This window comes from Agrobacterium sp. OT33 (genome assembly GCF_017313365.1).
GTDB classification, from domain to species: Bacteria; Pseudomonadota; Alphaproteobacteria; order Rhizobiales; family Rhizobiaceae; genus Agrobacterium; species Agrobacterium rhizogenes_A.
On record NZ_JAFLMZ010000006.1, the window covers coordinates 346,030 to 403,700 of the forward strand.

Genomic DNA, 57,671 nt, shown 5'->3' on the forward strand with positions numbered 1-57,671 from the left:
ACGACGGTATCGGGTCCCGATGCATTCGCTTTCGTCAGAAAGTCCCGCATCGCGTCACGCAATCCGTTCTGGTCGAGGTCGCGCGCACCGATCACATCAAAACCGGCTGCCTGCAAGGTTTGTGCAATCAAGCCGGCATCATTGGCCGGTGTCGGCAAGGCGCCCGTCTTGTAGGCGGCATTGCCCACAACAAACGCTATTCTCTTTTCCAGGGAGTTTCGGGCTTCTGCCGGATTCAAGGAAGCGATACCGGCCAGAACCAGCACGATGCCAAAGACTGTCCGGATCGCCTTTTTAGACGATAATCCCATTGTCCAAAGCAGAGGAGACATACAGCTTTCCTCCAATCAACATCTGATGCAGCTTACCGTGAACCCCATGAAGTAGAGGACGGCGAGGAGCGCTTGCCGGACATGGCCGGCGCGCCTCGCTTCGCTATTTAGCAGTTGTTTATAAGTGCTGGATGAGGCGTAACTGAAGTGAAACTGAAGATGGCTCTTCGCCCTTTGCCGATTTAAACGGCGTGTCTTCCCGACAAATCCGCCCCGTAATGACCGCGACCGCAGCAGGCGTGCCGCCAGTCCAACATGCCTATTGCTGCAGACGCAAGGCGCTCCAGAAACCACGCAGCTGGTCGGTCAACTGCGTGTAGAGACGGTAGCGGCGCTGATAATGCGGGACTTGCCGCGCATCCGGCCGATAAGCGCTCGCCACACGCGTCATCGCCGCAACCGCCGCCTCATAATCCGGATAAAGCCCCACAGCCACGGCGGCACCGATTGCCGCACCAAGCGCGCCCGTCTCGCGCGCTTCGGCAACACGCAGGGGAATGTCCAGAACATCCGCCATGATCTGCGGCCAATGCTGGCTGCGGGAACCGCCACCGGACATGACGGCGCTTTCGACCGGCAAACCGGCCTCGCGCAACACGCCGATATGGCGGCGGTGTTCGAAGCAGACGCCCTCGAACAGCGCTCTCAACATATGGCCTTCGCCGTGCCAGCCAGCTAGGCCGTAAAACCCGCCGCGGAATTCCGCTCCCAGCCGCGAGCCGAAAATGAACGGGTGAAAGAACGGATCGTCAGCGCGCGGCGTGACGGAGCCGACCAGCTCGTTGCATCGCTCGAAGGCATGGTCGCCATGGTCGGCACGAACACGGTGAACGTACCATTCCAGATTGGCGGCGGAGGTGGCGCTGGATTCGATATTGACATAACGGTCGCGGCCGAATGTCGTGACCATGAAGACATCCGGACTGATGACCGGTTTATCGGCAAAAACCTGATTGATGCTCCATGTGCCGGCGATGATGGAGGCTTCCCCCGCATTGATGACACCCGAGCCCATGGCGCTGGAAACCACATCGAAGAAGCCGCCAATGACAGGTGTGCCTTCCGAGAGCCCTGTCAGACCCGAAGCCTCGCGCGTCACACGGCCAACAATGTCCGCCGATTCCACACGACGCGGAAAGAGCGGGAACGCATCCTCAAGACCATAAAGTGAGAGAAGTTCGCGGTCGAGCCGTGCTTGCGGCAGGGCAAGCAGCCCCGCGCCGCTGAGGTCGGAAATGTCATTGGCAAGGCAGTCCGTCAGGCGGAAATTGACAAAGTCCTTGCAGAACAGGACCGTACCGATCTGCGCATAGAGGTCGGGGGCATGTCGTTTCACCCATGCCAGAAGACTTGGCGTCTGCGCTGGCCATGGCCGCTGCAGGCAGCGCGCCTGTAAGAGCGCGCCGCTTTGCCGGTCAAGCTCGGCCGCCATATCGGCGGCGCGGCTGTCGAGCGACTGGATGCCGATCAGAGGCTGCTGCCGTTTGTCGAGCAGGTAAAGACCATTGCCATGGCCGGCGCAGCCCACCGCCACAATATTGCGGGGATCGACCGACGATTTCACCAGGAGCTGACGGATCGCTTCGCAGCCGTTCTTCCACAGCTCCTCAAGATCGCGCTCGACATAACCGGGCTGCGGAAACGTCGAATGGCCGTCGATGGCATGCTGGGCGACCTGCCGGCCCACCGTATCGAACAAGACGGCCTTGATGACCGTGTTGCCGACATCCAGGCCCAATATGTAATTTTTCTCAGCCACGATTGTAGATGTCCCATGCTTCTTCGCCGCTCGCACCCTGATGGATGATAGCCATCAAGGCCGCGACAACGGCCTTGGGATTGTCATGCTGATAGATATTGCGGCCATAAACCAATCCGTTCGCGCCCTCGGCCATCAACGCCGCCGATTTTGTCAGCACATTCCGCAAATCCTCACGCCCCCCGCCCCGCACCAGCACCGGGCAGCGCGCCGCCTCGATCACCCGGCGGAAATCCTGCGGGTTGCTGGTGGGATCGGCCTTGATGATATCGGCTCCCATTTCCGAGGCAAGCCGCACCAGCGTGACGATCTTTTCCGCATCACCATCCACCTGATACCCGCCGCGTACGTCGTTGGGCAGCATCACCAGCGGCTCGATCATCAGCGGCATACCGAAACGATGGCAATCGGCCCGCACCCGGCTGATGTTTTCGACACATTGACGGAACAGTTCCGGCTCATCCGGCAGCATGAACAGGTTCACGACAACGCAGGCCGCATCCATCTCGAGCGCACCGATGATCGGGTCGTGATAATTCTGAAGCTGCGACCACATGGTTCTGTGACGCGTGGAGTTATAGGGATTGCCCATATCGATGCGCATGACGAGGGCCGGCTTGTCCCGCTCCGGCCTCTGCTGCAGCAGATCCGCCTGCCCGTAGACCATCTGGATGGCATCGGGACCAGCCTCCACCAGCTTTTCGACGGTCTGCGGCATATCCTCAAGCCCGATGAGGAAGCTCGGCTCGTTGCAAACCCCGTGATCGATTGCCACATCAAGGCATCCGCCATTGCGGAACAGCCGGTTCATGCGCGCCTTTTTTGAAATCCGCATCATCATGCATTCTCCTTGCATCTGTGTTGAAGCATCGCCGGCGTGACCCCGTAAAAGGTCTCCAGCTCATGGATAAGCCGCTGCCGTTCCGCCGCCGCCCGGGTGGCCGGCCAGCCAAGCTCGCGCGCCGCAACGCCGAGGATGGCGTCAATCAGATCGGCGTTGACAACGCCGGTGATGGCGAGCGTCGTGCGCCTCAGGATCAGATCGGTCAGGTGCCGGACATGTTCGCAGCGGATCAGCCAGATCACCTCCGCAGCCGTGATCGGTGACTTGTCTGAAAGCGGCACGTCGTCCGGGCGACCCCGGCAAAAACCCAGCAATTCGAAGGCGCGGGAGCCGTAGGCCAAAGCCAGATGCTCCGCCCGCTGCCGACCGATCGAAAACTGTTCCGACAACAGGTTGGACAGGCGCCCGGTACCGGCGGGGAAATTCCTGCCACCACCGACCGGGCGGTTCATCGTCCCGGTCAATCGCTTGCGCCCGAGAAACGCCAGAACCTCGTCGCTCACCTGCTCGCCAAAAGCCCGGAAGGTCGTCCATTTGCCGCCGATCATGCAAAGCTGCGGCGGATCACCCGCAACACGGTGGATGAAATGGCTGCGGGAAATTTTTCCGGTAAAGGCGGCATCGCTGCGCGGCAGCGGACGTATGCCGCTGAAACTGAAGACAATGTCCGAATGGTCGATGGCGATATCGGGGAAGACCTGACGGATGGCGTCCAGAATATAGTCCCGCTCCTCCGGCTCGCACCGCACCCGCTCGGGACGATCCACCTTGATGTCGGTCGAACCCGCGAGAACCCGGCCGAGATAGGGAAAGAGGATGCAAACGCGGTTGTCCGCATTTTCAAAGAAAATCATATGGCCGTTCAGGGCCTTGAGAAGCGCGTCACTGGCGATGATGAGATGCGACCCCTTGGTGCCGGAAACGGTCGGGTTTTCCTTTTTCGCAGCCGGAACGGCGGCAAGCGCGCCGATCGTTTCGTCGATCCAGGCGCCCGTGGCATTGACGATGATCCGTGGTCTGACGGGCAGTAATTCTTCCGTTTCCTCCATCCGGAGACAATATTCATCCCCGGTGCGGATAAGCTCCGCATAGTTGAGTGCAATGTTCTGCGGCGCATCGGCGGCGGTATCGACAAGGAGTTCCAGCGCAAGCCGTTCGGGCTGGCTTATCCACGCATCGTAATAGGTGGCCGAATACCGGATCGCCGGCGTCAGGCCCGGCCAGCGCTGCAGCGTCTTGCCCGCACTGCGAAACTCATGCCGTGGCAGGATGCGGTTCTTCCGGGTAACAAAATCATAAAGCGTGAGGCCCGCCTTGATGGCCAGGGCGCCCCGGCTTGCGGGTTTTCCGCCAGAGCCGAAAAATGTGGCCGCCGCGTTGAACAACCCGCTGAACACCGAAAAAATCGGGATCGTCGTCGGCAGCGGATACACCATATGCGGCGCAAGTGTCAGCAGCGCATCACGTTCCCGCAGCGATTCCGCCACAAGGCCGAATTCGCCATTTTCGAGATAACGCAGTCCGCCATGGATCATGCGCGAAGGTGCGGCACTGCATCCGGAGGAGAAATCGTTACGCTCGACCAGCAATACCCGCAGCCCCTGCAGGGCAAGATCGCGATAGGCGGCGATGCCGTTGATGCCGCCGCCGATGACGACGGCGTCGAAATCACCGTCTTGACGGATACGGCAGAGAGCGTCCTCGCGAAAACCGGGCATAGGAATACCGTTCGCCGGCTATTGACCAGCGTCCCAATGATGTTGATCGTTTAAAGCGACGTGAGAGACGGGAAGCGAAAATTATGCGCTGTTCGCCTGAAGTCCCGTCTCAGCTACATGTTTCAGCTATCGAGCCCGACAAGATGCTCGGCAACGCCGGCACTGATGAGCGCCAGTTCACTATCCGTGAGGCGCAGGCGAGCCGCGGCGGCGTTTTCAGCCGCCTGTACCGGATCGCGTGCGCCGCACAGCGAAAATGTGATGCCTGGCTGAGCAATCGTCCAGGCGATCACCACTTGTGCGACCGAGGCCCGATGCCCGGCCGCCACCGGTTCCAGCACGCCCATCAACCGGGCAATCTTCTGACGGTTAGACTGGCTGAAACGGGGATTACCATGGCGTTGATCATCCTCTGCAAACACCCGCTCAGGTCCGACCTTGCCCGACAGCAGACCGAGCGCCAGCGACGAATAGCTGAGAACCGAGACGGAACTCTTCCGGCAAAGCGGCAGCAGTGTCGTTTCGATATCGCGTTTCACCATGGAATATTCTTCCTGGATGGCATCGAGCGCACCCGTCGCGATATAGGCCTCAAGATCGCCCGGTGAGACATTGCTTGCCCCGATCGAGCGGATCTTTCCCTCCTCCTTCAGCCGCACCAGGGCCTCGACCGTCTCGGCAACCGGCGTCGTTGCGTCCTGCCAATGGGTGACATAGTGGTCGATATAGTCGGTTCCGAGCCGCTTCAGGCTCTCTTCGACCTCATGCCGGATCGAAGCGGCGCCAAGATAACGGTGGACGGGCTTGCCATCCTGATGGAAGAAATAGGCACCCTCGTTCACATGCCAGACCAGCCCGCATTTGGTGACCAGCACCACCTTGTCGCGCTTCCCCGCAATCGCCTTGCCGACGATGGTTTCCGCAAGCCCCATGCCATAGGCGGGGGCGGTATCGATCAGGGAAATGCCCGCATCGATGGAGGCCTGAATGGCGGCGATGGATTGGCGTTCGTCGGTGCCGCCCCACATCCAGCCGCCGATGGCCCAGGTGCCGAGCCCCACGGCCGATGCGCTGATGCCGCTGCCGCCGATCGTCCGGGTCAATATGGAATTATCCGTCACGACGTTTTCCCTTCTTCCTGATCCAGTAGATAACCGGCGATCGCCTCGTCCACGACGAGCGAGGTCAGATAGCGGCCGGCAAGTGTGGCCGCCACCGGTCCGGCCTTGATGGCCCCGGCCGCCACACCGATGATGTTCGGGCACCGGGCAAGCTGCCCGGGGTCCAGCGCCACCACGCGCGAATTGAGATCGATCCGCGCCAGCTGCCCGTCCGCCATGGTGAGGTGGGCGAGAAATTCACCGGCAATGCCGGCCTCCACCAGCGCCTGCCCGCCACGGGCGGCGTCCGGCAGCAGATCGTAATAGCCGGAGCCCGGCGCTTCTACCGAACCGATGCCGACCAGCGCCACCTGTGCCTGCCGCGCCAGATCAAACACTTCACGGATTGACGCGACATTCATCAGGAGATCGCGCTGCTCCTCATCCTCGGCAAACAGCGGCGCATGCAGGAGCGAGGCGCTGCCACCGAGCTTTTCCGCAAGCTGTGTGGCCAGATGATTGACATCCGTATAATGCTTTCCCTGCACACCGCCGGTCAGCGGCACCACCCGCACATCGAAACGACGCTCCGCCTCAAGATTGTCGACCACCGCGCTCACCGCCTTGCCGCCGGTAATCGCGATCACATCGCCGTCCCGGATCGTCTCCAGCAGATGATTGGCGGCCACCCGGCCAACCATCTGCAGCACGGTTTCCGGATTGTCGGAAACCGTCGGCGTCACCACCGACTGCCGAAGGCCAAAACGGCGGCTGATTTCACTTTCAAGGTCCACGAGCCGCTGATAGGGGCTGGCGATGGAGATCTTCACCATGCCCGCCTTGCGGCCCGCGGCAATCATGCGGTTCACCTTGGTGTGGGAAAGATTGAGCCGCTCGGCGATTTCCGACTGCTTCACCCCCTCGATGAAATGCAGCACCAGGACGGAATATATCTGCCTCTGTTGATCGAAATCGTCCTTGATATCCAGCATGATCGTCTTTCTCCAGTTACCCACGGGCCGTTCTGCGGCGCTCAGCGGCGACGCCTGACCAGATAGTGGTCGAACAGAACCGCAGTCAGCAATATGCTGCCCCTGATGATGTCCTGCCAGTAGACAGACACGTTAAGCAAGGCAAGCGAGCTGGAAACAACCGAAAGCAGGATTGCCCCGAGGATCGCGCCCAGAATGGTGCCCGAGCCGCCGGAGAGGCTCGCGCCGCCGATGACCGCCGCCGCGATGACGTTAAGCTCCATGCCGATGCCGAAACTCGGCTGGGCCGAACCGAAGCGGGCCATATAGATCACACCCGCAACGCCTGCCAGCATCGAACACAGCGTGGTGGTGGCGAAAACGACCCGGCCGACGCGGATGCCGGAATAGGCTGCGGCCTTCGGATTGCTGCCGGTATAGAACACCTTGCGGAAAGCGGTCGTGCGCCGCAGCAGCAGATCGAAGGAAACGACCACGACCGCAAAAATGATCAGCACCAACGGAATGCCGCCAAGCGCGCCCTGACCGATGAACTTGAATTCCGGCGGCAGGGAGTAGAGCCCGAGCGGCCGTCCGCCCGTCGCCAGCAGGCAGACGCCGCGGGCAATCACCATGACGCCCAGCGACACGATGAAATGGTGCAGGCCGATGACCGTGGTCAAAAATCCCATGGCCATGCCTACCAGTGTCGTGAGGCAGATCGCCAGCCCCGCAGCAACCCAGGGATCGACACCGTTTAGGAACAGCCAGCCGGCCGCCACCATCGCAAGCGCCGTGACGGAGCCGACGGAAAGATCGATGCCACCAGAGATCAGCAGGATCGTCATGCCGACCACGACGATGCTTTCGATGGCGAAGACCATGGCCATGGCCCGCAGATTGTCCACGGTCAGAAAATAGGGAGAGATGAAGGACATCACCGCAAAAAGCGCGAGGATGATGACGATCAGCCCGGTTTCGCGCGCCTTGAGCGCCGGCTCCCACCAGGCAGGGCGACGGACCGCCGTTTCGGCGAGGCTTGAAGGTGTTTCCGATGTAGCCATTTTCCCGCTCCCTCAGGCCCCGACCGGGCTCTGCACAATATTGATCGATGCAAGCTGCATGATCTTTTCCTCCGTCATGTCGTCGCCCTCGACCTCACCCGTAATCCGCCCCTCACGCACGACCAGCACGCGGTCGCTGACGCCGATCAACTCCGGCAATTCCGAAGATATGACCACGACCCCAACCCCCTCGCGCGCCAGCTCCCTGATCTGGCGGTGGATTTCGGCCTTCGCGCCCACATCCACCCCGCGTGTCGGCTCATCAAGAAAGATGACCTCGGGTTCCACCGACAGCATCTTTGCCAACGCCACCTTCTGCTGATTGCCGCCGCTTAAGGTCGATACGGCATCGCCAACGCTGTTCGCCCGCAATTTCAGCCGCTTGCCGAGCTCATCGGCACGCTTCATTTCCCTGCGTCGCTCGATGAAACCCATGCCGTTCGATATCCTGCCGACATCGAGCGCCGAGACATTGGCGGCGATGGACATATTGAGGAACAACCCGTCTCCCTTGCGGTCTTCGGACAGATAAACCAGCCCCTCCCGGATGCTGTCGCGATAGTCCCTGAGCCTTAGCGTTCGGCCGCGCAGCGTAACCTCGCCTTTCGGTTTCCCTTCCAATCGGCAGACTGCCCGGGCGATTTCACTTCGGCCCGCGCCGATCAGGCCGGCGAGACCGAGGATTTCGCCGCGTCGCAGATCGAAATCGACATCGAAAACGCGCTTTCCCTCGTTCAGCCCGCGAACCGAGAGAATGACGTCATCAGATTTTTCATCGTCCGAGAGTTTCGGCGGATAGAGCTTGTCGAGAACGCGCCCCACCATGCTGTTGACGACCTCCTCCGGAGAGATTTCCGCGATATTCGCCGTCCTGATGTGGCAGCCGTCACGCATGACAGTGATGCGGTCGCAATGTTCGAAAATCTCCGCCATGCGGTGCGAGATATAGATGATGGCAATACCCCGTTCCGCCAGCCGGTGCATGATCCTGAAAAGGGTCTGGGCTTCGGTTTCAGTCAAGGCCGCCGTCGGCTCATCGAGGATCAGGATACGGCAGTCCAGCGTCAGTGCCTTGGCGATCTCGACGATCTGCTGCTGCGAAATCGACAGGTCGCCGGCGCGGCTGGCGGGGTCGATATCGCCGATTTCCCGCAGAATGGCTGCCGCCCGCTTTTCGAGGCCGCGATAATTCATGAACAAGGAACGGCTCCGGCCGGTCTCCGACATGAACATGTTTTCAGCGACCGAGATTTCCGGGCAAAGCGCAATCTCCTGATGGACAAAACCAATACCGAGCCGGTTCGCCGCATTGGGCGACGATATGCGGACCGGCTTGCCATCAAGCAGGATCTCGCCGCCATCTGGCTGCAGAATGCCATCGATGATATGCATCAACGTCGACTTGCCGGCACCGTTTTCACCCGCCAGCGCGTGAATCTCGCCGCGCCGCAGTTCGAGCGCGGCATCGCGCAACGCCCGCACGGGACCGAACGCCTTGTGAATATTCGTCATGTTGAGGACAACCTCGCCCATAACGCCCCTCCCGAACCTGCTTCTTCCTTGTGGCCGGCGAGGCATAACCCTCGCCGGTTCCACAGCGGCGCGTCAGCGTCCCTTCATATATTCGTTGAGATCGAAGGAAGCGGCATTGGCCTTGGTGATCACGGCGAAGCCATTGTCCATCGAAGGAACCTGCATCGGGTTGAAGCCGGAAACCTTGTAGTCGTTGAACGGGTCGATCAGGTCCGAATGCGCGCCCAGGAACGTGTTCATGAAGCCCATGAAGCCCTGAACGCCCTGGTTCGGGTTGATGGACATATAGATATTGCCCTGCTTGATATGCTCCAGCGTGGCCGGGGTAATATCCGCGTGCAGGATGAGCACTTTCTTTTTTGCCTCGAGAACCGCAGCCGTTGCGCCCTCGGCGGAACCGGCTTCAGGAATCCACAATGCACCAAGATTGGGGTTGGCCTGCAGCAACGCGCCGGCGGCCTGATAGGCAAGGTTCGAATCCTGATTGGTTGCCTGCCGGCCGACCAGCTTCATCTGCGGATGGGTGCGCTCCATATAATCGATGAGAGCGGTGACGCGCAGGTCGTGATTGCTCTGGCCCGGATTTTCCAGAACGGCATATTCACCCTTTTCGCCGAGCTTCTTGATGATCTCTTCCGCCGCGAATTTCGCCTCGGCGACATTGTCCGAGGTAATATAGGCGGTGCGTTTCGACTTCGGAGAATCCGCCGCAAAGGTCGTCACGGAAACTCCTGACGCAATCGCCTTGTTGATGGGCTCGATGAAGGGGTCGGCCTGCATCGGGTGCAGCAGGATGCCTTTCGGCTTCTTCACCAGCTCCTGCTCGAAGGACGCGATCTGCTTGGTGATGTCATATTCTGGCGTGCCGGTGAAAACGGCTTCGCAGCCAAGCGCCTTGGCGGCCTGCTTGAACCCTTCAAAAACGGGCACCCAATAGGGGTGACTGGAAACCATGACGTTCATCACATAGGTCTCACCCGGTTCACAGGCGAATTTGCCCGCAGCGGCGGCCGGCGAGGCTGCGCCAGCGGAAATCGCCACGGCAAGAACACCCGCGGCAGCGGTCGATTTCAGAAAAGCCAACATATTCCCCTCCCAAGGACAATGACTTAGTCCGCAATAAATTTTAGACTTTGTAATTTATTGCATGGGGAATGAGATAGCCGGAAACAGAGCGACCGTCAATGCTGTTTGAATTTTATTTTACTATGCGAAATTTATTTCAATCTCATACAGGGGGACGCGAATGAAGGCCGGCAGAGAGCCTGAACGCAAACACGGGCAAGAGGCACGGAAGCGGCGAACGGCGCCTAATCGGCACCGATCAGATAGAGGATGAATTTGTAGAGGGCGTAAGCGCCGACAAGGGCGGGAAGGACGTACATGAAGGAATGGATTACCGCCATGTCGAACGCGCCCTTTCCGGATCGGGTTAGGTCGTTGCCAGCTGAATGAAGCGAATGGCATCACCGACAGTGGAGAGGCTGTCTGCGGCAGCATCGGGAATTTCGATGCCAAATTCCTCTTCGATCTCCATGACGATCTGAACGACCTCAAGTGAATCGGCATTCAGGTCTTCGGAAAAATTTGCTGTATCGACTATTTTGTCATCCGCTATTCCGAGCTGCTCGCTGATGATTTTTATCACCCGGTTTCTTATCTCGGATATTGCGGTATCTGTTGGGATCGAACTCACTATCTCGGCTCCGATTTCCTGTTTTCCCTGCTGACGTTATCAGACATTCATCGATAAGAGGCGAAAATGCCCATTGCAAGGACAACAAGGGATATGAGGTTACCAAGGGTCGACATTGCTCTCTCATTTCTCCCCCTGGAAAATCTAGGCTTCGGCGTGAGTGACCTGCAATAGGGAATTTGTAATTTATTATTGCCCGTAACCAGCTTTTGGACCGCAGGCACTGGATTAAGCGTTGCGGAAAGCGGTTTCGGCAGATCGCCAAATCGCAAGGCCAAAATGTAAAAAGGCCCTGCGATCTTTCGCAAGGCCCTGATACTCAAGAATTCGGATGGTGGGCGTGACAGGGATTGAACCTGTGACCCCTACGATGTCAACGTAGTGCTCTCCCGCTGAGCTACACGCCCTCCGTGGCGGCGGATAGACCACAAAACCGGTTCATGCGTCAACTGCTTTTTTTCGGTTTTGTGAAGGTTTTTTGAGAGGCCTTACGCCACAAGGAGTTTGTTGACCTCATCCACCAGATCGCGCAGATGGAACGGCTTGGAAAGCACCTTGGCGTCCTTCGGAGCCTTCGAATCGGCATTCAGCGCAACCGCTGCAAAGCCGGTGATGAACATGACTTTCAGGTCAGGGTCGAGTTCGGTCGCGCGTCGCGCCAGCTCGATGCCATCCATTTCGGGCATGACGATATCGGTCAGCAGAAGCGAAAAGGGCTCCTCGCGCAGCCGGTCGTAGGCGCTTGCGCCATTGTCGAAGGAAGAAACCTTGTAACCGGCTTTTTCCAGCGCCTTGACGAGAAAGCGGCGCATATCATTGTCGTCTTCAGCGAGAAGAATTTTCTGATTCATGGTTAAGTGACCGTAACTGCTCAATGTTTGGAATACCCTAGCCCGATTATAGGATTTTCACGGTAAATATCATGTGAACGCGTGAATCGGTATAGCGCTGCTTTGGCGATAGTATGGACTTGCCGCACCGTAACTGGCAACATGAACATCCTGATAGTTTGCGACATGGTAAATGGGCCTGAATGGACTGGGTAACGGGTGAATATGAGCTGTTCGAAGTAACGGAACCTGCCGTTCAAACCCTGCCATTCGTCTATAATTCACCCCATAGCGGCCGCTGCTATCCCATCTCCTTCCTCGAATCGGCACGGCTTGATTCGCATGAAATCCGGCGTTCGGAAGACCATTTCGTCGACGAGCTTTTCGCAGCCGCACCCGAGATCGGTGCACCGCTATTGAAAGCGAACTTTCCGCGCGCCTATCTCGACGTCAATCGCGAACCCTATGAACTCGACCCGCGCATGTTCGAGGGCACCCTGCCACCTTATGCGAATATCGGCTCGATGCGGGTTGCCGGCGGCCTTGGAACCGTGCCGCGCATCGTCGCCGAGAATATGGACATCTATGCCCACCGCCTGCCGGTCGATGAAGCGCTTTCGCGGATCGAGACGATCTACAAGCCTTATCATGCCTGCCTGCGCCGGCTCCTGTCACGCACCCATGCCCATTTCGGCATGGCGGTACTGATCGATTGCCATTCCATGCCCGGCAATATCCGCGTTGCCGGCTCCAACCTCAGGCCGGATGTGATCATCGGCGATCGCTACGGAACCAGCGCTTCCCAGGAAGTCTCCCGCGCCGCCCTGCATTTCCTCGAAGAACTGGGCTTCGTCGCGGTCTGCAACAAGCCCTATGCCGGCGGCTTCATCACCGAACATTACGGGCGTCCGATCCGATCCCTCCATGCGCTGCAGATCGAGATCAACCGGGCCCTCTACGTCGATGAAAAGACACTGACGAAGAAAGCCGATTTCCCGGCCATTCAGGCCTCGCTGGAAATCTTCATGCGCCAGCTCGGGGCCTTTGTTTCGGAATACGCGATCGAAACCTCGCTCGCCGCCGAATAAATCGAAAACTACCCGATTTTTCAGCCCTTCTTTCCGTCTTGCTGGTCGCGCGCCGGGCAAAAAAAACCGCGCCTTGGCGCGGTCAAGTCTAGGGAGGAAACACCCAAGGAGGGTATTTACAGTCAAAGACTGCAGGGTCACGCTACGCAGTATATGCACAATTGTCAATCATTTTATTTTATGCATATTTTTTAGGCTTATGCCAAAAATATGGAAACCTTGGCTCCGGCACCCGTATGAGTGGACGGCGGATGTGATTCCGGTCTATGCATTTCGCCACGCAATTCAGGCCATCTAATTCAGGCAACGAGGTTTCGCATGCTGCCCGACCGGGATTTCTTCTTCAAACTCGCCGATGCAGCCAGTGCTGAAACGCTTCCCCGCTTTCGTACGGGCATTGCCGTCACCAACAAGCAGGATGGCGGCTATGATCCGGTGACGGAGGGTGACCAGGCGGCTGAGAGCGCTATTCGGGCGCTCATCGAGGCGCGCTTCCCGCAGCACGGCATTCTTGGCGAAGAACATGGCAATGTCGGCCTTGACCGCGACCACATCTGGGTCATCGATCCGATCGACGGCACACGCGCCTTCATTTCCGGTGTACCGGTCTGGGGTACGCTGATCGGTTTCCAGTCGGCCGGCCGCGCCACCATGGGCATCATGGACCAACCCTTCACGAAAGAGCGCTACTTCGCCGATGGCGAGGCCGCATGGTATTTCGGACCCGACGGCGAACGAAAAATCCGCACACGTGATTGCGCCTCTCTGTCGGATGCGGTGTTGTTCACCACAACTCCTCACATCTTCACAGCGGAAGAAAAGCCCTTTTATGACAAGGTGCAGGATCAGGTCCGGCTTTTCCGTTACGGCGTGGATTGTTATGCCTATTGCCTGCTCGCGGCCGGCCATGTCGATCTGGTGATCGAATCCGGCCTGAAACCCTACGATGTCGGTGCGCTCATTCCCGTCATCGAGCAGGCCGGCGGTATCATGACCACCTGGGATGGCGGACGTCCCGAAAATGGCGGCCGCATTCTGGCTGCCGGCTCCAAAGCCGTGCACGAACAGGCGCTCGCGATTCTGTCGAAACTATAGGCCGTACCGTCTCGGCGGCCGCCTCACTCCGGCGCGAAAAATGCGTCGATGGCTGCCAGGGCCTGTTTGCGGAAAACATCGCGTTCATGCAGCAATTCATGGCGTGCACCGGTGACGGGAAGAAGCTGTGCCGCCCGGAAATTGCGCGACAGTTCTTCCTGTGCCTTGTAGGGCGTGATCGTATCCAGCATCGGCGCCAGAATAAGGGTCGGAATGGTTATGTTCGTCAGATGATCCTGACGGGTCACCCGCGCCATGGTCTTCAGCGCCTCATAGACCCATCGCGCCGTCGGCGCGCCGATGAAAAGTTCCGGAAACTGCCTGTGCAGCGACAGATTTCGCGCAAAGCGCTTTGCATCCGAAGTCAGCGGATTGCCGTCGAAATCCCGCTCGCGCTGATCCTTGCCAAGTTGAATCCTTCCAAGGCCAACAAGACTTAAGGCCGTCGCGACCAGCTTGATGACGGGTGAAGGAACCGATTGCTGGCTGTCCAGCTGGATGAAGGGCGAACAAAGCGCCAGACGGTCGATCCGGTTGGACAGGCCGGGTGCCGCCGCAAGTGCTGCAAGCGCGCCGGTGGAATGCGCGATCATGAAGAATGGCAGCCGCGTATCCGGCAGCACCACCTGCTCGAGAAACAGGCTGATGTCGCACTGGTAATCGGAAAAGCGCCGCACATGCCCGGCTCCCGGCTTCTTCAGCAGCCGCTCGGAACCGCCCTGCCCACGCATGTCGAAGGTTGCAACCCAGAAGCCCATGGCCGTCAGATCAGTGACTGTTTCGAAGTATTTTTCGATACACTCGTTCCTGCCGTGCAGCAGAACCACCGTCCCACGGGCAATGTGACGGCTGGCACGGAAGATCGCATATCGGAGCTTTTTACCGCCATGGCCGGTGAAATGGCCGACGGTATGGTTGCCGGGAACCGGGTTGTCTTCGCTGGCGCGCAATGTGGCTTCGATCATCGGTCTTTTCCGGCTTTTCAACTCTTTTCGGATAGGTCGGCGGCGCGGGAAGGTCAAAGAAAAAATTGCCGGAACCGTCGGTTAAAGCAGTCGCGGTTCCGGCCAGTAAGACAGAAGAAGAAGGGACGTTATTGCTTCTGTCCACGGAGCATGTCTCCGATGACCGCAGTTTTATGGCGCTCAAACTGAACGATGCCGGAACCGGATGTTCAGCCATGGTTCATGTTGCGACCACCCCTTGACGCGGCGCCAGGCCATTCCCATCTCCTTCATGCGGTCGCCAGAACGGGACCGCGCCAAATGTCCTGTCATCGCCAGAATGGGATACCGGACTTAACCGCAAACAGTCGCTTCTTAAGGAGGACACCATGCGTCACGTTGATTTTTCCCCCCTCTATCGTTCCACCGTCGGCTTCGACCGTCTTTTTTCGATGCTCGATGGCCTTGGCCAGCCCGAACAGGCCCAGTCCTATCCGCCCTACAATATCGAGCGGACCGGCGAAAACACCTATCGCATCACCATGGCCGTTGCCGGTTTTGATGAAACCGAACTCAGCATTGAATCCCGCGCCAATGCGCTGACGGTGAAGGCTGAGAAATCCGCCGACGAGAAGTCCACGGAAGGCGAATTCCTGTATCGCGGTATCGCCACGCGCGCTTTCGAACGCCGTTTCCAGCTTGCCGACCACGTTGAAGTCCAGACCGCTTCCCTGAAGAATGGCCTGCTCCATATCGACCTCGTCCGCAATATTCCGGAAGCCATGAAGCCGCGCCGTATCGCGATCTCGTCCGACAGTGCCGATGCACCGAAGACGATCGAAGCCCAGATATCGCCGGCACAGGTCAACTAAGCTTTCCCGCGCTACAAAAAGAACGGCCCCTTCTCGGGGCCGTTTTTGTTTGCGGAGATTCTCGTGTCAGCGGGCGGATGCCGCCGCACCCTCTGGCTCCGCCACCGCCGCCTTCTCGTGGGCCTTGCGGGCATAACGCTGGGCCAGCACGGCGCAGACCATCAGCTGAATCTGATGGAAGAGCATGATCGGCAGAACGATTGCGCCAATGCTCTGGCCGGCGAAAATCGCACCCGCCATGGGCACGCCGCTGGCAAGGCTTTTCTTGGATCCGCAGAAGGTGATGGTGATTTCATCCGCCTTGTTGAAGCCGAGCAATCGGCTGCCGAACATGGTCACGCAGAGAACAAGTGCCAGAAGCACGATGTTGATGAGGATGACCACGCCGATATCCCTCAACGAAAACGTGTGCCAGATGCCCTCGATGACCGCATCGGAAAAAGCAAGATAAACCACCATCAGGATCGAACCGCGATCGACGGGAGACAGCAGTTTTTTGCGCGCCCGGATCCAGTCGCCGATCCAGGGCTGCAGCACCTGGCCGACGATGAAGGGCAACAACAGCTGCAGGAAGATCTGCAGGAACGCGTCCAGGGAAAAACCACCGCCATGGCCGCCCACGGTGAACAAAAGACCAACCAGCAATGGCGTCAGGAACATGCCGAAAATATTCGATGCCGAAGCCGAACAGATCGCCGCCGGCACGTTTCCGCCCGCCATGGAGGTGAAGGCGATTGAGGACTGCACGGTGGATGGCAGGACGCAGAGAAACAGCACGCCCATATAAAGCGGTGCCGGCAGAATGCTCTCGGGAATAAAGCCTATCGCCACGCCCAGCAACGGGAAAAGACCGAAAGTGACGAGCAGGATCGCCAGATGCAGGCGCCAGTGCAATATGCCCGCAATCACCACATCCCGCGAAAGCCGCGCGCCATGCAGGAAAAACAGAAGCGCGATCGCCAGCTTCGTTGCAAGACCAAAATACTCCGCCGGTTCGCCGCTGATCGGCAGAATGGAAGCCAAAATCACAGTGGCCACCAGCATCATGGTGAAGCGGTCAGGCAGGAAGCGGGTCATGGGGAAGTCTTTCCGGCATCGGTTTTACTTGAAATGTCAGCCACTATCACTCATCATGAATTCGAATGCAAAGACTAACAGTTATCACGATTTGAGATAATGCTGAACCTTCAACATCTTGCGAGCTTCGTCATGCTTCAGCAAACCGGCAGCTTCACGCTGGCTGCCGAACGGCTGGGTGTCGGCCAATCCACGGTCAGCCAACATATTCAGAGGCTGGAGGCCACGCTTGGCCGCCGGCTGATCGCACGCAGCACCCATCAGGTGAAACTGACCGGCGAGGGTGAGGCACTGCTCGGTTATGCCCGCAACATGCTGGAGATCGACAGCAAGGTGTCATCCCTCTTCAGCGAGAACCGCCTGCGCGGGCGGCTGAGGCTTGGTGTTTCGGAAGATTTCGTCGCCAGTCGGCTGACGGCCATTCTGGAAGAATTCATCCGCCTTTATCCGCTGGTTGATCTGGAACTGACGGTTTCGCTGAGCGGTGTGCTTTACCAGATGCAGGACAATGGCGAACTGGATGTAGTGCTGGCCAAACGCCGCCTTGGCGACAAGCTCGGGCATTTCCTCTACCGCGAGCCGCTGGTGTGGCTGGCGCGGGACCCGGAGCGGATGCTGAACCAGCCGGATGCCCTGCCGCTGATCGCCTTTCCGCCGCCGAGCATTACCCGAAAGGCGGCGCAGGAAGCATTGGACAGGGCCGGTCTCCCATGGCGGATTGTCTGCACCTGCGGCAGCCTCAGTGGACTTACCGCTGCTGCAAGAGCGGGCATGGGCATTCTGGTGCAGCCCCGCAGCATGGCGCCCGCCGGCCTCAAGGAAATTGCGGCGGATGTTTTGCCAGCGCTGGAGGATGTGGAATTTGTGCTTCAGCCCAGCAAGGGCGCAGATACGAAGCTGGTGCGCGCCCTTTCTGACCTCGTGTCCAGCAAGAGCATCGCACCCGGCAGCTTCGTATAGATTCACTAGCGCATTTCCGGGCGCAAAACCGCTACGCGCATTTTACTGGAATGCTCTAGTTTTCCCGTCGCGACAGGCAGCGTCCGACACTATCGCGCCAGCCGGCGATGGCGCTTTTCCGTTCCGCCTCGTCCATGTCGGGGTTGAAGCGGCGGTCGCGTTTCCAGTGGGCAGCAAAGGCTTCGCGATCCGGCCAGATACCGGCGCGCGAGGCCGCAAGCCAGGCCGCCCCCAGAATGGTGGTTTCCAGAAAGACCGGCCGGTCTACAGGTGCGGCGAGAACATCGGCCAGCCGCTGCATGGTCCAATCGGAAGCAACCATGCCGCCATCGACCCTCAGCACCGTCTTGCCATTGTCGCCCGCCCAGTCCTTGCGCATGGCGTCCAGAAGGTCGAAGGTCTGATAGGCAACGCTCTCCAGCGCCGCGCGTGCGAATTCCGCAGGTCCCGTACCGCGTGTCAGGCCGAAGATCGCCCCGCGCGCTTCGGCATCCCAATAGGGTGCGCCAAGACCGGTAAAGGCCGGCACGAGATAGACGCGCTGATTGGGATCGGCCTTTTCGGCAAGCGCGCTGACTTCGGAAGCCACGGAAATGAAGCCCAGTTCATCGCGCAGCCACTGCACAGCCGCCCCCGCAATGAAGATCGAGCCTTCAAGCGCATAGGTCGTCACCCCGTCGAGACGGTAAGCGATCGTTGTCAGCAGCCGATTGGTGGATGCCACGCGGTCGGTTCCGGTATTGAGGAGCGCAAAGCAGCCGGTGCCGTAGGTGGATTTCATCATGCCCGGCTCGAAGCAGGCATTGCCGATCACGGCCGCCTGCTGATCGCCGGCGACGCCAAGGATCGGAATTTCCGCGCCCAGCAGCGACTTGTCCGTCACGCCGAAATCGGCGGCGCAATCCAGCACCTCCGGCAACATGGCTCGGGGAATGTCGAGGATGGATAGCAGCTCGTCATCCCAGGAATTGTCTTCAATATTGTAGATCAGCGTCCGCGAGGCATTGGTGGCATCAGTCACATGGCGGCGGCCGCCAGTCAGGCGATAGATCAGGAAACTGTCGACGGTGCCGAAGCAGATTTCTCCCTTCACGGCTCTTTCGCGAAGGCCGCTGACGCTATCGAGAAGCCATTTCAGCTTCGTGCCGGAAAAATAGGGATCGAGCAGCAACCCCGTCTTTTTCGAAAAAAGCGGCTCCAGTCCCCGACGTTTCAGTTCCTCGCAGACCGGCGCAGCGCGGCGATCCTGCCAGACAACGGCCCGGTGCACGGCCTCGCCGGTTTTGCGGTCCCACAGCACAGTCGTTTCGCGCTGGTTGGTAATGCCGATCGCCTCGATATCGGAAGCGGCAATGCCGGCATCGGCAAGTGCGAGCCGGATGGTTTCGAGCACGCTTTTCCAGATATCCTCGGCATCATGTTCCACCCAGCCGGAGGCCGGGAAATGTTGCGGAAATTCTCGCTGCCCGACACCGATGACCCGCATGTCGCGATCAAAGACCATCGACCGTGTCGATGTCGTTCCCTGATCGATCGCCAGAATATAACCGCCCATTATGCTACTCCCTTTCAGACGCAATGACCGGGGCGGCAAGCCGCCCCGGTTTCAGATGTCACGCAGAAATCACTTCTGCCAGCTTTTGACCAGTTCGTCGTAATTGACGGTGACCGGCTTTTCCTTTTCGTTGGCAATCTTCAGCTGCGGCGCCAGATTGCCCTTCGAAACGGCATCCTTGTTCCAGTATTCGATATCATGTTCTTCCGCCAGCTTCGGGCCGATATCGCCCTGCACGCCGGCACGTTCCAGACGGCTCATGACCTTTTCCTGCTCGGCGCAGAGCGAGTCCATCGCAGCCTGGGCGGTCTTCGCACCGGAAGACGCGTCACCGATCGCCTGCCACCACAGCTGCGCCAGCTTCGGATAATCAGGAACGTTGGTGCCGGTCGGCGACCACTGCACGCGGGCCGGCGAGCGATAGAACTCGATTAGACCACCGAGCTTGGCTGCCCGGTCCGTGAAGCTCTGGTGATGGATGGTGCTGTCGCGAATGAAGGTCAGACCCACATGGCTCTTCTTCACATCAACGGTCTTCGAGGTCACGAACTGCGCGTAAAGCCATGCGGCCTTGGCGCGGTCATCGGGGGTGGACTTCATCAGCGTCCAAGAACCCACATCCTGATAACCGAGCTTCATGCCGTCCTTCCAGTAGACACCGTGCGGCGAGGGTGCAACGCGCCATTTCGGCGAGCCGTCCTCGTTCACGACAGGCAGGCCGGGCTTGGCCATATCGGCGGTAAACGCCGTGTACCAAAAGATCTGCTGGGCGATATTGCCCTGCGCCGGCACCGGGCCGGATTCGGAGAAGGTCATGCCCTGCGCTTCCGGCGGCGCATATTTCTTCAGCCATTCGAGATATTTCTCAATGGAATAGACCGAAGCCGGACCGTTGGTATCGCCGCCGCGCGCCACGCAGGAGCCGACCGGCTGCGACTTTTCATTGACCTTGATGCCCCATTCATCGACCGGCAGGCCGTTCGGCAGGCCCTTGTCGCCGTTGCCGGCCATCGAGAGCCAGGCATCGGTGAAGCGCCAGCCAAGTGACGGGTCCTTCTTGCCGTAATCCATATGGCCGAAGACCTTCTTGCCGTCGACATCGCGACCGGTGAAGAATTCGGCAATATCCTCATAGGCCGACCAGTTGACCGGCACGCCGAGGTCATAACCATATTTGGCCTTGAAGTCGGCCTTGTTCTTTTCGTCGTTGAACCAGTCGTAACGGAACCAGTAGAGGTTCGCGAATTGCTGGTCGGGAAGCTGGTAGAGCTTCTTGTCCGGCGCCGTCGTAAAGGCGCTGCCGATGAAATCCTTGAGGTCGAGGCCGGGATTGGTGACGTCCTTGCCTTCATTGGCCATGAAGTCTGTGAGGTTGCGGACCTGCTGATAGCGCCAATGCGTGCCGATGAGGTCGCTGTCATTGACCCAGCCGTCATAAAGGTTCTGGCCGGTCTGCATCTGGGTCTGGATCTTTTCGACGACGTCACCTTCCTGGATGATGTCATGCGTGACCTTGATGCCGGTAATCGCGGTGAAGGCCGGCGCCAGAACCTTGGATTCATATTCATGCGTGGTCAGGGATTCGGAAACGACCTTGATCTCCATGCCCGCGAATGGCTTCGCGGCATCGATAAACCATTGCAGTTCCTTCTCCTGGTCGCCACGCGAAAGCGACGACATATCGCCGATTTCCTTGTCCAGAAACTGTTTTGCTTCCTCCATTCCGGCGAAAGCGGAACCCGTCATTGCCAGCAGCATGGCCGCCGTCGTCGTCATCAGATGCCGTCGCATATCAGTCCTCCCAAGGGTTTGCGATTGCATGAAGTCTGCGGGTGCGGTTTTCCTCCGCCGCACCGTCTTCCTGCTCTAGACAAAACGGAAGACGCCGATGGCGTAAACCGCGGACAGAGCGAGAGCCCACCACAGGTTCGGGCCAACCAGCCCGAGCCATGCGAGATGAATGAAGGCGCTGCCGAGCAGCGAGATGAACAGCCTGTCGCCGCGCGTGGTCTCGAAGCGCAAAAGGCCGAAGCGGGGATTGCCGCCGGGCGAGAGATATTCCCATAGCCACATGCCAACGAGCAGCAGGGCGATAGCGCCGAAAAATGCGGCCGTCTGCCAGGTCCATGCCATCCATGAAAAATCGGGCATCTTCATCATGGTCAAACCCTCCCCAGCGCGAAGCCCTTGGCGATGTAATTGCGCACGAACCAGATCACCAGCGCACCGGGGATCAACGTCAGCACGCCGGCGGCGGCAAGCAGGCCCCAATCCATGCCGGCAGCAGAGACGGTGCGCGTCATGGTCGCGGCAATCGGCTTGGCGTCCGTCGTCGTCAGCGTGCGGGCGATCAGAAGCTCGACCCATGAGAACATGAAGCTGAAGAAGCAGGCGACACCGATGCCGGAAGCGATGAGCGGCATGAAGATCTTCACGAAGAATTTCGGGAAGGAATAGCCGTCAATATAGGCGGTCTCGTCGATTTCCTTCGGCACGCCGGACATGAAGCCTTCGAGAATCCACACCGCCAGCGGCACGTTGAACAGGCAATGCGCCAGCGCCACGGCGATATGCGTGTCGATCAGCCCGAAGGCCGAATAAAGCTGGAAGAACGGCAGCGCGAAGACGGCGGGCGGCGCCATGCGGTTGGTCAAAAGCCAGAAGAACAGGTGCTTGTCGCCCAGAAAACGGTAGCGCGAGAAGGCGTAGGCCGCCGGCAGTGCGACAGCCACCGAGATCACCATGTTCATGACGACATAGATGATCGAATTGATATAGCCCGAATACCAGGATGAATCGGTGAAGATCGTCCGGTAATTCTGCAGCGTCGGCTGATGCGGATAAAGCGTCATGGAAGACACGATTTCCGTGTTCGTCTTGAAGCTCATATTGACGAGCCAATAGATCGGAACCAGCAACAGCAGGATATAGATCGTCGGCACCAGCCAGGAGAACCGCGACGGCCCGTGATGGCGACGCCGCGCATTGACGGCGAGGCCGGACCGTCCCGTTGCAGTGGCTCTCACCGGCGGATTGCCGATGCCGTTGCGCTCCACGCCTGTCGTGGCATTCGAGGCACTCATGTCTCAAGTCTCCGCGTCGTGGCTGGTCATGACTGTGTAGAACACCCAGGACAGCAGCAGGATGATGAGGAAGTAGATCAGCGACATGGCCGCCGCCGGCCCGAGGTCGAACTGGCCGAGCGCCATCTTCACGAGATCGATGGACAGGAAGGTGGTGGAATTGCCCGGGCCGCCGCCGGTGACGACGAAGGGCTCGGTATAGATCATGAAACTGTCCATGAAGCGCAGCAGGAAGGCGATGAGAAGCACGCGCTTCATCTTCGGCAGCTGGATGAACCGGAATACCGCAAAACGCGACGCGCCATCGATCCTTGCTGCCTGATAATAGGCATCCGGTATGGAAACGAGACTGGCATAGCACAGGAGTACTACGAGGCTCGTCCAGTGCCAGACATCCATGATGACGACCGTGATCCACGCATCGACCGGATCGTTGACATAATTGTAATCCAGCCCGAGCTGATTGGCGTAATAACCGAGCAGCCCGATATCGCTGCGGCCGAAAACCTGCCAGATCGTGCCGACAACGTTCCACGGCACCAAAAGCGGCAGCGCCATGGTGACGAGGCAGACCGGCACGCCGATGCCGGATTTCGGCATTTTGAGCGCAATGAAGATGCCGAGCGGAATTTCAATCGCCAGAATGATCCCAGAAAACAGCAGGTTGCGCCCCAGCGCGTCCCAGAACCTGTCCGAGGCCAGAATCTCCTCGAACCATTGTGTTCCGGCCCAGAAGAATTGGTTATTGCCGAATGTGTCCTGCACCGAATAGTTCACGACGGTCATCAGCGGAATGACGGCGGAAAAGGCGACCAGCACCAGCACCGGCAGCACCATGAACCACGCCTTGTTGTTCCAGCTCTTTTCCATGGTCACGCCCCCATCTTCACACGCCACGAATCGGCAAAGACGCCGATGGCGGCCGGATCGAAGCGAACACCCGCTTCCGCCGGGATTTCCTCGTCTTCGGCAACGACGATCGCGAGCTTCTGGCCGGCGAACCGGCCGCGCACGATCTTCTGCCGGCCGATATCCTCGACCTTGTCGACAGTGATGGGCATGCCGCCCCGTTCCAGCCGCACGAACTCCGGCCGGATGCCGATCTCGATGCGCTGTGCGGCGTCAACCTTTGGCGCACCGGCCAGTGGTACGCCGAGGCCACCGACCATTGCGGTAGCACCATCGATACTGGCGGGCAGCACGTTCATGCCCGGCGAGCCGATGAAATAACCGACGAATGTGTGTCCCGGCCGTTCGAAAAGCTCGGCGGGCGTGCCGATCTGAACGATCTGCCCGTCATACATGACCACCACCTTGTCGGCGAAGGTCAGCGCTTCGGTCTGGTCATGGGTGACATAGACCATGGTGAAACCGGACTGGCGGTGCAGCCGCTTCAGCTGTGAGCGCAGCACCCATTTCATATGCGGATCGATCACCGTCAGCGGCTCATCGAAGAGGATGGCGTTGACATCGGAGCGCACGAGCCCACGCGCCAGCGAAATCTTCTGTTTCTGGTCCGCCGTCAGACCCCGCGCACGGCGTTTCGCCATGCCGGAAAGATCGGTCATTTCGAGAATTTCCCGCACCCGCCGATCGACCTCGGCTTCCGGCACCTGCCGGTTGCGCAGCGGAAAGGCCAGATTGTCGTAAACCGTCATCGTGTCGTAGACGACCGGGAACTGGAACACCTGGGCGATATTGCGGTCTTCAGTGGCGAAATCGGTCACGTCGGTTCCGTCGAAGGCAATGCGGCCTTCGGACGGCCGCAGCAGCCCGGAAATGATGTTGAGCAGCGTGGTCTTGCCGCAGCCGGAAGGGCCGAGCAGCGCATAGGCGCCGCCATCCTCCCATTCATGATGGACTTCTTTCAGGGCATAATCGCCGGCAGCCTGCGCCCTGGCATTATAGGCGTGGCGGATGTGATCGAGCGTGATGCGTGCCATGACCGATCTCCCTCAAGCCGCTTTGCCGATGGCGCGGCCATTCGCGTCAAAGGCCATCAGATGCCGCGTATCGAGAAACAGTTCGATATCCCTGTCCGGCTCGATGTCATGAATACCATGCGCCAGCATGACCCAGCGCCGGCCCGAAAATTCCACATGCACGAAGCTTTCCGATCCGGCGATTTCCGAAATCAGCGTCCGCGCCCGGATGGATTGCCGCGCCTCACCCTTCGCATGCGGGAAGAGGTGGTGCGGCTGGAAGGCGATGGTGACGGGGCCATCTGGCATGCCGGCAAGATGTGCGGGAACCGCCACGACGGCATGGTCCGCGCGGGTGAAAGCACTACCGACCTTGACGACCTCGATGGTGTTCAGCGGCGGATCGGCGAAAATTTCTGCGGTCACGATATCCACCGGACGCCGATAAACCTCGATCGTGCGATTGAACTGCGTCACCCGTCCTTCGTTGAGGGTGGCGGTATTGCCACCCAGCAGCAAAGCCTCGGAAGGTTCGGTGGTGGCATAAACGAAGATCGCGCCGGATTCGGCAAAGATGCGCGGCAGTTCCTCGCGCAGTTCCTCGCGCAGCTTGTAATCGAGATTGGCCAGCGGCTCATCAAGCAGAACCAGATTGGCATTCTTGACGATGGCGCGGGCAAGCGCCGTGCGCTGTTGCTGGCCGCCGGAGAGGTTAAGTGGCGTGCGGTCGAGATAGGGCGTCAGCTTCAGAAGCTCGGCAGCCTTCCTGACCTCTTTGTCGACGGTTGCCTGATCCTTGCCCGCAACCCGCATCGGCGAGGCGATGTTTTCGTAAACGCTGAGCGCCGGATAGTTGATGAACTGCTGGTAGACCATGGCGACATTGCGCTTCTGCACCGGCCAGCCCGTCACGTCCTCGCCGTTGAAGAAGATCGAACCTTCGGTCGGTTTATCCAGCCCGGCCATGAGGCGCATGAGCGTCGTCTTGCCCGAAAGCGTCGGTCCAAGCAGGACGTTCAGGCTTCCGCGCTGCAACGTCAGATCGGTCGGGTGAATATGATATTCACCGCCGGCCATCTTCGAGACGTTTCGCAATTCAAGCATGGTGATCCAAAGCCTCCTCCGCTTTTCGATCGGATCGTCAGATTGCCTTCAAGCGTCCACCTGCAATGTCTTCGATATAATCCTCCAGCCCGCGCACCTCTTCAGAGGTGAAGAACAGCCCCTGCTTGGTGCGGCGCCACAGAATATCCTCCGCCGTCAGCGCCCATTCCCGCGCCATCAGCCAGCGGACCTCGGCTTCATAAAGCGTGCCGCCGAAATGCCGACCCAGCGCCGCCGCATCGGTGACGGAGCCGATCATGGTCACCGCATCCGTTCCATAACAACGTACAAGCCGCCCGGCATGGCGTTCATCAAGGAAGGGATAACGCGACCGCAGGGCAGAAACCTCCGAGGCATAGGCCTCGGCACCGAAATTTCCACCCGGCAGATGCGAACCCGCGGTCCATGGCACACCCTTTTCACCCAGTGCATCGCCGATTTTTTCAAGAGCATGTTCGGCAAGCCGCCGATAGGTGGTGAGCTTGCCGCCAAAAATATTGAGAAGCGGCGCCTCGCCCTCCGCCCCTTCGGTTTTCAGTACATAATCGCGGGTCGCTTCCTGCGCCTTCGAAGCACCGTCATCAAAGAGCGGCCGCACACCGGAATAGGCCCAGACGATATCGGCAGGCTTAACCGGTTCAGCGAAATATTCGCTCGCCGCACCACAGAGATAGCTGACTTCCTCATCGCTGATCTTAACCGCCCGGGGGTCGCCGGTATAGTCGCGATCCGTCGTGCCGATCAGCGTAAAATCCTGTTCATAGGGGATGGCGAAAATGATGCGTCCATCCGGGTTCTGGAAGAAATAGGCGCGCAGATCGGAAAATTTCTTGCGGACAATGATATGGCTGCCCTGCACGAGGCGCACATTGTGGACATTGTTCTTACCGAAAGTCGAAGACAGAACCCTGTCGACCCAGGGACCGGCAGCATTGACCAGCATGCGCGCCCGATAGGTTGAGACCTCACCCGTCGCGCTTTTCGTCTCCACCCGCCAGAACGCGCCTTCCCGGCGCGCGGAAACAACCTGCGTGCGGTTGAGGATCAGGGCGCCGCGATCTGCGGCATCGCGGGCGTTCAGAACCACCAGCCGGGCGTCATCCACCCAGCCGTCGGAATATTCGAAGGCGCGGGCAAAGATCGGCTTCAGCGGCTTTCCGGCGGGATCGCGGCGCAGATCGAGCGAGCGGGTGGCGGGCAGCAGCTTGCGGCCGCCGAGATGGTCGTAAAGGAAAAGTCCGAGGCGAACGAGCCAGGCCGGACGCACCCCGCCCTTCTGGAATGGCAGAACGAAGCGCATGGGCCAGATGATGTGAGGCGCCATGGCCCACAGGATCTCGCGCTCCATCAAGGCTTCGCGCACCAGACGAAATTCATAATGTTCGAGATAACGCAAACCGCCATGAATGAGCTTGGTGGCGGCGGAGGACGTGCCGGAAGCAAAATCGTTCATTTCCGCAAGTGCGACGGAATAACCCCTGCCAACGGCGTCACGCGCGATGCCGCAGCCATTGATACCGCCGCCGATCACGAAAATATCGTGGATTGCCTCGTCAGACATGGACCCTCCCGCGCTTTCATCGACGCTCTCCTCATCGATATATTGAAAGCACAGACATCTAATTCGAAGACAAAACGAATGTCAAACGAAATTCATAGGCCGTCCCGATCAGGACTCGAGCATCTCGGTTTCGATCAACCGGACGTCATGATCGGCACAGATGGACCGGATAGAATCCACCGGACAATGATCGGTGATGAAAGTATGCACCTGAGAAAGATGGCCGATACGAACCGGAGCCGTGCGCTCGAATTTGAGCGAATCCGACACGAGAATGACATGGCGTGCATTGGAAATGATTGCCTGCGCGACCTTGACCTCACGAAAGTCGAAATCCAGCAAAGCGCCATCCTCATCGATGGCCGAAACGCCGATGACCGCAAAATCCACCTTGAACTGGCGGATGAAATCCACCGCCGCCTCGCCGACGATACCGCCATCGGAACCGCGGACGACACCGCCGGCAATCACCACCTCGATACCGGGAAAGACCCTCAACCTGTTGGCAACGTTGATGTTGTTGGTAATGACCATCAACTCGTGATGATCCGCCAGCGCTTCACCCACGGCTTCGGTCGTCGTGCCGATATTGATGAAGAGTGACGAGTTGTTGGGGATAAGAGCAGCAGCGGCGGCGCCGATCGCCTGCTTTTCGGAAGAGGCGATCGCCCGACGCGCCTCGTATTTAACGTTTTCATTGCCGCTTGGAAAAAGCGCGCCGCCGTGGATGCGGGTCAGAACCCGCGTATCGCAGAGATCATTCAGGTCCTTGCGGATCGTCTGGGGGGTGACCGAAAACCGCGCCGCCAGCTCATCGACCAGCACCCGCCCGCTCGCTTTCGCCAACGCGACGATTTCATCCTGACGCGGTGTGAGCAGCATTTCACCCTCCCTCCTCTTTCAATTTTTTCGTTTTATTGAAGAGCGAACGAAAAACCAATGTCAAGGGAGGGTTTTATTGCGACGGCACCAGCAGTGTACGGACACGTCCCGCAAGACGCAGGGGCGCGAACAAAAAACCTGTTAGCCAGCCTTCTGGGCGAACATTACAGCGCCTTCTTCTTTTCCGGTGCCGGAAAACGCCACGGAAGCGGAACGGAATGCATCACCGACCCCGATCAGCACAGGCTCGTTCACGCCCAGTCTCTCGACCGCCGCGGCCAGTTGCGCGAGCGAACCGCACCAGCGTTGCTCATTTGTACGGCTGACGGAAATCATCACAACGACCGGCGTCGAAGCGGACATGCCATGGGCGAGCAGGGATGACTGGATATTCGCGGCGGTTCGACCGCCCATGTAAAAGACGGTGGTCACGGAAGGAATGGACAGGGACTGCCAGTCGATATTCTCCGGAAGCTTTCCCTGCCGGGAGTGTCCGGTAACGAAGCGGACTGACTGGGCATGGTCACGATGGGTCAGGGAAACGCCAAGGCGTGAGGCCATGGCGCTTGCGGCAGTAATGCCGGGCACAATTTCGACCGGAATATTTTCGGCTTCCAGCGCCGCTATCTCCTCACCTGCGCGACCGAAAATCATCGGATCACCGGATTTCAGCCGCACCACCCGTTTGCCCGCCTTGGCGAGACGGATCATCATATCATTGATGTCCTCCTGCCTGCAGCTTTCCCGGCCACCGCGTTTCCCCACCAACATGCGTTTTGCTTCACGCCGTGCCAGTTCCAGAACCTCCACTGACACGAGATCGTCAAACAGGATGACATCGGCGGCCTGCAAAGCGCGCACCGCTTTCAGCGTCAGAAGCTCGGCATCGCCCGGTCCGGCACCCACAAGCGTCACCAATCCGGCACTTGAACCTTCCCGACTGGCCTGCGTTCCGATATCCGTGAGCAATCGTTCTTCGCTGCCGTCATCCAGCCTCTCGGTAAAGGCCCGGTCGACGAATTTTTCCCAGAAAGATCGCCGTGCCGAACCGGGGACGAGCCGCAGATTGACACGCTCGCGGATCACCTGGGCAAGCGCGCCCCAATCCTTGAGCGAAAGCGGCAGCAATGTCTCGATGCGCCGGCGGATGGCCTGCGCCAGAATAGGTGCTGCACCGTCAGTGGAGATAGACACCACCACCGGCGAGCGATTGACGATGGAGCCGAACTGGAACTGGCAGAATTCCGGCTTGTCGATGATATTGACGGGCACGCCGGCCGCCCGCGCGGCATGGTAAAATCTTTCGGCTTCGGCATCGGTTTCACAATCCGCCAGCGCCAGTTCCGCGCCTTTGAAAATATCGGCGTCCCACGAACGATCATGCCATGTCAGCATCGGGCTTTTCGCGATAAGCGCTGCAGAGCTTTCCGAAAGCTCGCTTTCCTCGCAATAAACATGCAGTTCCGCCCCGCAGGCCAGCAGCAGTTCCGCCTTCCAGGCGGCCCCATCCGATCCGCCCGCCAGCACCACGCGCTTGCCCTCAAGCCCCCAGAAGACGGGCAACTTGGCTAATCTTTCCATGCGGGCCGGTTCATTCCGCTGCGGTTTTAAGGCATCCATCGATGATCCCCCTGATTTCGGCGCGGCAGGAGCCGCAATTCGTTCCGGCATTCAATGCCTTGCCGATGGCTTCGACGCTGTGGCATCCATCACGGATGGCCGCCGTGATCTGGTTCACCCCGACGTTAAAGCAGGAGCAGACGGTGGCGCCCGGATCGGCGCGCCCGGCACCGGGGCGACCGGCAACCAGCGCAAACCGCATGCGCAGATCCTCATGACGTTCGGTCAATTGCGATATCGCCCAGTTGCGGGCAACGGCCACTGGCTGATTGGCGACGAACAGTGCGGCAAGCAAGGTTTCACCGTCAAAAAAGGCTAGGCGCAGATCGCCGGTCTGCCGGTCGCTGTAACCCAGCGGCTCGATCCTGACATCGATGCCAAACACCTGCCGCGCCCAAAGCGTCCAGTCCTGCGGCTCCTCCTCGAAGGCAAGCTCCATGCGATAACCGCCATCCGCTTTGGCTGTGGCCCAATAGGCGCAATCCGGCGCATCCGGCCGGGTGCGGGAGATGGCGAAACCATAGGCCTTCGCTTCGAAACGCCTTGCCCTTACCGCCACGTTTTTCGAGGCGGGCTGGCCGGAATGCGGATCCGTGACCGGGGCCACAACCACATCGATGCGCGCCCGCGAGGCGAACTGATCGTTCCAGTGCATCGGCGCGAAGACCGAGTCGCGCGCCTGCCTTTCGCTGACCAGCGCCCGCAGCAGAACCTTGCCATAGGGGCTTTCCAGCTCGACCAGATCGGCGCTTTCAATGCCCAGCGCCTGCGCATCGCGCGGGTGAAGCTCGGCGAAAGGCTCGGCGATATGCGCTGTGAGACGCGCGCTTTTGCCGGTGCGGGTCATGGTGTGCCATTGATCGCGGATGCGGCCGGTATTCAGCGTCAGCGGATAATCCGCCGATGTCCTGCCTGTCTCCGGCAGGGTGGTGGTGATGAACCGCGCCTTGCCATCGGTATGGTAAAACCGGCCATCCGCGAAAAAGCGGGTAACGAAGGCATCACCCGATCCGGCCTTCGGCCATTGAAACGGCGTCATCGCATCATAGGAATTCCGTTCGACACCGCTGATATCGAAATCGCGACTGCCCGCATTTTCGAAACCGGAGAGGGCGGCATGTTCGGCAAAAATCTCCGATGGCTGGCGGTATCCGAAGGCCGTGCCGAAACCCATGCGCCGGCCCACTTCCGCCATCTGCCACCAATCCGCTTTCGCTTCGCCCGGCGCATCGAGAAAGCCGCGCTGGCGGGAAATCCGCCGTTCGGAATTGGTGACCGTACCATCCTTTTCCCCCCAGCCGAGCGATGGCAGGAGAACATGGGCGTGGCGGGCCGTATCGGTATTGGCCATGACATCGGACACCACGACGAAAGGACAGGCCTTGATGGCCGCCTCGACGGCGCCGGCATCCGGCATGGAAACCACCGGATTGGTCGCCATGATCCACAGCGCCTTGATGCGGCCATCAGCCACGGCCCTGAACATATCCACCGCCTTCAGGCCGGGTTTTTCCGCAATGGCGGGTGAGGCCCAGAAGCGCCGCACGCGGTCGCGATCCTCGGCATTTTCGATAGCCATATGGGCGGCCAGCATATTGGCCAGCCCGCCGACCTCACGCCCGCCCATGGCGTTCGGCTGGCCGGTCAGCGAAAACGGCCCCATGCCCGGCCGGCCAATACGACCCGTGGCAAGGTGGCAATTGATGATCGCGTTGACCTTGTCCGTGCCGCTTTGCGACTGGTTGACGCCCTGGCTGTAGCAGGTGACGGTTTTTTCCGTGCGTTCGAACAACTCGTAGAAGGAAATTAGTTCGGCAATCGTCAGGCCCGTGGCTTCGGCGATCTCCGGCAGACTGTATCCGGTTGCTGCCTGCATCGCAGCATCAAAACCGACCGTGTGGTTTTCCACATAACCGCGATCGATTGCAGGACTATCGGAAAGATGCGCCAGCAGGCCGGTAAACAGCGCCACATCTCCATCCGGGCGGATGGCGAGGTGCATATCGGCAATATCAGCGCTCATCGTCCAGCGCGGATCGATGACAACGACTTTCATTTCCGGCCGCGTGGCCTTTACCGCGGCAAGCCTTTGGTAGAGAACCGGATGGCACCAGGCGAGATTGGAACCGGTGAGGATCACCAGATCGGCAAGCTCCATATCCTCATAGGTGCCCGGCACCGTATCGGCCCCGAAGGCGCGGCGATGGCCGGCGACGGAAGACGACATGCAGAGCCTTGAATTCGTATCGATATTGGCCGAGCCGATAAAACCCTTCATTAGCTTGTTGGCGAGGTAATAATCCTCGGTCAGCAATTGGCCGGAGACGTAAAAGGCAACGGAGTCCGGACCGTGTTCGACGATGGCTTGAGAAAAGCGGGAAGCGACGAGGTCAAGCGCTTCGTCCCATGCCGCCCGCCTGCCAGCGATTTCGGGATGGAACAGGCGTCCGTCGAGATCGATGGTCTCAGCCAGAGCCGAACCTTTGGAACACAGTCTTCCGAAATTGGCGGGATGATCCTCATCGCCTCTGACGGAAACGGCACCATTATCATTGACGGTGGCGATGACGCCGCAGCCGACGCCGCAATAGGGACAGGTGGTTTTGGTTTCAACGGGCATGGGTTTGCCCTCTCAGTGTGTGGCGGTACCCCCCCTCTGTCCTGACGGACATCTCCCCCTCAAGGGGGGAGATCGACAAACGGAAGGCTCCTCGTTCCCTCTCCACCGGCGACGACGCCAGTTGTGAATGGAAGTTTGTGCCGCGAGTGATCTCCCCCCTTGAGGGGGAGATGTCCGGCAGGACAGAGGGGGGTAACGACGCCGCCATCGCAATTCACTCCGCCGCGATCATCAGGGTTTCGAGCGCTATCGAAAGCCTTCCATCCAGATTACGCACCGGAATGGTCTTCACCTCACCCTCATCCGCCCCCAAGGCCTTGCCGGTTTCCAGCGAAATGACCCAATTGTGCAAAGGACATGTCACCGAAGCCCCATGCACGATGCCCTGACTCAGCGGCCCGCCCTTGTGCGGGCAATGGTCCTCAATCGCGAAGACCTGATTTTCCGCCGTGCGGAACACGGCGATCTTGCCCATCGGCGTTTTCACGCAACGCGCGCCGCGCAGGGGAATATCGGAGATGTCGCCAATATCGATCCAGTTGCTGTCCATCGTTCTCACTCCGCCGCCTCACTGAAACCGATTGCCGCCATGGGCCTGAATTCGTGCTTGTCGTGGCCGGATACGCGTTCCGACCAGGGATCGACCTGCGCGAATTTCTGGCTGAAGACGAAGCGGTCGAAATAGGCCTTGCGCTTTTCCGCATCGTCCATGATCTGGCGGCGGATTTCGTCGTGACCGATGCGCTTGGCCCATTTGTAGATGCGCTCGAGATAGCGCGCCTGTTCGCGATACATCTGCGTCAGCGCCACGATATGCTCCAGCGCCTCATCCTCGGTTTTGACAAGACCCAGAACTTCCGTACCCTTGATATCGAGACCGGCGGCACCGGCAAAATGGATCTCGAAACCGGAATCGACGCAGATGACACCGATATCCTTGCAGGTGGCCTCCGCGCAGTTGCGCGGACAGCCTGAAACGGCAAGTTTCAGCTTGGCGGGCGTCCACGAGCCCCACATGAATTTTTCGATGCGGATGCCAAGGCCGGTGGAATCCTGCGTGCCGAAGCGGCACCATTGCTGGCCAACGCAGGTTTTGACCGTGCGCAAACCTTTGGCGTAGGCCTGGCCAGAAATGAAGCCGGCCTTGCCGAGATCAGCCCAGACGGCCGGCAAATCCTCCTTCTCGATGCCGAGAAGATCGATGCGCTGGCCGCCGGTCACCTTCACCATCGGGATTTCGAACTTGTCGACCACATCCGCGATCGCCCGGAGTTCGGTGGAGGATGTGACCCCGCCCCACATGCGCGGCACGACGGAATAGGTGCCGTCCTTCTGGATATTGGCGTGAATGCGCTCGTTGATATAACGCGACTGGTAATCGTCGGCATATTCATCCGGAAAATCGCAGACGAGGTAATAATTGAGCGCCGGCCGGCATTTGGCGCAGCCGCAGGAGGTCTTCCATTCCAGCTCCTGCATCACGGCTGGGATGGTTTTCAGCCCCTTGGCCTTGATGAGACGGCGCACATCGTCGTGGCCGAGATCGGTGCATTTGCACATGGGCTGCACGGCAGCGGGATTGTAGCTGTCGCCGAGCGTTATCGTCATCAGCTGCTCGACAAGGCCAGTGCAATTGCCGCAGGAGGCGGACGCCTTGGTATGTGCGCGCACATCATCCAGCGAGGTCAACCCCTTGGACGTGATGGCCGAGGTGATCTTGCCCTTGCAAACGCCGTTGCAGCCACAGATTTCCGCATCATCCGGCAAGGCTGCAACGGCCGCCATAGGGTCCAGCGGAGACCCTCCCTGATAGGCTTGGCCGAAGATCAGGGTTTCGCGCATGGCGGAAATATCGGTCGATTTCTTCATCAGGTCGAAGAACCACGACCCATCCGCCGTCTCGCCGTATAGCACCGCGCCGATGATGCGGTTTTCCTTGAGGATCAGGCGCTTATAGACACCGGCCGTGGCATCGCGCAGCACGATTTCCTCGCGGTCGTCACCTTCGGCGAAATCACCGGCGGAAAACAGGTTGATGCCGGTGACCTTCAGCTTCGTATTGGTGACGGAGCCATGATATTCGGCCGAACCGCCGCACAGCCGGTCTGCCAGCACCCGCGCCGATTCATAAAGCGGCGCAACGAGGCCATAGCACATGCCGCGATGCTCGGCGCATTCGCCGAGCGCATAGATCGAGGCGTCCGACGTCATCATGCCGTCATCCACCACGATGCCGCGATTGACGGCGATACCGGCCTCCCTGGCGAGACCGGAGGCAGGACGGATGCCGACCGCCATCACCACCATGTCGCCCTTGATGACACGGCCGTCTTCCAGCTCGATGCCTTCGACCTTGTCCTCACCCAGAATGCATTTGGTATTGGCCTTGGTGATGATGTCGATGCCACGCTCATTGAGCGCCTTTTCCAGAAGATAGGCCGCTGCCGGATCGAGCTGACGCTCCATGATCGTCGGCATCAGGTGAATAACGGTGACATCCATGCCCTGGCGCTTGAGACCATAGGCGGCTTCCAGCCCGAGGAGACCGGCGCCGATGACGATGGCGCGGCCCTTGCCCTCGGCGATCGCCAGCATCTTCGTCACATCGTCGAGATCGCGGTAGGCGAGCACGCCCGGTAATTGATGGCCGGGGACGGGAATGATGAAGGGCAACGAACCGGTGGCGATCACCAGCTTGTCGTAGGAAACCGTGATGCCGTTTTCGCTGGTAACGGTTTTCCTGTCCCGGTCGATGCCCGTGACTTTCGCGCCCTTGTGCAGGGTAACGTTATTGGCGGCGTACCATTCGTCATTGTGGATGACGATATCCTCATAGCTCTTTTCGCCTGAGAGCACCGGCGAGAGCATGATGCGGTCGTAATTGACGCGCGGCTCGGCGTTGAAAATGGTGACGTCGTAAAGGCCAGGGGCAGTTTCGAACAGGTTTTCCAGCATGCGCCCCGGCGCCATGCCATTGCCGATGATGACGAGTTTTTGCGTCATGGTCGTTACTCCGCAGCTTCGACGAAGCGGTGACGTTCGTAGAGGAACTTCAGCACGGCCTCGCGGCATTTGAGGTAGGTCTTGTCGGATGCGAGCTCGATGCGGTTGCGCGGGCGTGCCAGCGGCACGTCAAGCACTTCGCCGATATGGGCGGCGGGACCGTTGGTCATCATCACGATACGGTCGGAGAGCAGCACCGCCTCATCGACATCATGGGTAATCATGACCATGGTGTTGCCGAGCCGGGCGTGGATTTCCATCACCGCATCCTGGAGATGGGCACGCGTCAGCGCGTCCAGCGCACCGAAGGGCTCGTCCAGCAGCAGGATCTTCGGCTCCATGGCAAGCGCGCGGGCAATGCCGACACGCTGTTTCATGCCGCCGGAAATTTCCGAAGGTTTCTTGTCTTTCGCATGAGCCATCTGCACGAGATCGAGATTGCGCATGACCCAGTCATGCCGCTCGGCCCGGGTCTTGGTATTGCGGAAGACCTTCTCGACGGCGAGGTTCACGTTTTCATAAACCGAAAGCCAAGGCAGCAGGCTGTGGTTCTGGAAAACGACGGCGCGCTCCGGACCCGGCTCGTTGACCTCGCGGTTTTCGAGCAGAACGGCGCCGGCAGACACTTTCGTCAGCCCGGCAATAAGGTTGAGCATGGTGGACTTGCCGCAGCCGGAATGGCCGATGACGGAGACGAATTCGCCTTTTTCGATGGTGAGGTTGATGCCTTTCAGCACCTCTGCACGCGAACCGCCCTTGTCGAAATATTTGTCGATATGATCGAGCTTCAGATAAGCGTTCATGATTGATTTCTCCTCTGGCGCAATTCCGGACGGAAAACCGGTTCCCACTTTTCCTGGAATTGCTTGTCTCTTAATTCGCCGCGGCGCCGCGGGTGATGACCTTGCCGAGCGCCGCCACCAGCTTGTCGAGCACGAAGCCGACGACGCCGATGTAGACAAGCGCGACGATGATGTCGGGCAGGCGCGAGGAGTTCCACGCATCCCAGATGAAGAAACCGATACCGACGCCGCCGGTCAGCATTTCCGCCGCGACGATCGCGAGCCACGAAAGGCCGACACCGATACGCAGGCCGGTAAAGATGTAGGGTGCCGCCGAAGGCAGCATGATCTTGAAGAAGAACTCGAGCTGGTTGAGCCGCAGCACCTGCGCCACGTTGCGGTAATCCTGCGGAATATTGCGCACGCCGACTGCGGTATTGATGATGACCGGCCAGATGGAGGTGATGAAGATCACGAAAATGGCCGACGGGTTGCTGTCCTGAAAGGCGGCCAGCGACAGCGGCAGCCAGGCAAGCGGCGGCACGGTGCGCAGCACCTGGAAGATCGGGTCGAGACCGCGCATGGCCCAGACCGACTGGCCGATCACCGCGCCCATGATAATGCCGGCGATGGCGGCAAGGCCGAAACCGTAAGCCACCCGTTCCAGCGAGACCAGCACGCGCCAGCCAAGGCCGATATCCTGCGAACCGTTATGGAAGAACGGCGATACGATGAGATCGTAGCTCTCCTCGAAAACCTGGCTCGGCGGCGGCAGCGATGAGCCGGGGGCAGAACAGAGCAATTGCCAGACGCCGAGCAGAATGGCGAGAACGACAAACGGCGGTATGATGTTGCGGGCCGCCGCCGCACCCCATTTACGCAAATCGATCCCTGGCGACTGTTTCGGCGCAAGCGATACGACATTTGCCTTCTTTGCGACCGGCTGTTGCGGCTCTTCATTGAATTTTCGGGCCAATGCGGACATGGGCATTTCCTCTTGATTTCGGTTGCGGTCTGGGGTTCGCCCCTCATCCGGTCTTCAGTCGCGCCGGTTGGGCAGCGCATCTGGCGGATGAAGGGCGATACCCCGGGTCTCCTCCTCAGGAGGCCGCCTTGATGGACAGGCTTTCGAGATAGGCGGACGGATTTTCAGGGTCGAAGACCTTGCCGTCGAAGAAGGTTTCCTTGCCGCGCGAGGTGGAGGCGGGAAGATCGGCAACGCCGAGATCCTTGGCCGCCGCGCGCCAGATATCCTCACGGTTCACCTTCTCCACCAGCGCCTTCACATCCGTATCGGGTGCGAATTTGCCCCAGCGGATGTTTTCCGCGATGAACCAGCTGTCATGGCTGCGGAAGGGATAGGATGCATGGTCCTGCCAGAACTTCATCTGCAGGCCGGTATTTTCCAGCACCCGGCCGTTGCCGTAATTGATATTGCCCTTGAGGCGACCGAGAACATCCTTCGGCGGCACGTTGAACCATTGGCGTTTGCCGAGGAGGGTGGACATCTCCTCCTTGTTTGCCATCTCATCGCACCATTGCTGCGCCTCCATCACGGCCATCAGCAGCGCCTTGGTGGCGTTGGGGTTCTTTTCCACCCAGTCCGCACGCATGCCGAGCGCCTTTTCCGGATGGCCCTTCCAGAGTTCGCCGGTGGTACAGGCCGTGAAACCGATGCCCTGATTGACGAGCTGCTCGTTCCAGGGTTCGCCCACACAGAAGACGTCCATATTGCCGACCTTCATATTGGCGACCATCTGCGGCGGCGGAACGACGATGGTGGAGACGTCCTTGTCCGGGTCGATGCCACCGGCGGCAAGCCAGTAGCGAATCCAGAGATCATGCGTGCCGCCGGGGAAGGTCATGGCGGCCTTGATTTCCTTGCCCTCAGCCTTCTTTTTCTCGAAAGCAGCCTTCAATTTGGAAGCATCGAGCTGAACGCCGGTTTCGGCATATTCCCTGGCGACGGAAATGCCCTGACTGTCGAGGTTGAGGCGGGCGAGGATGGTCATCGGCACCGGCACATTGTTCTGGGTCACCTTGCCGGTGTGCATGAGATAGGGCATGGGCGTCAGAATATGCGCGCCGTCGATGCCGTTCGATGCACCGCCGAGCACGAGATTGTCGCGTGTCGCACCCCAGGAGGCCTGTTTCAGAACCTCGACATCGGGCATGCCATGTTTGGCGAACAGGCCCTTTTCCGCCGCAATGATGAGCGGGGCGGCATCGGTGAGCGCGATAAAGCCGATTTTTGCACCCTTCACCTCCGGCTCCGCCGTTGCGGCGAAAGCGCCGGACGGAAAGGCCACGCGCACGGCGCTGACAAGGGCGGCGGTGGCTGTCGTCTTCAGTATCGTGCGGCGGCTGACATCGCCGGAGAATATCTTTTTCATTCGCATGTTCCCCTTATTGGGCCACCTCTGCGGGTGACGTTTTCGCTTGCGAAAAAACCTGAAAATAAAAAAACGCCGCTCGGTGTTTGCGCCTGCGGAACGGGAGGTGTTCCAGGCAGCAAAACCTTGCGACGTCTGTGTCTTCTGAAAGCGCCTATGTCGCGCCTTGCTTGCCCCGATCGCCGTTGACCGGTGCAAACAGGAAGAAGCAAGCTGCGTGCCAGATTGGCAAATTAGACTTATATATTTGATATAAAAAGATAATTTATGAAATCAAGACGATTGATTAAATTTTAATCAGCGCATTTCTTGTCTGCCGTTTGTGCAAAGCAAAAAATTCCACGCTTGAAATTTGCGCAGCCTGCAAGGTCGACGGCCCGTCAGGCATCGCCCGAGGAAGGGAAAGACGGTGCGGATGTGCGCACGGAAAAGCCGTTCACATAACCCTCGATATCAGCGGGATCGAACACCAAACCATCCACGAAACGGTCCCCTTCTTCCTGCCCCTCGATACGGATGTCGGCATCATCAGGTGCATTTCCGTCACCCAGCGCCGCCCGATAAATATCCGGCCGATAAGCGGAGAGGGCGGCGTTTACACCCACCTCGGAAAATTCCACCTGTCCCCAGCGGATCATCTGGCTGTAAATCCACAATGCCTGACTCTGCCGCGGATAATTCGCATGGCCGTCATGGAAGGTGAAATATTTGTCGATCACCCGGCGATTGCCCTGGCTATCAATGCTGAACTCACCGGCAAGCACGCGGCGGATGATGCCTTCAGGCGCGCCAATATATCGGGGATCGGCAAGCGCCCTGCTGAGCGCGTCATGATTTTCAGAAACGTCGCACCAGCGCGCAGCGGCGTCGAGGGCCGTCAGCAGCCGACCAACCGTTTCCCGCTGGCTTTCCGCCCATTCGGGCCTCATGCCGATCACCTTTTCCGGCGCCGACGGCCACAGGTCCTGTTTGGCCGCGACGATCCTGCCGACGCCGCGTTCGGCGGCAACGATGTTCCACGGCGCACCGACGCAGAAACCATCGATGGCGCCGGCCGCCAGCGCATCCGAGGTCAATGGCGGTGGCACCACCACAAGCTTGACGTCGTGATCGGGATGAATGCCGCCGGCCGCGAGCCAATAGCGAAATTCGTAATTGTGCGAGGAAAACGGATAGGTCATGCCGAGCGTCGGCGGCGCTTCGCCGCGCGCCCGCATGTCATCGAGCACACGCTTCAACGCCTCGGCATTTTCGAGCGCTCCCGCCGTTTCGGAAAGCCCGGTCAAAGCCTTCATCCGCGCAAACAGCCGGGTCGAAAGCGTAATCGCATTGCCACCGCTCCCAAGTGAAAAGGGTGTGATCGTCGGCGACGGATTGGATCCGAGCCCGAGCATGGAGGCGACAGGCATGGGCGACAGCATATGGGCGATATCGAATTGCCGGAACGCCAGCCGGTCGCGCACATTGGCCCAGGACACATCCTTGACGAGATCGAGCGACAGGCCTTCGCGTTCGGCAAAACCGAATTCGGCCGCGGCAATCAGAACGGAGGCGTCGACGAGCGGGATAAAACCGGCGCGCAGGATTTTCTGTCGGTCGCTGGCAACGATTGCCGGTGCGCCTGTCGTCATTCCGCTGTCTGATCCGGCCGTTTTTTCCGGTGCCGCCATATCATTCACTCCACACTGTCCGGCTGGCCTTTGTCACATCAACAGACCGGCCGCGGTGACCACGCTTTGCGCGATCTCGGAAATTTTCTTTTTCTCGTTCATCGCCGTCTGCCGCAAAAGCGCAAAGGCCTCCTCTTCGGAAAGGCCGCGCATCCTCATCAGAATGCCCTTGGCACGCTCGATGACCTTGCGTTCCTCCAGTGCCGATTTCGCCTCGGCCAGTTCCTGCTGCAGGCGGCTGAAGGCATTGAAGCGGCTGACCGCCATGTCGAGGATCGGCTTGACCCTTTCCTTCTTCAGCCCGTCCACCACATAGGCGGAAACGCCGGCCTCGACGGCCGCCTCGATGGATGCGGTGTCGGAACGATCGACAAACATGGCAATGGGGCGCCCAACGGTGCGCGTCAGCTGGAACAGATGCTCCATCATGTCACGGTTGGGATTTTCAAGATCGATAAAGATGACATCGGGCTGCAGCGTCTCGATGGTGCGCGCCACGCCGTTCACCTCATGAATGACGGTGACGCGATGATAGCCGGCCTCACGCAGCCCCTCCTCGATGATGGAGGCGCGGATCGCGTTTTCGTCTATGACAAGAATGGTGAGGTCGCGAAGCGTCATGTCAGCATTGATGACGCAGCGCAGCAAACTTGGCAATCGGCTGCGCCAGCAAAAAATGAAGGGAGCAGCAAGCGCCGATTTCCTGCCTGCTGCCCGTCATGTCACGACGCGTGTTCGACGGCGCGCTCGAGCGCCTTCAAAACCGTGCGCTCGGAAAGGTTGAGATAGATTTCCATCTCGTTGCCCGCCTCGGCAGCCTTGCCTTCCTCCATCAGCGACAGAATCTTGCTGTTCATGTCCACGAACGGGGAGTGCAATTGTTCAGGATCATTCAGCAGGCCGAAGCAAAGCCTGAGTTCGGCGGCGATGCGCTCGTAAAAATCACTGAGGCGGACGCTGTCGAGAAGATCCACAACGGCGGCATGGAACTTCATGTTGGCGCTGCCCACACCCAGCCAGTCGGCCTGCTCACGCTTGACTTTGGCGTCTTCGACGGCAGCCCGCATGACCCGGATGGCCGGATGTTTGTGCCAGGCCTGACGCAGTGCACCACATTCCACCATGCGCCGCACCCGGTAAATATCAATCACCGATGCCATGGTGGGCACGGCGACGAACACGCCGCGATTGGCCTCATGGCGCAACAACCCATCCTTCGTCAGAAGCCGAAAGGCTTCACGCAGCGAATTGCGGGAAACGTCGAAACGTTCGCTGAAGGCTGCCTCCGAAAGGCGCTGTCCCGGCATCAGCTCACCGGAGATCAGCAGGGTACGGATACCCTTGGCCAATCGATCCGCAAGCGGCAGACCCTCTATCGTTTCCGTCATGGCGCTCCTTTCCTAAGAGCAATGCAGCATCGGGAATTCCGTGACAGGCATGTTCGGACACGGCATGATTGCCCATAGCACAAAGCATTAGCAAAGCACGAAAAAAACGTGATGAATTCATGCGCATAACGTCCAACAAATAGACAGAATAAGAGAACGATTATTATTTATTGTTGAACAATGTTGACAATTTCACGGAACAGGACAAGATCGACCGCATAAAGCATCCGCGAGGGGCGGATTGCGACAGGAGCGGAGAAAATCCATGGAGCAGAAAAAGCTCACCCCGACTGCCGATCTCAAAATGTCAAAACGCGCATCTCTTCTGGGAGCAATCTTCCTGATGGCAACATCTGCCATCGGTCCCGGCTTCATCACACAGACAGCGACATTCACCACGCAGCTTGGTGCCGCATTCGCCTTCGGCATTCTTGCTTCCATCCTCATAGACTTCGTCGTTCAGCTCAACATCTGGCGCATCGTAACGCTGACGCGCATGCGTGCGTCCGACATCGCCAATGCTGCCATTCCCGGCTCCGGCTATCTTCTCGCCATTCTCGTCATCATCGGCGGCCTTTTCTTCAATATCGGCAATATTGGCGGCACCGGCCTCGGCCTGAACGCCATCTTCGGGCTCGATCCGAAAATCGGCGGCGCCATCAGCGCGATCTTTTCCATCGCCATCTTCGTTTCCAAACGGGCCGGCCTTGCCGTCGACCGGTTCATCATCTTCGCCGGTATCCTGATGATCGTGCTGACGCTCTACGTGGCATTCGTTTCCGCGCCGCCGGTCGGTGATGCCTTCCGCCAGACCTTCCTGCCGGACACGATCAATTTCGCGACCATCACCACCATCGTCGGCGGCACTGTTGGCGGCTATATCACCTACTCCGGCGCCCACCGGCTGCTGGACCGGGGAATGGTCGGCATTGAAAACCTGCCCGCCGTCAACCGCGCGGCGCTAACCGGTATCGCCGTCACCGGCATCATGCGCTATGTGCTGTTCCTCGCCATTCTGGGCGTGGTCGCCAGCGGCGTCATCATCGATACGTCCAGCCAGGCCGCCAACCCTGCCGCACAGGCTTTCCGTTCGGCCGCAGGCGATCTCGGCTTCCGGCTGTTCGGCATCATCTTCTGGGCGGCGGCCATCACCAGCGTCATCGGCGCGGCCTATACTTCCGTTTCATTCCTGCCCGTCTTCAAGCAGGACATGAGCGAGCGTGCCCGCAATATGGCTACGGTCATCTTCATTGCCATTTCCCTGGTCTGCTACCTGTTCATCACGACACCGCCGGCAGCCATGCTGGTCTTCGTCGGCGGTCTGAACGGCCTCATCCTGCCAATCGGCCTCAGCATCTTCCTGTTTGCCGCATGGAAGCGCGAAGACCTGATGGGAGGCCATCGCTACTCGCGCATCCTGCTGGCGCTTGGCGTTCTGACTTGCGCATTGACGTGGTACATGGGCTACAAGTCCGCCGGCACCATCTTCGGCCTGCTCGGCCTGTAATAAACTAAAGGGAGGCAAACATGGCCGCTATCGATCTCAACAGCGATCTTGGCGAAAGCTACGGCGCATGGCGCATGGGAGATGACGAGGCGATGCTCGCCATCGTTTCCAGTGCCAACATCGCCTGCGGATTTCACGCAGGCGACCCGGCCGGCATCTACCGCACCGTCAAGGCCGCCGCCGAAAAGGGCGCGGTCGTCGGCGCCCATGTCTCCTATCCGGACCGCGTCGGCTTTGGCCGCCGCGATCTGGACACGACCTCGGAAGAACTGATTGCCGATGTCATTTACCAGATCGGCGCGCTGAAAGGCGTCGCCGCCGCCGCCGGAACCACGGTGCGTTACGTCAAGCCGCATGGCGCGCTGTACAATCGCATCGCCAATGACGCGAAACAGGGACAGGCTGTCATTAACGGCATCAAGGCCATCGATCCGTCGCTGGTGCTGATGGGCCTTGCCAATGCGCCCATCCTCGATCTCGCGCGCAAGGCGGGTCTTGCCGTCGTTGCCGAAGCCTTTGCCGACCGCGCCTATACGCCTGAAGGCCAGCTCGTTTCCCGCCGGGAAGCCGGTGCCGTGCTGCATGACGCGGCAAAAATCGCCGACCGTATGGTCCAGCTTGCCCGCGAAGGCACGCTGGAGGCTATCGACGGCAGCATCATAAAAATCGAGGCGCAATCCATCTGCGTGCATGGCGACAGCCCCGGCGCGGTTGCCATCGCCCAGGAGATTCGCCGTCGTTTCGAGGCTGATGGCATCGACATCCGCTCCTTCGCGTCCAATCTCTGAGAGGACAGCCGATGACGACACCGATATCCTATCTCAACCACACGGATGCCGAAGCCGCCCGAAAGGCTCGCGCCACCTATCGCAATGGCCTCGTCGCCCCCACCTCCGGCATTGCGCCCGGCTTCACGCAGGCGAACATGATCGTGCTGCCGCGCGACTGGGCCTTCGATTTCCTGCTTTATGCGCAGCGCAATCCAAAACCTTGCCCGGTGCTTGATGTCTCCGATCCCGGCTCGCCCACCACGCTTCTGGCGCCCGGTGCCGATCTCAGGACCGATCTGCCGCTCTATAGAATCTGGCGGGATGGCAGGCTTGCCGAGGAAACAGCCGACGCCACCGCCGCCTGGGCGGAGCGCGACGATCTCGTCGCCTTCCTGATCGGCTGCAGCTTCACCTTCGAAACGCCGATGGTGGAAGCGGGCATCGAAATCCGCCACATGACCGACAAGAGCAATGTGCCGATGTACCTCACCAACCGGCCCTGCCGCCCGGCAGGTCGGCTGAAGGGCAACATGGTCGTTTCCATGCGGCCGATCCCGGCGTCGCGCGTGGCCGATGCGGCCACCATTTCCGGACGTTTTCCGGCCGTACACGGCGCGCCCGTGCATGTCGGCGCGCCGGAGGAGATTGGCATCACCGATCTTGCGAAACCTGATTTCGGTGACGCGGTGCGGATCGAGCCGGGCGAAGTTCCGGTGTTCTGGGCCTGCGGCGTCACGCCCCAGGCCGCCGTGATGGCGTCCGGCGTGCCTTTTGCCATCACCCATGCGCCGGGACACATGTTCATCACCGATATTCCCGACACCGCCTATCACGCGTGAGGATATGATGCGTTTTCTTCCCGTCAGCCTCACCACCATTCTTGTCGAACTCGCCGATCTCGATGAAACGCTGGCGCTTTTTGCCTCGCTTCAGAACGATCCGGTGGAAGGCATTGAAGAGACGGTGCCGGCTGCCCGTACCCTGATGATCCGCTTTCGTCCTGAGAAGATCGACGCCGAATCGCTGGCCGCGCGGCTGGCAAGCCGTGATCTCTCGGCAAAAATCGCGCCTTCGGATAATCTCGTGGAAATCCCCGTCCATTATAACGGCGAGGACCTTGCCGATGTTGCCGGGTTGACCGGCATGAGCATCGAAGAGGTCATCCGCCGTCATACCGAAAGCGAATTCACCGTGGCCTTCTGCGGTTTCGCCCCCGGTTTCGGTTATCTGGTCGGCGGCGATCCGGCATTGCATGTGCCGCGCCGGCAAAGCCCGCGAACCCGCATTCCGGCCGGCTCAGTGGCGTTGGCCGGCGCCTTCAGCGGCGTTTATCCGCAAAACAGTCCCGGCGGCTGGCAGATCATCGGCACCACGCCGGTGAAGATGTGGGATATAGACCGCGACCCCGGCGCGCTTTTCCAGCCGGGTTACCGGGTGCATTTCTTCGACATGGACAAGGCCGGCAGAACGGCCGATATTTCCATCCCGGCACCGCGCAGCAGCACGAAAGAGCTCGCAAAGGACGAACCGCATTTCGAGGTGCTCGCCGCCCCCATGCCCGCCATTTTCCAGGATCTTGGCCGTTTCGGCCAGACCGGGCAGGGCGTATCGGCCTCCGGCGCGCTGGATCACGGCGCGTACAATGCTGCAAACCGCATCGTCGGCAATCCCGTCAATACGCCATGCCTTGAACTGACACTCGGTGGTTTTTCCTTCAGAAGCACGAGCCGCACTGTCATCGGCATTGCCGGCGCCCCCTGCCCCGTCACCATCACCACCGCAGATCGCAGCTTCACGGCCAAGACCCATGGCCCGGTCTCCCTTGAGCCCGGTGATGTCGTTACTTTCGGCCAGCCGCCGAAGGGCATGCGCTGTTACCTTGCCGTGCGCGGCGGTTTTGACGTCGAGCCGGTACTCGGCAGTTTCGCAACGGATACGCTGGCTGTTGTCGGCCCGGAACCGGTGGGTGCAGGCGCCATCCTGCCGCTCAAGGGCGAGAAGTCTGGTCTTTCCAGCGTGTCGATCGACGAGGTTCCGGCCTTCGAACCACCGGCAACCGGCGAGGTCGTGGAACTGGACGTCGTTCTCGGCCCCCGCACCGACTGGTTCACGCAAAAGGGTATCGAGACCCTGACCAGCCAGCTCTGGCAGGTCACCCCGCAATCGAACCGCGTCGGCATTCGCCTCGCCGGCGAGGTGGCGGTGGAACGCAAGGACAGCGCCGAATTGCCGAGCGAAGGCACGGCGACCGGGGCGATCCAGATTCCCCATAGCGGCCAGCCGGTTCTCTTCCTTGCCGACCACCCGCTGACCGGCGGTTATCCCGTCATCGGCGCGGTGGCAGAATATCATCTCGATCTTGCCGGGCAGATTCCGGTCAACGCCAAAATCAAATTCCGCCCGATCGGCCCCTTTGCCGAAATCGCGGCCAAGAACATAGAATTCCGAGGAGAAGAGCGATGAAAAAAGTGCTGATTGCCAATCGCGGCGAGATCGCGGTCCGCATCATCCGCGCATGTCGCGACTACGGCCTGCAATCGGTCGCCGTTTATGCCGACCCTGATCAGGACGCGCTTTTCGTCCGGTTGGCGGATGAGGCCTATGGGCTGGAGGGCGTACGTCCCGCCGAAACTTATCTCGATATCGCCAAGCTGATCGCAATTGCCAAACGCGCCGGCGCGGATGCCGTGCACCCCGGTTACGGCTTCCTGTCCGAGCGCGCCGAATTCGCACAGGCCGTGCTCGATGCCGGCCTCATCTGGATCGGCCCGGACCCGCAGGTCATCGAAGCACTGGGCGACAAGGTCGAGGCGCGGCGCATCGCCACCGGTGTCGGCGCGCCGCTGGTTGCCGGCAGCGACGGCCCAGTCTCTTCCGCAGCCGAAGTCACTGCCTTTGCCGAACAGCACGGCCTGCCCGTCGCCATCAAGGCGGCGCATGGCGGCGGCGGGCGCGGCCTGAAAGTCGCGTGGAAAATGGAAGAGATCGCCGATCTCTACGAATCCGCCGTTCGCGAGGCAACCGCCGCCTTTGGCCGCGGCGAGTGTTTTCTGGAACGCTTTCTCGACCGGCCGCGCCACATCGAGGCGCAGGTTCTCGCAGACAAGCATGGCAATGTCCTCGTCCTCGGCACCCGCGACTGCTCGCTGCAGCGCCGGAACCAGAAACTGATCGAAGAAGCTCCTGCCCCGTTCCTGTCCGCCGAACAGCGCCAGAAAATCCATGCCGCCGCCAAGGCTATCTGCGCCGCTGCCGGTTATTCGGGAGCCGGAACGGTCGAATTCCTTCTCGGCGTCGATGGCACGATTTCCTTCCTCGAGGTCAATACGCGCCTGCAGGTGGAACATCCCGTTACCGAGGAAACCACCGGCATCGATCTGGTCATCGAACAGTTCCGTATTGCCGAAGGCCACAAACTGCGCGTGCTTGAAACTCCGGAACCGCGCGGCCATTCCATGGAATTCCGCATCAATGCCGAAGATCCCGGCCGAGGCTTCCTGCCGACGCCCGGCTCGATCTCGGTCTTCGATGCGCCCTCCGGCCCCGGCATTCGCATGGACAGCGGCGTCGTCAGCGGCTCCAGCGTGCCAGGTGTGTTTGACTCGCTGATGGCAAAACTCATCGTCACCGGTGTGGATCGCGATCAGGTTCTGCGCCGCGCCCGCCGTGCGCTGAAGGAATTCCGCATCGAGGGCATCGCCACCGTTCTGCCGTTCCATCGCGCCGCGATCGAGACGGACGATTTCATCGGCACCGATGGGTTCAAGGTTCATACCCGCTGGATCGAGACCGATTTCGCCGCCATGCCGGATGCCATGGAACGCCCGGCACCGGCCGACGACCCTTCCGTTACCCGTACCTTCCTCGAAATCGACGGCAAGCGCGTATCGGTTGGTCTGCCAAGCCTGCTGCTTTCCAGCCTCGGTGCCGTTGGCGGCGGCAGCGCAGCTGCTCCCGGCACCGCCACTGCCAGGGAAAAGGAAGGCGAAATCACCGCTCCCGTTTCCGGCACCCTGCAATCTTTCAAGGTGAAAGACGGTGAGACGGTTGCCGAAGGCGATCTTCTCGCAGTCATGGAAGCCATGAAGATGGAAACGCAGATTGTCGCCACCAAGGCCGGCAAAGTCACCCTGATCGTCAAGGAAGGCGACTATCTGCAGGCGGGCGCAGCCCTCCTCGACATAGCCGGCTAATATACGGACGGGCCAGAGGCCTCACAATTGCAGATCGCGCATCTCCGGCGGCGGAACCCTTTCGCCGCCGGGCCGTTTATGGCGCGACCTGCTAACCATCGTGAGGGAAATATGGCCGGACGCACCTTGCTTCAATTCTTCCATTGGTATTATCCGGACGGAGGGAAATTATGGAGCGAGGTGGCCGAAAAGGCCGAAAGCCTTGCCAAAATGGGCATCACCGATATCTGGCTGCCACCGGCCTACAAGGGTGCCGCCGGCGGTTATTCGGTGGGTTACGACACTTACGATCTCTTCGACATCGGCGAATTCGACCAGAAGAGCACCGTCGCCACCAAATATGGCGATCGCGCCGCTCTCGAACATGCGGGCCGGACTCTGAAGGAAAACGGCATCCGCGTCATTCACGACGTGGTTCTCAACCATAAGATGGGCGCGGATGAGAAGGAGAAGGTGCGGGTTCGCCGCGTCAATCCCGAAGACCGCACAGAGATAGACGATGCGGATTTCCAGGCACTCGCCTATACACGCTTCACCTTTCCCGGCCGCAACGGCAAACATTCCAAATTCATCTGGGACCTGAAGTGCTTCAGCGGTGTCGACCACATCGAGGAGCCGACCGAAGACGGCATTTTCCGCCTCGTCAACGACTATGGCGACGGGGAATGGAATGAGGAAGTCGATCAGGAAAACGGCAATTTCGATTATCTGATGGGTGCGGATGTCGAGTTCAGAAACCGGGCGGTTTATGAGGAGCTGAAATATTGGGGCCGCTGGCTCTCCGAACAGATACAGGTCGATGGCTTCCGCCTGGATGCCGCCAAACATATTCCGGCATGGTTCTTCCGCGACTGGGTCGGCCATATGCGCGAAACGGTCGATCCCGATCTTTTCGTCGTGGCGGAATATTGGCATCCCGATATCGACGCGCTGAAAAGCTATCTCGACCTCGTCGACAAGCAGTTGATGCTTTTTGACGTCGCCCTTCATCACCGCTTCCACGATGCCTCCAAACAGGGGGGCGATTTCGACATGCGCAGCATCTTTGACGGCTCGCTGGTGTCGGCCGTTCCCGACCACGCCGTCACGCTCGTCGACAATCATGACACGCAACCGCTGCAATCGCTGGAAGCGCCGGTGGAACCGTGGTTCAAACCGCTGGCCTATGCCATCATTCTTCTGCGCGAAAAGGGCGTTCCCTGCGTCTTTTATCCCGATCTGTTCGGCACGAGCTACACCGATACCGGCAATGACGGCAACGAGTACAAAATCGACATGCCCGCAATCGAATGCCTGCCGAAGCTCATCGAAGCACGCAGCCGTTTCGCCAATGGCGCGCAGACGGATATTCTCGATGATGCAAGCTGCATTGCCTTTGTCCGCCACGGTACCGCAGATGCGCCAGGTTGCGTGGTGGTGATGTCAAATGGCGAGCCGGCACAGAAAGAGGCCGATCTCGGCCCGGACCATGGCGGTTCAGTCTGGCGCGACTTTCTCGGACATAGCGAGGAACAGATCACCCTTGATGAAAACGGCAAAGGCGTCTTCCCCACCAATGGTGGCAGCGTCAGTGTCTGGGTTCCGGCCGCCTCCGAGTGAAGGCCAATCGCGTTGATCCGGCAGCACCAATCATTCGGCGGATACGAGACGGCGCGGACCTGCGCCGTCATCGGCCAGAATGTCGTTCGGATTGCGCAAGGGGCAGTCGTCCAGCGAAAGACAGCCGCAACCGATACAGCCGGTAAGCTGATCACGCAGCATGACGAGGCTGTTGATGCGAAGCTGAAGCATCTCCCGCCAGGACTGGGAGAAACGGCGCCAGTCCGCTGTCGTCGCCACCCTGTCCTGCGGCAGGTCCGCCATCGCATCCCTGATAATGCTGAGCTGGATACCGGCCCGCTGCGCGATGCGGATGATGGCGATGCGCCGCAGGACGGCGCGATGATAGCGACGCTGGTTGCCTGAGGTGCGCCAGCCTTCGATCAAGCCTTTTGCTTCATAAAAATGGATGGTGGAAACGGCAACGCCGCTGCGATGGGCCACTTCCCCCACCGTCAGGCTGTGCTTGGATACGGTATTTTCCATTCTGGCTCCTGCTTCCGGAACGATTTCCGCTCGGGAAATGCGGAAACACATGAAGAGCAGCCGGTATAATTCCTCAACTATAGTTGAGGTCAATAGGCGACAGTCAAAAAAAAGAGGCGCCTGATGGCGCCTCCGAATGTCGTCAATATGGCCGGGGATCAGAACTTCGCCGTCATGCTGATCCAGAAACGGCGGCCTTCCATCACGGTGTTGAAATCATCGGTGCCGACATCCTTGTCAAAGACATTATAGATGGCCGCGTTAAAATCGACATTTTCAGCAACCGCATATTTCGCACCGATATCGAGGGTCGTGTAGGCCTCATATTTGCGACCGGCCTTGCCGTTGATCGTCACCGGTGTACCGTTGGTGCCGATGCGCGGTCCGGCATTGATTTCCGATCCGTGATAATTCAGCGAAGCCCAGGCCTCCAGACCGTCGATCGGGGTCACCCAGTCGCCGCGCAGATTGGCCATATGTTCCGGCGTCCGCGCCAGCGGGAAGCCCTCATAATCGCCGGTCTTCTGTTCGGAATGCGTGTAGGTATAGTTGCCGCGCAGCGTCAGTTCCGGCGTCGCATACCAGGTTGCCGTGAGTTCCACGCCCTGAATGACCGCATCGTCGATATTGTAATTATACCAGAGGCGATAGTTGCGATCCTCGCTCCAGCGGGCCGGCGTCCCATCCGGATTGAGTACCAGCGCGTTGGAAATCTTGTCCTTGAAATCGGTGTAGAAATAGGTGGCGCCAAGGGCGACGTCACCATTGTCCCAGAGTGCGGCCACTTCGTAGCTCGTGCTCTTCTCCGCTTCCAGGCCCGGATCGCCGATGATCACGCCGCAGGTACCGCTCGGACCATAGGTGCAGCCGCCGCCGCCCGTCGTATAGGCGTAACCGGGCGCAATCTGGCGGATTTCAGGCGCGCGAAAACCGGTGGAAACGCCACCCTTGATGGTCAGCTCTTCCGTCGCGCTCCAGACTCCGTAAAGGCGCGGGCTGAAATGGTTGCCGTATTTTTCGTGGTTATCGAGACGAAGCCCACCCGTCAGCGCGAAATTATCGACGATGCGCCACTCATCCTCAACAAAAAGCGCCCATTGCGTCGCGGAAAATGTTTCATCGAGACCGGTGCGGCGTCCCGGATTCTGGTCCGTCAGTCGCGCCTCGAAATATTGGCCGCCCGTAACCATTGTGTGGTTACCAAACAATTCGAACGGCGTGGTGAACTTGCCGTCTAGAACGGTGTTGCGCACCTCCGGCGAGCGCGGATTTTCCGTCACCCGTCCCGTACGGATGTTCCGGGTGAAATTGGTACGCTCCGACCATTCCTGCTGGAAAGAGAATTCGGATGTGGTCGGCCCCCACCGGCCGGTATGCGACAATGACCAATGGTCGCGGGTATTGGTATTGTAGGTGCCGTTGGCGTCCGTCGCCGCCAGCGTATCGCCGGGCTCGGCGCTACGGCGCAGTCGGGTCTTGCCGGCTTCGAGGTAGATGTCGTGGTCCTCATTCGGCGTGAATGTCAGGCGGCCGTTGAAGTCATATTCCCTGGCGCCCGTGGTACCGCTCAGGACACGGTCTTCGCCGCGCGTGAAACCCCTGCCCCAGACCTGCAGGCCCAGTAGATCCTTCAATATCGGCCCGTTGGCATACCAGGAGACCTGGCCACTATTGCCGAATTTGGAGTGCTGCTGCGCTGTACCTTCCGTGGTGACGGAACCGGACCAGACATCGCCAACCTTGCGGGTGATGATGTTGATGACACCGCCCATGGCATCCGAACCATAAAGCGAGGACATCGGGCCGCGCACCACCTCGATACGTTCGATCGCCGAAACCGGCGGCACAAAGCTCTGCTCGAAGCCGGAATTGCCGTTGGTACGGGCATCGCGGGTGCTCTGACGCTTGCCGTCAACGAGGATCAGCGTGTAGGCGCCGGGCAGGCCGCGAATGAAAACATCCTTTTCATTGGCGATGCCGGTGACGGATACGCCCTGCACTTCGCGCAAGGCATCTGTCAGGTCACGATAGGACCCTTTTTCCAGATCCTCCCGCGTTACCACCGTGATGCTGGCAGGCGCATCCTTAACATTCTGCTCAAAGCCGGACGCGGTGACGACGATCTGCTGGAGAACCGTGGTTTCCTCGGACGCCTGCTGTGCGAAGGCGGGCAGAGCAATGCTCAGCGCCGTTCCCGCCAGTGCTGCCGAAATACCGGCTTTTATTACTGTCGCAGACATATTCTGACCGCGGTACTTCAATTCCATGTTACGCCCCCGCATTTAACTTGAGAATTTAACCCCACTTATTTAGGAGGGAGTGCGGGCGCAATGCGTTTGTTTTCGAACAGTTCTAAATTCCAGAAATTGCAAAAAGGGCTCCCCTGATCAGCGGCGGAGTAAAAAAATCGCAAGATGACAACCGACAAGAGAAAAGACGAACCAGCCTCCACCACAAGACCCGACAGGCTGGGGCAGCTGAAATTACTTGTCGCCTTCGACGCGTTGTTGCGCGAAGGCAGCGTCAGCCGTGCCGCCGCGGGCATGGGACTGCCGACGTCGTCGATGAGCCGCATATTGCAGCAGCTCAGGGAGAAATACGGCGACCAGCTGTTTTTGCGCACCGGCCAGGGTCTGCGTCCAACCCCCTTTGCCGAGAACATGCGGCTGCGAATCCGCTCACTGGCAGCGGAAGCGGAAAATCTGATGGATTATTCGCAGGAGAAACCGGAAACGCCCGCAGCAGCCCATAAAACCGGTTGGGAACGACCGGTGCTGATGAAGGCTCCGCCGCTTTCACTGCGCCCCAGCGTTCTTCTGGAGGGGCAGCCGACACCGGAAAATATTGCCGACCGTCTCGCGCGGATCGGCCACAATGCCGATCCGCAACAAAGGCTTGCCAAATATATTGCAACCTCGGCGATGGGCATCGGCAACAGCCGCCCGCTCAGCCAGAAGGAGGCGATGGACGCGCTGGCGATCATCCTTGACGGCAATGCCGATCCTGTACAGATCGGCGCTCTGCTCGCTACCATGCATTACCGTGGCGTGACTGCGGCGGAGCTTGCCGGTTTTATCGAAGCCATGTGGCAGCATATCGGAAGGGACCGGCACCGGGCGGCCACCGTCGATCTCGACTGGCCGGCCTATATGTCGCCCAAACATCGCGATGCGCCCTGGTTTCTGCATTCGGCCCGCCTCGTGGCCATGTCGGGACACAGCGTCTTATTGCACGGTCATGTGGGGCAGGGAGAAAATGGCGGCAAGCTCGAACTTGCTGCGGAAGCCTGTGGAATTCCCGTCTGCCATTCTCTTTCGCAGGCGGCCGAGGCAACGGCGTCCGAACGGATTGCCTATCTGCCGATCGGCGGCCTGTCCCTGCAATTCCAGGCTCTGCTTGGCCTGCACGGCATTCTGGAAATGCGCTTGCCGCTCAACACGGTTGTGCACCTTCTTAATCCGCTGCGCGCCAGGAGCGGCATCATTGGCGTTGCCCGCCCTTCCTATCAGGAGCTTCACCGGGACACCGCGCGGCTGCTCTGCGTCGAAAACCTTGCCATTCTCGGCAATACACGGGATTTCGCCCAGTTCACGCCGTTCCGCAGCACGCGGATTTTCGGCCTTTCGAAGGGCAAAGACATCGAGTTCATCATTCCCGCCCGCGAAACCCCACCGGCCGAAATGCCGACCATGTTCACCAGTTTCGAATATTGGCGGGCGGTATGGACCGGAGCCGCCAGAGACGAGAGGGCAGAAACCACCATCCTCTCCACCGCCGCCATCGCATTGATGCTGGTCAACGACATGACCATGTCATTTGAAGACGCCTATGCCCGCAGCCTGAGGCTCTGGCACGACAGGGCGCGCAATTTCGCCAACGCCTGACGCTATGTCGCCTTGTGCCAGAGAATGGTTTGAGAGTTACCGCGCACCCGCTTTTGCTCCGCCCTGCTCAGGCATCCCCATCGAGATAGGTGCGATATTGCACATAATCCCTGCTTGGTTGCCCGTCGACGATTTCAGGCGGCCGACCCATGCCATCGGTCATATATCCCGCATCTTCAAGCTCCGCCTTCAGGAGCCTCTCAATTGCGATCTGCCGGGGCAACGCATTGTCCGCCATATAGAGAGCGACGGCCAGCTCCATGTCGTCAGGGAAAATCATCGGCGCGGCGTTCCTTCAAAATCATCATGCAAAAACGCACGGGAAGAGCGAAGGTTCAATTCTATCGCGCCAGCCTGAACCGCAGGCTTTCACTTTGACGATCGGATGCTCCGTGACGGATCGTTTCGCCCCATGATCAACGCAGCATCATGACCAATCTGAGCGGCCACTCAGCGGCCTTCGGGGTTCATATGGCACGGGCTTTTCGCGGCGAAAGCCGTAATTATGGCCTGACAACCGGTTTCTGAACTCGAAATGGCTCTGACTCAAGCGATTGAAACCAATCAGGGAAAAACGCACACGAAAGCTAATTGGCATTTAACTTTCATTACATTGCATTAACCATAGAAACCAACTTGGCTGAAGTGTAGCAGCAGCCACGTATCGAATCTTCGGAACTTTCGGAGACAGCGTAAATATACCCGCGGACAGGTCTTTTCGCAAGCCGCCGCCATTTCCTGCACGTTTGGATGTCACGCCCTCATGCTGGTCTCCGGCCTATCCGTATGTCCACGCAGCTGCGCAAGCAGCATGGCTTGAAGATCGAAGCCACCTTCCTGTGCCTTGCGGGTCAGATTGCGCAGATATCCGCCGAGGGAGCTGATCTGGTCCGCTTTCTGCAGCAGGCAGGCAAGGATGGCCGCCGTTCCCTGTCGGCCGAAGGTGCCGAGCGCTTCCTGATAAGCGGACTGGCTGACGTTGAACATGGTTTTGATCACGGATGTTGCGACTTCCAGATCGCGCCAGCCGGTGACGGCTCCTCCGGGTGCATAGAGCGAAATATCAGGGCAAGCCTTCAAAACCAAAACAATATCAGGAACAAAAAATTGCTTATGAAGAACAGCCTTGGGCGATGGTGGTGGAGATTTCGCACTGTCGGTTACCGCAGGTGCCGATGGTTGTGCTGGTGCAACTGATGGCGCTGAAGTCGCGGTTTCACGCAAATCGTGCGGTTCAGATATGGATTCGGATTCTGAATTCTCTATGAGGCGCTCATTTTGGCAGTCATTGCCGCTCAAATTTTCCGGTTTTTCCAGATTTTCCAGATAGTTGGTCACTTCCGCCCGCAGGGAGGCCAAAAAACCGGCGATTTCCCTGAGTTCAGCAGGCTTTGAATTGCGGCCGAGCGAACTGGCAATGGCGTTATAGCGCGTCTGAAATCCTTCGGATGTTTCGGTCTGGCCACTGGCCGCGATCATTTCGCAGAGTTTCTGGATGTCACGACGGCAGAGGCTGATGCTTTCACGAAGCCGTTGAAGATCGAGCCGCTCGCGAATGATACGTTCAGCCAGTTCCTCTATTTCCGCTTTGCGAGCGAGAAGCGGCGCCAGCGAAAATCCGTAAGCTTCGCTGATCTCCCCTCCCCGGTGTTTCCGGGCATAACGTTTCCCGTTCGGGCTGTCTTTGCGGATAATGAGACCGGCTTCGACAAGGGCGCAGAGATGCCGGCGCAATGTCTGTTCGGCCATGCCATGGGCCCTGAGCGACAATTGCGCATTGGAGGGGAAGACGACCAGGCCGGCTTCGCTGCAGAGTTCATTTTTGGGATAAAAACTCAAAAGCGCGTTGAGGACGGCAAGCGAGCGATCGGTCACGCCGAGTAATGGCCTTGCTTCGCAAACCGAACGATAGAGTTTCCATTTATCGACTGCTTCGGTCTTCCTGTTTTTTTGTGCGGCAAACTGGGTTGCGAGGACGCCAAACGACATCGCTCGCCGCCCAAAGGGCGTCGTTACACATGTGCTGTCCATGTCTTTCACCTTTCACAAGGCAAAAGAAAATCGCTCACCGAAAAATTCGATGCCAAGACTCTTGACTATGATTCGCGGAAATGAGATTCTTCGGGTGCTTAAATCAAAGAAAGGCTTCCGCGCGGCAACGTTCGGGGGCTTTTTTCTTTTGTGATGCGTCTCCTGTTAGTCGTTCGAGTTAAAGATCACTGTTTGGACCGGTATTCGGCAAACAGCGCCTGAAGATGTTCCAGAACGAAATCGGCAAATTCCGGTGCTTCGTTCTTGTCGATCGAGATATCCAGCTTGCGGTCGCTTTCGACCACTTTTGCCAGACGGTTGCCGGTTTCCGATGACCAGACGCCGGTTTTTTTCGCCTGTGCCTTGGGTTTCAGGAAGTCGAGAAGTGACTTGAAACGTTCTTCGGATGGAAGGGCGGCAACGGATGCATCTTTGACATAAGCGCGCGCGGCTTCCTTGACCTGCGACGAGGAAAGCTGGTCGGCCAGGTCCATCCAGTTGCGGCGGCCGACACTTGGCGCCGGACCGATGAGATCGACCAGATCCTCCGGAATGCGGCCGACGACCGACAGCATGTTGGAAAGATCGCCCTTGTGCAGGGACATTGCCGCCATGATCGTATCGCGCGGAAACCGCATCTGCAGTTTCTGGGCAAAGCGCGCCTTCTCGATATAGGTGAGATCGCGGCGCTCGTTGTTTTCCTGTCCCTGGGCGACAACCAGCTGTTCATCGCTGAGATCGCGGACAACGGCCTTGACCGGAATGCCAAGGCTCGACACGGCGCGCAGACGACGATGACCAAAAGCAACCTGATAACGACCCTGGAATTCGGGATGCGGGCGCACCAGAATGGGAACCTGCTGGCCCTGTTCGCGAATGGCTTCCACCAGACCCGCATCAGCCTCTTCGGAAGCCGGCATACGATCGGGTATGAAGGAGGGATCGATATCGGCAGGGTTGAGGGAAACGATCGTCAAACCCTCGGCAAGCCGTTTTTCGATCTCCTCAGCCCGTTTGGCGCGTTCAGAGACCTCGTTCAAAGACTGGCCAATCATACCGACCGGTGAGTTCAGAACATCTGTCACGAGTTCAGGAGAACCAAGGATGGGTCTGATGCGTGGCCGTGCCCGTTCAGGCGCTGCGTCACTATTGTCAGTGCCCGGTGTACCGAGGTTTGCGAAGATCTGTTTTCTGCTCATGCTGCCCTACCCCACGCCTTTTTAATCAGTCCCTCGATTTCAGCGTTCACGTTGTTCATGGCTTCCAGCGCCCGGTCATAGGTCGAGCGGGTGAACTGGGTTCTCTCCACTTCAAAAAGTGTCTGGTTGGTCAATCCGGCATCGGACACGGCCGTGCTCTTCAGCATCGGGTGATTGAGGACGTTTTCGCCGAAGATCGAACGCAGGAAAGCGACCATCTGGTTTTGCGGTCCGTCGCTTGGTTCAAAGCGGGTGATCAGATAACGCATCCAGTTATAGTCGGATCGCGCGCCGGCCCGGCCGATTTCAGCGAGAAGATCGCCAGTCATGGCCAGAAACTGATTCATGGACATGACGTCGAGCATCTGCGGATGAACGGTAACAAGAACCGAGGTCGCCGCGGTGAGCGCCGAAAGCGTGAGATAACCGAGTTGCGGCGGGCAATCGATCACCACCACGTCGTAGAAATTCTGCGCCTGGGCAATCGCCTGGCCAATGCGGGCGAAAAACAGGGTATCGCCCGGTGCACGGCGCAT

Annotated in this window: 49 protein-coding genes and 1 tRNA gene (2 of these 50 only partly in view); 11 read left to right on the plus strand and 39 right to left on the minus strand. The window is 59.4% G+C overall.

What is annotated here, in order from left to right; genetic code table 11:
• From JZX88_RS16615 to cpdR, 12 genes are all read right to left on the minus strand, one after another.
• A protein-coding gene (locus tag JZX88_RS16615) for a caspase domain-containing protein (protein ID WP_206914211.1) crosses the window boundary here: on the minus strand, positions 1-332 show its start. Its footprint begins 2,044 nt before the window's first position; the window shows 332 of its 2,376 coding nt (coding positions 1-332); its start codon is at positions 330-332; its stop codon lies beyond the left edge, outside the window.
• 259 nt (positions 333-591) lie between these two features.
• Entirely contained in the window at positions 592-2,091 is a 1,500-nt protein-coding gene (locus JZX88_RS16620; protein WP_206914212.1) for an FGGY family carbohydrate kinase, read from the minus strand.
• Entirely contained in the window at positions 2,084-2,926 is an 843-nt protein-coding gene (locus JZX88_RS16625) for a class I fructose-bisphosphate aldolase (RefSeq protein WP_206914251.1), read from the minus strand. The genes JZX88_RS16620 and JZX88_RS16625 overlap by 8 nt, the downstream gene beginning before the upstream one ends.
• Positions 2,927-2,928: 2 nt before the next feature.
• Complete coding sequence (locus JZX88_RS16630; RefSeq protein WP_206914213.1) at positions 2,929-4,653, minus strand: glycerol-3-phosphate dehydrogenase/oxidase; 1,725 nt, start codon at positions 4,651-4,653, stop codon at positions 2,929-2,931.
• Between the two features lie 122 nt (positions 4,654-4,775).
• Positions 4,776-5,774: an aldo/keto reductase gene (locus JZX88_RS16635; protein ID WP_206914214.1), complete on the minus strand. Its 999-nt coding sequence runs from the start codon at positions 5,772-5,774 to the stop codon at positions 4,776-4,778.
• Positions 5,771-6,745, minus strand: a complete 975-nt coding sequence (locus JZX88_RS16640; RefSeq protein ID WP_161991687.1) for a sugar-binding transcriptional regulator — start codon at positions 6,743-6,745, stop codon at positions 5,771-5,773. Before JZX88_RS16640 ends, JZX88_RS16635 begins: the two co-directional genes overlap by 4 nt.
• A gap of 41 nt (positions 6,746-6,786) precedes the next feature.
• Positions 6,787-7,788 carry an ABC transporter permease gene (locus tag JZX88_RS16645; RefSeq protein WP_110760388.1) on the minus strand — a complete coding sequence of 334 codons (1,002 nt, stop codon included), beginning with the start codon at positions 7,786-7,788 and terminating at the stop codon, positions 6,787-6,789.
• A gap of 12 nt (positions 7,789-7,800) precedes the next feature.
• Entirely contained in the window at positions 7,801-9,321 is a 1,521-nt protein-coding gene (locus JZX88_RS16650) for a sugar ABC transporter ATP-binding protein (protein ID WP_206914215.1), read from the minus strand.
• A gap of 72 nt (positions 9,322-9,393) precedes the next feature.
• Positions 9,394-10,407 carry a substrate-binding domain-containing protein gene (locus tag JZX88_RS16655; protein WP_206914216.1) on the minus strand — a complete coding sequence of 338 codons (1,014 nt, stop codon included), beginning with the start codon at positions 10,405-10,407 and terminating at the stop codon, positions 9,394-9,396.
• A 346-nt stretch (positions 10,408-10,753) separates the two neighbouring features.
• Positions 10,754-10,990 (minus strand): acyl carrier protein, encoded by a 237-nt coding sequence (locus tag JZX88_RS16660; protein ID WP_065117438.1) that lies wholly within the window; start codon positions 10,988-10,990, stop codon positions 10,754-10,756.
• 359 nt (positions 10,991-11,349) lie between these two features.
• Positions 11,350-11,424: transfer RNA gene (locus tag JZX88_RS16665), tRNA-Val, on the minus strand.
• A gap of 81 nt (positions 11,425-11,505) precedes the next feature.
• On the minus strand, positions 11,506-11,868 hold the full coding sequence (gene cpdR, locus JZX88_RS16670) for a cell cycle two-component system response regulator CpdR (RefSeq protein WP_003497910.1): 363 nt from the start codon (positions 11,866-11,868) through the stop codon (positions 11,506-11,508).
• Positions 11,869-12,050: 182 nt separating this feature from the next.
• Here cpdR and JZX88_RS16675 point away from each other — a divergent pair, with 182 nt between their 5' ends.
• The gene (locus JZX88_RS16675; RefSeq protein ID WP_110760386.1) at positions 12,051-12,935 is read left to right on the plus strand and encodes an N-formylglutamate amidohydrolase; all 885 of its coding nucleotides are present in this window, start codon (positions 12,051-12,053) and stop codon (positions 12,933-12,935) included.
• A gap of 318 nt (positions 12,936-13,253) precedes the next feature.
• The gene (gene hisN / locus JZX88_RS16680) at positions 13,254-14,030 is read left to right on the plus strand and encodes a histidinol-phosphatase (protein WP_065117176.1); all 777 of its coding nucleotides are present in this window, start codon (positions 13,254-13,256) and stop codon (positions 14,028-14,030) included.
• Positions 14,031-14,053: 23 nt separating this feature from the next.
• Here the strand turns inward: hisN and JZX88_RS16685 are convergent, their stop codons facing one another.
• On the minus strand, positions 14,054-14,995 hold the full coding sequence (locus JZX88_RS16685) for an alpha/beta fold hydrolase (protein ID WP_206914217.1): 942 nt from the start codon (positions 14,993-14,995) through the stop codon (positions 14,054-14,056).
• 368 nt (positions 14,996-15,363) lie between these two features.
• On the opposite strand from JZX88_RS16685, the gene hspL reads away from it, so the two are divergent.
• Positions 15,364-15,846 carry a heat shock protein HspL gene (gene hspL, locus JZX88_RS16690; protein WP_065117174.1) on the plus strand — a complete coding sequence of 161 codons (483 nt, stop codon included), beginning with the start codon at positions 15,364-15,366 and terminating at the stop codon, positions 15,844-15,846.
• 66 nt (positions 15,847-15,912) lie between these two features.
• Here the strand turns inward: hspL and JZX88_RS16695 are convergent, their stop codons facing one another.
• The gene (locus tag JZX88_RS16695; protein ID WP_065117173.1) at positions 15,913-16,923 is read right to left on the minus strand and encodes a bile acid:sodium symporter family protein; all 1,011 of its coding nucleotides are present in this window, start codon (positions 16,921-16,923) and stop codon (positions 15,913-15,915) included.
• A 99-nt stretch (positions 16,924-17,022) separates the two neighbouring features.
• Here JZX88_RS16695 and JZX88_RS16700 point away from each other — a divergent pair, with 99 nt between their 5' ends.
• Entirely contained in the window at positions 17,023-17,883 is an 861-nt protein-coding gene (locus JZX88_RS16700; RefSeq protein WP_065117172.1) for a LysR substrate-binding domain-containing protein, read from the plus strand.
• Between the two features lie 55 nt (positions 17,884-17,938).
• On the opposite strand, the gene glpK is transcribed toward JZX88_RS16700, so the two are convergent.
• The 19 genes from glpK to JZX88_RS16795 form a co-directional block, all read right to left on the minus strand.
• Positions 17,939-19,438, minus strand: coding sequence for a glycerol kinase GlpK (gene glpK, locus JZX88_RS16705; RefSeq protein WP_206914218.1), 1,500 nt, complete (start codon positions 19,436-19,438; stop codon positions 17,939-17,941).
• A gap of 69 nt (positions 19,439-19,507) precedes the next feature.
• On the minus strand, positions 19,508-21,229 hold the full coding sequence (locus tag JZX88_RS16710; RefSeq protein ID WP_110760381.1) for an ABC transporter substrate-binding protein: 1,722 nt from the start codon (positions 21,227-21,229) through the stop codon (positions 19,508-19,510).
• Between the two features lie 75 nt (positions 21,230-21,304).
• Positions 21,305-21,598, minus strand: coding sequence for a DUF2160 domain-containing protein (locus JZX88_RS16715; protein WP_065117169.1), 294 nt, complete (start codon positions 21,596-21,598; stop codon positions 21,305-21,307).
• A gap of 2 nt (positions 21,599-21,600) precedes the next feature.
• On the minus strand, positions 21,601-22,521 hold the full coding sequence (locus JZX88_RS16720) for a carbohydrate ABC transporter permease (protein ID WP_206914219.1): 921 nt from the start codon (positions 22,519-22,521) through the stop codon (positions 21,601-21,603).
• Between the two features lie 3 nt (positions 22,522-22,524).
• A complete protein-coding gene (locus JZX88_RS16725; RefSeq protein ID WP_065117167.1) occupies positions 22,525-23,391 on the minus strand; it encodes a carbohydrate ABC transporter permease in 867 nt (288 codons plus the stop codon).
• 2 nt (positions 23,392-23,393) lie between these two features.
• Positions 23,394-24,464 carry an ABC transporter ATP-binding protein gene (locus JZX88_RS16730; RefSeq protein ID WP_206914220.1) on the minus strand — a complete coding sequence of 357 codons (1,071 nt, stop codon included), beginning with the start codon at positions 24,462-24,464 and terminating at the stop codon, positions 23,394-23,396.
• A gap of 12 nt (positions 24,465-24,476) precedes the next feature.
• Complete coding sequence (locus tag JZX88_RS16735; protein ID WP_142856582.1) at positions 24,477-25,547, minus strand: ABC transporter ATP-binding protein; 1,071 nt, start codon at positions 25,545-25,547, stop codon at positions 24,477-24,479.
• Between the two features lie 37 nt (positions 25,548-25,584).
• Entirely contained in the window at positions 25,585-27,108 is a 1,524-nt protein-coding gene (gene glpD / locus JZX88_RS16740) for a glycerol-3-phosphate dehydrogenase (RefSeq protein ID WP_206914221.1), read from the minus strand.
• Positions 27,109-27,216: 108 nt separating this feature from the next.
• Positions 27,217-27,990 (minus strand): DeoR/GlpR family DNA-binding transcription regulator, encoded by a 774-nt coding sequence (locus JZX88_RS16745; RefSeq protein ID WP_110760376.1) that lies wholly within the window; start codon positions 27,988-27,990, stop codon positions 27,217-27,219.
• A 141-nt stretch (positions 27,991-28,131) separates the two neighbouring features.
• Positions 28,132-29,610 (minus strand): siroheme synthase CysG, encoded by a 1,479-nt coding sequence (gene cysG / locus JZX88_RS16750; protein WP_206914222.1) that lies wholly within the window; start codon positions 29,608-29,610, stop codon positions 28,132-28,134.
• Positions 29,582-32,230 (minus strand): nitrate reductase, encoded by a 2,649-nt coding sequence (locus tag JZX88_RS16755; protein ID WP_206914223.1) that lies wholly within the window; start codon positions 32,228-32,230, stop codon positions 29,582-29,584. The genes cysG and JZX88_RS16755 overlap by 29 nt, the downstream gene beginning before the upstream one ends.
• Positions 32,231-32,444: 214 nt before the next feature.
• Positions 32,445-32,780, minus strand: a complete 336-nt coding sequence (nirD, locus tag JZX88_RS16760) for a nitrite reductase small subunit NirD (RefSeq protein ID WP_003505867.1) — start codon at positions 32,778-32,780, stop codon at positions 32,445-32,447.
• A 5-nt stretch (positions 32,781-32,785) separates the two neighbouring features.
• Complete coding sequence (gene nirB, locus JZX88_RS16765; RefSeq protein ID WP_206914224.1) at positions 32,786-35,233, minus strand: nitrite reductase large subunit NirB; 2,448 nt, start codon at positions 35,231-35,233, stop codon at positions 32,786-32,788.
• Between the two features lie 5 nt (positions 35,234-35,238).
• The gene (locus JZX88_RS16770; RefSeq protein ID WP_035225183.1) at positions 35,239-36,036 is read right to left on the minus strand and encodes an ABC transporter ATP-binding protein; all 798 of its coding nucleotides are present in this window, start codon (positions 36,034-36,036) and stop codon (positions 35,239-35,241) included.
• Between the two features lie 70 nt (positions 36,037-36,106).
• Positions 36,107-37,000, minus strand: a complete 894-nt coding sequence (gene ntrB / locus JZX88_RS16775; protein ID WP_065117159.1) for a nitrate ABC transporter permease — start codon at positions 36,998-37,000, stop codon at positions 36,107-36,109.
• 115 nt (positions 37,001-37,115) lie between these two features.
• Complete coding sequence (locus tag JZX88_RS16780) at positions 37,116-38,408, minus strand: CmpA/NrtA family ABC transporter substrate-binding protein (protein WP_142856598.1); 1,293 nt, start codon at positions 38,406-38,408, stop codon at positions 37,116-37,118.
• A gap of 380 nt (positions 38,409-38,788) precedes the next feature.
• Positions 38,789-40,078, minus strand: a complete 1,290-nt coding sequence (locus JZX88_RS16785; RefSeq protein WP_206914225.1) for a CmpA/NrtA family ABC transporter substrate-binding protein — start codon at positions 40,076-40,078, stop codon at positions 38,789-38,791.
• A 33-nt stretch (positions 40,079-40,111) separates the two neighbouring features.
• The gene (locus tag JZX88_RS16790) at positions 40,112-40,699 is read right to left on the minus strand and encodes an ANTAR domain-containing response regulator (protein ID WP_065117436.1); all 588 of its coding nucleotides are present in this window, start codon (positions 40,697-40,699) and stop codon (positions 40,112-40,114) included.
• A 101-nt stretch (positions 40,700-40,800) separates the two neighbouring features.
• A complete protein-coding gene (locus JZX88_RS16795; RefSeq protein ID WP_065117156.1) occupies positions 40,801-41,466 on the minus strand; it encodes a GntR family transcriptional regulator in 666 nt (221 codons plus the stop codon).
• A 265-nt stretch (positions 41,467-41,731) separates the two neighbouring features.
• On the opposite strand from JZX88_RS16795, the gene JZX88_RS16800 reads away from it, so the two are divergent.
• From JZX88_RS16800 to amyA, 6 genes are all read left to right on the plus strand, one after another.
• Positions 41,732-42,973: an NRAMP family divalent metal transporter gene (locus JZX88_RS16800; RefSeq protein ID WP_065117155.1), complete on the plus strand. Its 1,242-nt coding sequence runs from the start codon at positions 41,732-41,734 to the stop codon at positions 42,971-42,973.
• A gap of 20 nt (positions 42,974-42,993) precedes the next feature.
• Positions 42,994-43,761, plus strand: coding sequence for a LamB/YcsF family protein (locus JZX88_RS16805; protein ID WP_206914226.1), 768 nt, complete (start codon positions 42,994-42,996; stop codon positions 43,759-43,761).
• Positions 43,762-43,772: 11 nt separating this feature from the next.
• Complete coding sequence (locus JZX88_RS16810) at positions 43,773-44,582, plus strand: putative hydro-lyase (RefSeq protein WP_065117153.1); 810 nt, start codon at positions 43,773-43,775, stop codon at positions 44,580-44,582.
• Between the two features lie 7 nt (positions 44,583-44,589).
• Positions 44,590-46,206, plus strand: a complete 1,617-nt coding sequence (locus tag JZX88_RS16815; protein WP_206914227.1) for a 5-oxoprolinase/urea amidolyase family protein — start codon at positions 44,590-44,592, stop codon at positions 46,204-46,206.
• Positions 46,203-47,936: a biotin carboxylase N-terminal domain-containing protein gene (locus tag JZX88_RS16820; protein WP_206914228.1), complete on the plus strand. Its 1,734-nt coding sequence runs from the start codon at positions 46,203-46,205 to the stop codon at positions 47,934-47,936. Before JZX88_RS16815 ends, JZX88_RS16820 begins: the two co-directional genes overlap by 4 nt.
• Positions 47,937-48,047: 111 nt before the next feature.
• Positions 48,048-49,535, plus strand: a complete 1,488-nt coding sequence (gene amyA / locus JZX88_RS16825; RefSeq protein ID WP_206914229.1) for an alpha-amylase — start codon at positions 48,048-48,050, stop codon at positions 49,533-49,535.
• Positions 49,536-49,565: 30 nt separating this feature from the next.
• Here amyA and soxR read toward each other — a convergent pair whose 3' ends face one another.
• The gene (gene soxR, locus JZX88_RS16830; RefSeq protein WP_065117149.1) at positions 49,566-50,021 is read right to left on the minus strand and encodes a redox-sensitive transcriptional activator SoxR; all 456 of its coding nucleotides are present in this window, start codon (positions 50,019-50,021) and stop codon (positions 49,566-49,568) included.
• Between the two features lie 158 nt (positions 50,022-50,179).
• Positions 50,180-52,288, minus strand: a complete 2,109-nt coding sequence (locus JZX88_RS16835; RefSeq protein ID WP_065117148.1) for a TonB-dependent siderophore receptor — start codon at positions 52,286-52,288, stop codon at positions 50,180-50,182.
• Positions 52,289-52,435: 147 nt separating this feature from the next.
• On the opposite strand from JZX88_RS16835, the gene JZX88_RS16840 reads away from it, so the two are divergent.
• Positions 52,436-53,905: a glycosyl transferase family protein gene (locus tag JZX88_RS16840; protein WP_206914230.1), complete on the plus strand. Its 1,470-nt coding sequence runs from the start codon at positions 52,436-52,438 to the stop codon at positions 53,903-53,905.
• A 67-nt stretch (positions 53,906-53,972) separates the two neighbouring features.
• Here JZX88_RS16840 and JZX88_RS16845 read toward each other — a convergent pair whose 3' ends face one another.
• From JZX88_RS16845 to repA, 4 genes are all read right to left on the minus strand, one after another.
• The gene (locus JZX88_RS16845; protein ID WP_065117146.1) at positions 53,973-54,185 is read right to left on the minus strand and encodes a hypothetical protein; all 213 of its coding nucleotides are present in this window, start codon (positions 54,183-54,185) and stop codon (positions 53,973-53,975) included.
• Between the two features lie 473 nt (positions 54,186-54,658).
• Positions 54,659-55,936 carry a plasmid replication protein RepC gene (gene repC / locus JZX88_RS16850; RefSeq protein ID WP_206914231.1) on the minus strand — a complete coding sequence of 426 codons (1,278 nt, stop codon included), beginning with the start codon at positions 55,934-55,936 and terminating at the stop codon, positions 54,659-54,661.
• 185 nt (positions 55,937-56,121) lie between these two features.
• On the minus strand, positions 56,122-57,135 hold the full coding sequence (gene repB / locus JZX88_RS16855; RefSeq protein WP_110760361.1) for a plasmid partitioning protein RepB: 1,014 nt from the start codon (positions 57,133-57,135) through the stop codon (positions 56,122-56,124).
• Positions 57,132-57,671: the 3' end of a plasmid partitioning protein RepA gene (gene repA / locus JZX88_RS16860; RefSeq protein ID WP_077767934.1), read on the minus strand. 675 nt of this gene lie beyond the right edge of the window; only the last 540 of its 1,215 coding nucleotides appear in the window; its start codon lies beyond the right edge, outside the window — the gene reads right to left on this strand; the stop codon is at positions 57,132-57,134. The genes repB and repA overlap by 4 nt, the downstream gene beginning before the upstream one ends.

What these genes read in the sequence shown, in the direction of transcription:
- JZX88_RS16625 (WP_206914251.1), bottom strand. Translation starts at nt 2,926, where the DNA reads ATGCGGATTTCAAAAAAGGCGCGCATGAACCGGCTGTTCCGCAATGGC.
- JZX88_RS16630 (WP_206914213.1), bottom strand. Translation starts at nt 4,653, where the DNA reads ATGCCCGGTTTTCGCGAGGACGCTCTCTGCCGTATCCGTCAAGACGGT.
- JZX88_RS16640 (WP_161991687.1), bottom strand. Translation starts at nt 6,745, where the DNA reads ATGCTGGATATCAAGGACGATTTCGATCAACAGAGGCAGATATATTCC.
- JZX88_RS16645 (WP_110760388.1), bottom strand. Translation starts at nt 7,788, where the DNA reads ATGGCTACATCGGAAACACCTTCAAGCCTCGCCGAAACGGCGGTCCGT.
- JZX88_RS16650 (WP_206914215.1), bottom strand. Translation starts at nt 9,321, where the DNA reads ATGGGCGAGGTTGTCCTCAACATGACGAATATTCACAAGGCGTTCGGT.
- JZX88_RS16655 (WP_206914216.1), bottom strand. Translation starts at nt 10,407, where the DNA reads ATGTTGGCTTTTCTGAAATCGACCGCTGCCGCGGGTGTTCTTGCCGTG.
- cpdR (WP_003497910.1), bottom strand. Translation starts at nt 11,868, where the DNA reads ATGAATCAGAAAATTCTTCTCGCTGAAGACGACAATGATATGCGCCGC.
- JZX88_RS16675 (WP_110760386.1), top strand. Translation starts at nt 12,051, where the DNA reads ATGGACTGGGTAACGGGTGAATATGAGCTGTTCGAAGTAACGGAACCT.
- hisN (WP_065117176.1), top strand. Translation starts at nt 13,254, where the DNA reads ATGCTGCCCGACCGGGATTTCTTCTTCAAACTCGCCGATGCAGCCAGT.
- JZX88_RS16685 (WP_206914217.1), bottom strand. Translation starts at nt 14,995, where the DNA reads ATGATCGAAGCCACATTGCGCGCCAGCGAAGACAACCCGGTTCCCGGC.
- hspL (WP_065117174.1), top strand. Translation starts at nt 15,364, where the DNA reads ATGCGTCACGTTGATTTTTCCCCCCTCTATCGTTCCACCGTCGGCTTC.
- JZX88_RS16695 (WP_065117173.1), bottom strand. Translation starts at nt 16,923, where the DNA reads ATGACCCGCTTCCTGCCTGACCGCTTCACCATGATGCTGGTGGCCACT.
- JZX88_RS16700 (WP_065117172.1), top strand. Translation starts at nt 17,023, where the DNA reads ATGCTGAACCTTCAACATCTTGCGAGCTTCGTCATGCTTCAGCAAACC.
- glpK (WP_206914218.1), bottom strand. Translation starts at nt 19,438, where the DNA reads ATGGGCGGTTATATTCTGGCGATCGATCAGGGAACGACATCGACACGG.
- JZX88_RS16710 (WP_110760381.1), bottom strand. Translation starts at nt 21,229, where the DNA reads ATGCGACGGCATCTGATGACGACGACGGCGGCCATGCTGCTGGCAATG.
- JZX88_RS16715 (WP_065117169.1), bottom strand. Translation starts at nt 21,598, where the DNA reads ATGATGAAGATGCCCGATTTTTCATGGATGGCATGGACCTGGCAGACG.
- JZX88_RS16720 (WP_206914219.1), bottom strand. Translation starts at nt 22,521, where the DNA reads ATGAGTGCCTCGAATGCCACGACAGGCGTGGAGCGCAACGGCATCGGC.
- JZX88_RS16725 (WP_065117167.1), bottom strand. Translation starts at nt 23,391, where the DNA reads ATGGAAAAGAGCTGGAACAACAAGGCGTGGTTCATGGTGCTGCCGGTG.
- JZX88_RS16730 (WP_206914220.1), bottom strand. Translation starts at nt 24,464, where the DNA reads ATGGCACGCATCACGCTCGATCACATCCGCCACGCCTATAATGCCAGG.
- JZX88_RS16735 (WP_142856582.1), bottom strand. Translation starts at nt 25,547, where the DNA reads ATGCTTGAATTGCGAAACGTCTCGAAGATGGCCGGCGGTGAATATCAT.
- glpD (WP_206914221.1), bottom strand. Translation starts at nt 27,108, where the DNA reads ATGTCTGACGAGGCAATCCACGATATTTTCGTGATCGGCGGCGGTATC.
- JZX88_RS16745 (WP_110760376.1), bottom strand. Translation starts at nt 27,990, where the DNA reads ATGCTGCTCACACCGCGTCAGGATGAAATCGTCGCGTTGGCGAAAGCG.
- cysG (WP_206914222.1), bottom strand. Translation starts at nt 29,610, where the DNA reads ATGGATGCCTTAAAACCGCAGCGGAATGAACCGGCCCGCATGGAAAGA.
- JZX88_RS16755 (WP_206914223.1), bottom strand. Translation starts at nt 32,230, where the DNA reads ATGCCCGTTGAAACCAAAACCACCTGTCCCTATTGCGGCGTCGGCTGC.
- nirD (WP_003505867.1), bottom strand. Translation starts at nt 32,780, where the DNA reads ATGGACAGCAACTGGATCGATATTGGCGACATCTCCGATATTCCCCTG.
- nirB (WP_206914224.1), bottom strand. Translation starts at nt 35,233, where the DNA reads ATGACGCAAAAACTCGTCATCATCGGCAATGGCATGGCGCCGGGGCGC.
- JZX88_RS16770 (WP_035225183.1), bottom strand. Translation starts at nt 36,036, where the DNA reads ATGAACGCTTATCTGAAGCTCGATCATATCGACAAATATTTCGACAAG.
- ntrB (WP_065117159.1), bottom strand. Translation starts at nt 37,000, where the DNA reads ATGTCCGCATTGGCCCGAAAATTCAATGAAGAGCCGCAACAGCCGGTC.
- JZX88_RS16780 (WP_142856598.1), bottom strand. Translation starts at nt 38,408, where the DNA reads ATGAAAAAGATATTCTCCGGCGATGTCAGCCGCCGCACGATACTGAAG.
- JZX88_RS16785 (WP_206914225.1), bottom strand. Translation starts at nt 40,078, where the DNA reads ATGGCGGCACCGGAAAAAACGGCCGGATCAGACAGCGGAATGACGACA.
- JZX88_RS16790 (WP_065117436.1), bottom strand. Translation starts at nt 40,699, where the DNA reads ATGACGCTTCGCGACCTCACCATTCTTGTCATAGACGAAAACGCGATC.
- JZX88_RS16795 (WP_065117156.1), bottom strand. Translation starts at nt 41,466, where the DNA reads ATGACGGAAACGATAGAGGGTCTGCCGCTTGCGGATCGATTGGCCAAG.
- JZX88_RS16800 (WP_065117155.1), top strand. Translation starts at nt 41,732, where the DNA reads ATGGAGCAGAAAAAGCTCACCCCGACTGCCGATCTCAAAATGTCAAAA.
- JZX88_RS16805 (WP_206914226.1), top strand. Translation starts at nt 42,994, where the DNA reads ATGGCCGCTATCGATCTCAACAGCGATCTTGGCGAAAGCTACGGCGCA.
- JZX88_RS16810 (WP_065117153.1), top strand. Translation starts at nt 43,773, where the DNA reads ATGACGACACCGATATCCTATCTCAACCACACGGATGCCGAAGCCGCC.
- JZX88_RS16815 (WP_206914227.1), top strand. Translation starts at nt 44,590, where the DNA reads ATGCGTTTTCTTCCCGTCAGCCTCACCACCATTCTTGTCGAACTCGCC.
- JZX88_RS16820 (WP_206914228.1), top strand. Translation starts at nt 46,203, where the DNA reads ATGAAAAAAGTGCTGATTGCCAATCGCGGCGAGATCGCGGTCCGCATC.
- amyA (WP_206914229.1), top strand. Translation starts at nt 48,048, where the DNA reads ATGGCCGGACGCACCTTGCTTCAATTCTTCCATTGGTATTATCCGGAC.
- soxR (WP_065117149.1), bottom strand. Translation starts at nt 50,021, where the DNA reads ATGGAAAATACCGTATCCAAGCACAGCCTGACGGTGGGGGAAGTGGCC.
- JZX88_RS16835 (WP_065117148.1), bottom strand. Translation starts at nt 52,288, where the DNA reads ATGGAATTGAAGTACCGCGGTCAGAATATGTCTGCGACAGTAATAAAA.
- JZX88_RS16840 (WP_206914230.1), top strand. Translation starts at nt 52,436, where the DNA reads ATGACAACCGACAAGAGAAAAGACGAACCAGCCTCCACCACAAGACCC.
- JZX88_RS16845 (WP_065117146.1), bottom strand. Translation starts at nt 54,185, where the DNA reads ATGATTTTCCCTGACGACATGGAGCTGGCCGTCGCTCTCTATATGGCG.
- repC (WP_206914231.1), bottom strand. Translation starts at nt 55,936, where the DNA reads ATGGACAGCACATGTGTAACGACGCCCTTTGGGCGGCGAGCGATGTCG.
- repB (WP_110760361.1), bottom strand. Translation starts at nt 57,135, where the DNA reads ATGAGCAGAAAACAGATCTTCGCAAACCTCGGTACACCGGGCACTGAC.